This window comes from Wenzhouxiangella sp. 15190 (assembly GCF_003417465.1).
GTDB lineage: Bacteria > Pseudomonadota > Gammaproteobacteria > Xanthomonadales > Wenzhouxiangellaceae > Wenzhouxiangella.
This window is the reverse complement of the sequence record NZ_QVMV01000032.1, coordinates 1-57,671: the sequence shown is the minus strand read 5'-3', so window position 1 is coordinate 57,671 and position 57,671 is coordinate 1. Positions and strand designations below refer to the sequence as shown.

Genomic DNA, 57,671 nt, shown 5'->3' with positions numbered 1-57,671 from the left:
CGGGCAGCACCACCAGGTCCCACTCCAGACCCTTGGCGCCGTGCATGGTCAGGATTTCGAGCTTGATGTCGTCGCTGGGCGGATCGCCCTCGGTGTACTGCTCTTCGAGCAGCTCCATGAAGGCGTTCCAGTCGGCCAGCAGGTCCTGCTCTTCGGCCGTGGACAGCGTGTCGAGATAGGCTTCGGCATCGCGGCGTTCCGATTCGGGTTTTGCCAGCACATGCGGGCCGCCCAGTCGCGTCCAGATGCCCTCGACCAGGTCGCGCGCGCTGCGCTTTCGCCACATGTCCCGGGCATGGGCCAGCGCCTGCAACACCCGCGCGGCGCGGTGGCGGCCGTCTTCGGAGAGCCGCTCGAGGGCATTTTCGTCATTCAGCGACCGGCCGTCGCCGGCGAGGGCGTGCAGGTCGGCCAGCGTCAGTCCGCAGGGCGGCGAGCGCAGCATGGCCAGCACGGCGGTGGTATCGGCCGGATTGATGATGGCCCGCGTGATCGCCAGCAGGTCCTGGACGACCGGCCGGGTCAGCAGGGGATCGAGCTTGACGGCGCGATAGCCAATATCGTGGCGCTCCAGCGCCGGCAGGATATCGGCCAGATGCGAGCGCGCCCGCACGATGATCGCGGCGGAGAAGTCCGGGTCGTCGCGATGATCGTCGAGTGCCCTGGCAACGGTCTGCGCCACGGCTTCGGCTTCCGGGCCGCGGCCGGACCGGGCCAGTATTTCGACGCTTCCGCCCGTACCGCGACCCGGTTCGGACGTTGCGTAACTTACCGCGCCCGCGGAAATGTCCTCGATCTCGGGAAAGACCGGGCCCAGCCGTTCGTTGACCCACCCGACGACTTCCGCGCGCGAGCGAAAGTTGCGGGTCAGCCGGCAGGATTCGACCGCCTGCGTGCCGATGCCGTGTTCACGCGTTCGCATGAACAGCCCGACTTCGGCTTCGCGGAAACGGTAGATCGACTGCATCGGGTCGCCGACCAGGAACAGGCTGCGTGCCTCGCCGGGCTGCCAGCCGCCGACCAGTTTTTCCAGCAGGTGGTACTGGCCCCAGTTGGTGTCCTGGTATTCGTCGACCAGGATGTGGCGGATTCTGCGGTCGAGATAGAGGGCAAGGTCGGTATAGCCGGCCTCCTCATCCCCCAGGCCACGCAGGGCGGCGGCGCCGATGCCGGCGAAGTCGGTCTGGCCGGTCTCGGCAAACACCAGTTCCAGCTCGGTGGCGGCGGCCTCGAGTACCCGGATCATCGCGGCAAGCACGTCCCATTCCTCGTCGCCGTAGCGCGGCTCGGGCTGACTGCGGGCCCGATCGATCCAGCCGGCCAGTTCATCGTTCTCGCGCAGCGCATCGAGCATCGCCACGATGCGGTCCTTGTGCTCGCTCTTGGCCGGAAAGCCCTGGTTCTTGTTGGGTGCGGCGCGCCAGCCGCCGCTGTTGGTCAGCAGGGCAAAGCCCAGTGCACGCCAGCCCGGCAGGTCGGTCGGGTCCGCACCGGGCATGCGGGTGAGATCGGCGCTATCGTCGAACGGCGAAGACTTGCCTTCGGCCTGCAGGCTGGCGGCGGCCTGGCGCAGGACTTCGAGCAGGGCGTCGGGATCGACGCGCGCTTCGGTCAGGCCGGCCTGAAGCACCTGCTGCGCCGTATCGAGCTGGTCGGAAACCACCTCCTGCAGCGTTCGCTCGAAAACCGCGCGTTCGGGTCGCCCGCTCATTCCGAGGGCGCGTAACCATTGCTCGCGCTTGCCGAGCAGGGCCACCAGCAGGTCCTCGATGTCCTGGCTGCGGTGGTCGCGCCACAGCAGCAGGCATTTGACGTCTTCGGCCAGTTCGTCGCGGCTGTCAGCCCGCGTGAGTACGCGGCGTGCGGCCTCGCGATACAGGGCGCGAGCGTTCTCGGCGGGTGCGGGGACCGGGCCGAGTTGGCTGGCCACCGGCATGGTTCGCGCCAGGTAGTGATTGAAGCTGTCGATGGTGCGAATCAACAGCCGCTGTGGATTGTCGAGCAGACCCCATTCGCCCACCTTGCCGGCCACGGCTTGCGCCTTGGCGAGCGCGGCTTCCTCGTGCGGGCCGTCCGCCTTGTAGCCTGGTTCGAGAAACTGCAGGATTCGCTCACGCATCTCGGCGGCGGCCTTGCGCGTGAAGGTGATGGCCAGGATTTCTTCCGGCGCCTCGACCACGCCGAGCAGTCCCAGGTAGCGCTCGACTAGCAAGGTGGTCTTGCCCGAACCGGCCGGCGCCTGGACGATGACCGAGCGCTGCGGCTCGACGGCGACCTTGCGTTGCTTGTCGTCACTCATCATCGGCCTCCGGCAGGATCACGCGCTCGTTGATACGGCAAAGCGCGTGCAAGTGGCAGTACTTGCAGACCTGGTTGTCGCGCGGTTCGACCTGCGAGCGACCGGCCAGGAAGTCTGCGGCCAGGCCATTAAGATGCCTGCGCCATTCGTCGACCAGTGACCGCCAGGATTCGATCTCGCCGAACTTCGAGCGGCCCTTGATCTCGCCGATGACCTGCACGCCGTCAATCCCGGCATCGACCTCGGCCAGGCCGTCGAAACCCATATTGTCCGGACGGAGTCTTGCGAACGCGATGGCGACGGGACGTGGCTGAAGACTGGTGGCGTAGGCGGGCAGTTGCACGTCGGCCAGGGGCGCTTCCGGTGCCCAGCCGTTCTTGCCGGACGCCCCGGTCTTGTAATCGATCACGACCGAACCACCGCCTTCCAGTTCGTCGACGCGGTCAATCTTGCCGGTCAGGTGGAGCCGGTCGAAGGCCAGCTCGACTTTCGTCTCCCGCGCCGTGACGGAAAATGGCGCGCGTTCGCGCTCGATTGCCAGCCACCTCGACAGCGCGCGTTCGAGGCACTGGGCCTCGATGGCCAGCCCGGCTTTGGTCAGGGCCAGCGGGTTGCGCCGGGCGAATTCTTTAAGCGCCGCATCGCGGGCGGCGGCGATGCGCTCGGCCAGAGCTGACTCGCCGAGCGACTCGAGCGCATCGAGGCCGTCGAGATCGGACCAGAAGTGCTCCAGCGCCTTGTGCACCAGGCTGCCGCGGTCACGGGCATCCAGGCCGGGCCGCGGCGGCGTGAGGTCGCCGGCACCCAGGCGCCTCTCGGCGAAGGCCCTGAACGGACAATCGGACTGGCGCTGCAGCACCGATGTGCCGCCTCGGACCTCGCCGCCGGGATGTTCCGGCGCGAGGGTGTCCTCGGGCAGGGTCTCGATTTCGGCCCGTTCGGCGGTCTCGTTCGGGGCCGCTTCCTCGACCGGGCAGTCGGACAGCAGCGGCGTAAGATGGCGTTGCTCGTCGTCGCTGCCGCGGCTGAAACTGCCGGTCACGATGGGTGCCGTCCTTGCCAGGCCGTCGAGCTCGCCGCGGGCGCGCTCCAGGGCGCTTTCGGCGCTGGCGGCCGGCGCGTCGGCTTGCAGGCTGGCGGGTATGAAAGGATCGCGCCGTGTCGGCGACGGCCAGGTCTGGTGGTCCAGGCTGGTGACCCGCATTGCATCGAAGCGCGAACCGAGCGCTTCTTCCACGCCCAGGATCTCGATCGGGGCGCCGGGGTTTCGCTCGCGAAACGCCGCCGTTGCGGCGCGCTCGTTCAGTCGGCGCACGGCCTCGGCTCGGGAAATCGGCCGCTCGATCACCAGGTCGAGTGCACTGAAATCCTCGAGCAGGTCGTGGAAGCGTTGCAGGACCTGGAACTCGCGGCTGTCGAGACCGCGCCCGCGGCCGAAGCCCATGGCTTCGAGCTCCTTCTGAAAGCGCACCACCCATTGCGATGGCAAGGCCGTGTCGCGGTGTTCGCGCCGAAGCAGCTCCCATTCGGCCAACCTGCCGGACAGCTCCTTTGCGCCGCTTTCGCCAATCTGCCAGGCGAGCTGTCCGGCGTGCAGCCAGTAGGGGCGGTAGCGGATGACGGCACTCAGTGCGCCGGCGCGGGCCCGGGACTCGGCTTCCCAGCCGCTGAGGAATGGTGATCGCAGCAGGGCGGCGACCTGCGGCTGGCTGATGCGGTGCGGATCGATCCTGAGCAAGGACAGGGCGTCGGCCACCAGCGGCCAGCGCGCCAGGGTCGGGCCGAGAGAAATGTGCCAGGGCTCCTCATGGCCGGCATCGAGCGCGAAACCGGGCGGATCGAACACCCGCCGGAAGACCCGCTCGACCGTACCCAGCCGATCTCGCAGGCCGGGTACGACGACGGCAATGATCTGATCTGGCTTTTCTTCCAGCAGGCCGCGGGCCCAGCGTGCGGCGTCCACCAGTTCGTCCACCTCCTCGGCATGAGCGATCACCGTTTCCAGCGAACCCGCGTCCTCGCGCGACGGGGCGCTTTCGATATGCACACCGGCCGCTTCGGCGGCCTGGAGGATGGCGCGCTGCAGCGGGGTCATCGCCAGCTCGAAGCCGGACAGCCTGATGGCTGCCGGTAGCCCAATCTCGCCGGTCTTGATCAGGTCGGGAAGCCGGCCGGCGAAGCGCCACTCGTCGATCAGGCCCCGCTGTTTGCATAGCTCGCTAAACCGCCCGGCCCAGTCGCGGAAATGCCGGCTGTCCTCACTGAGCATCAGGTCGGGCCAGTCGGAGGGCTCGTCGATGCAATATTCGTGGACGAGCCGCCAGCTCGCAGCCACCATCTCGGCCACGCGGGGTTCGCCGATGAACACATCGCGGTCGATCACCGACTGCCACAAAACCAGCGCCTGGGAGGCACTGATCGGAACCCGCGGAGCTTCGGCGGTCAGAAACCAGTCATCGCGCAGCCGACCGATCCAGCTCGGAAAGGCCAGTACTTCGGGCGAACGCCAGGCCTGTTCGCCGGCGGACTGTCTCGCCAGCGCTTGCCGCTGCTTTTCGGCGCGCGCCAGGCGTGCCGTCGGGGTGAGAATGAGGGTCTGATCACCAATCATGCACGAGCATTATGCCGAAGATTTTCTCAGAACCCGAGAATGGCGATCATGCACGAAAGCTGTACTGCGCCATAATCGGCGGAGATCATTCCAAGGAGGAATTGCGATGAAATCGGTTGTGACGGGTGCCGTTCTGGGCTTCCTCGCCGTGGTTGCCGGCGCGGCAACCGGGCACGGCCCAGTTGCGGGGCTTGATTCGCAGGGCATGCGCCCGATACTCACGGCGCTGCGTTATCAGGAGCTTGGCGCGGTGATGATCGTGATCACGGGACTGGCCAGCGTGCTTGTTGTCTCGAAAGCGGCCGGCTTCCGGCTGGCCGTCTCGTCGTGGCTGTTCGTGGCCGGCACGCTGCTGTTCAGTTTCAGTATCTACGCACGCATAATTCTGGACTTCGAATGGCTGGGGCCGGTCACGCCGATCGGTGGGCTGTGTCACATGGCCGGCTGGATCGCGCTGGGCTGGGCGGCGCTGGCTGTCCCGTCACGGGATGGCTAGAGTAAGGGCGTCTGGTGGACACGGACTACAAGGTTCATGCCGAGACCCTGGATCAACGGGTGATCCGGTTTACCCTGGTCGATTCCGACGGCTGCTTGAGTTGGCGCCGTGTACTGGAAGGATGGCGACGGGGTCAGACCTTCTCCGACCCGCTCGGGCGACGACTGGCCGAACTGCCGTTTGCCGCCTTCCGCTGGGAAACGCCGGCCATGACGGTCGACCGCCTGGATACGCGGTTCGAATGCGTGGCCGTGGACGATCCATCGATCGACGTGATGCCGGATCCTTCCCCCTTCGCCGGGCACCTGCGAAGTGATCGCCCGGTCGTCCGCTTTCCCAACCTGGGTGGCGATGCCGTGCTGGTGGTGCCCTGCCGGCGCGACGGCGAGGCAGCCTATACGCACCTGGCCAACTTCCTTCGGGGTGCGCCGCGCGAGCAGCAGCGCTCGTTCTGGCGGGAAGTCTCGCTGGCGATGGCCGATCGCCTGGGTGAACGGCCGGTGTGGCTCAGCACCGCCGGCGGTGGCGTGGCCTGGCTGCACGTCAGGCTCGATGACCGGCCCAAGTACTACGTCCACGCGCCGTACCGAAATCCGCCCGATTCCTGACGGCGGCGCGCTGCCTGTCAGCGCGGCAGTCGGTAAGTAACCCGCCCCAGCTGGAACGGCTGAAGGGGTTGGTGATCGGCGGAGTCGATGCCATGTCTGTAGTACAACTTGGTGTCCGGCCGTCAACGCATGCCCAGGCGGCCTGTACCGGGAAGAGCCGTCAGCCGTCGAACTCGATCATGTCGAGGCCACGCCGGGCACGTAGAATCAAGCAACCATCACACGCACACACACACGAGGAGCCCGATCATGGCCACAAGAACAGCGAATGCACGTTGGGAAGGCGATCTACCGTCCGGAAAAGGCCGCATGGCGTTCGGCAGCGGCGCCTGGGAAGGCCAGTATTCCTTCAGCTCGCGTTTCGAGGAAGGCACCGGCTCCAATCCCGAGGAGCTGATCGGCGCCGCGCACGCGGGGTGCTTCTCGATGGCCCTGTCCAATATCCTGGCCCAGGCCGGTCACAAGCCCGACTCGGTCGAGACGGTGGCCCACGTGCACCTGGAAAAGGGTGACGACGGTCCTTCGATTACGCGCATCGAGCTGGTGACCGAAGCCGTCGTGCCGGGCATCGGCGAAGATGATTTCCAGGAGCACGCGGAAGCGGCCAAGAAGGGCTGTCCGGTCTCGAAGGTGCTCGCGGGCGCGGATATCTCGCTCAACGCCACGCTCAAGTAGGACGCGCGGCCTTCAGTTCGGCGCGGAAACCACCGAGGTCTCGTTGGTGGAACTCTCGGCCGCTTCCGACGGGGAAGCGGCCCTGCTGGCGACCATCGGTGGTTCGGCCAGCGCCTGTTGCCAGAAGTGGATCGACAGGTCGTTGATCGCCCCGCTTTCGGCGTTGAGCAGCAGGGCCAGCCCGGTGCGGTGCTCGGGCGAGTAGGCGACCTGCGCCACGAAGCCCTTCACCCAGCCGCTGTGGGTGATCAACGGCTGCCCGTCGATGCTGTAGATGCGCCAGCCCAGCCCGTAGTGGGCGTCGGACAACAGGTCGCGCCAGCCCTTGCGCCGCAGTTCGCGCGCGGTGCGCACGCGCTTGCGGGTGAGGCCGGCGACCACTTGCGGTCGAATCACGTCGGGGCGATTGCCCATGTGGGCCGCCAGCCAGCGGCCGAGATCCAGCGCGCTGGCGTTGACGCCCGCCGCCGGGGCGACGCGGTAGTAGTTTTCGTTGACCTGGGTGGGGACCCAGCGCCAGCGGTTGACCTTGACGTGCGGCGAGGCGCGGTTGCTGCTGGCCAGGAATTCGTCGTGGCCGACCGAAGCCTGTCGCATGTCGAGTGGTTCGAACACGCGCTCGCGCAGCAAGTCGGCGTAGCTTCGGCCGCTGCTGGCCTCGATCGCCGGCTCGACCAGCGAGAACAGCACGTTCTGGTAGGTGTAGCACTCGCCCGGCGGGCACACGGGGGCCACGTTGCCGAACTGCGGCAGGATCTCCTCGAGCGTGCGTCCGGCGTTGAGCAGGTTGTCGTAGGCGTTGGGTACGATGCCGGCGCTTTGACTCAGCAGGTGTTCGATGGTCAGCTTCTGCGCGTGTTCGGCGCGGGCCAGGGTGAACTGCGGCACGTAGCGCCTGACCGGATCGTCCCAGTGCAGCCGGCCCTCGGCCACCAGCTGGCCGGTGAGCTGGGCGGCGAAAGTCTTGGACACCGAGGCGACGCGAAAGACGGTTTCGGGCGTGACACTTCGCTGGTCGTCGAGCGAGCGTACACCGTGACCGGCGGCATGCACGATGCGCCCGTCGCGCACCACCGCCCAGGCGGCGCCCGGCACCCGCTCGGCCTCGAGCATGATGCGGAAATGCCGGTCCATCTCGGCAAAGTCCGGAACCGCGGCGGGGGTGGCCGGGGCGTGCATCGACGCGGCAGCCAGGGCCAGCAGGGCGGTCAGGAAACGGGTCATGCGCCAATTGCGGTAATGGGATCAGTGCCCGATTATACGGGTGAAGCCGCCCGGCCGTGATGATCGCCTGGCGGAGGCCGACGGGCCGGCGACCGAGACTCCCTGAGGCTCGCTCTGGCGTGATGCAGTTCTCAAAAATGTTATAGTTGTGAGCATTTATCGGCTTTTTTTGCGCATATTGACGGGAGGGAGTCATGAGGGATTGCTCAAGACTGACGACGCTGGTGGTCCTGGCACTGACACTCAGCCTGGCCGGATGCGGCGGGGACGGATCGCAGCAGGAACAGGAGGCGTCAGCACCGGCAGAGGCGGGCGAGACACAGCAGGACACGGTTGAAGCAGACGCCGAGGAGGCCGCGCCGGAGACCGATTCCGACCCCGATGCCTCCGATGAGCGGGTCATAGAAGTCGTCGTGCGGGACTTCGCCATCGACGCACCCGAAGAAATGGGCACCGGCTGGTACACGATGCGCCTGGAGAACCTCGGCCAGCAGACCCATTTCGTGATCATGTATCGCCTGGTGGAAGGCAAGACCATCGAGGATCAACGCCGCGAAGTGGTGCCGGCCTTCGACGAGTTGATGGCCGGTATCCGCAGCGGGGAGATCGAAAAGGCCGACATCGGCACCTTCCTGGGCGAGAACATTCCCGAGTGGGGCCTGCAGATGACCTACGTCGGTGGGGTCGGTCTGCTGGCGCCGGGACGCTCGGCCCAGACATCCTTTCGGGTGCCGGAGCCCGGTACCTATCTGATGGAGTGCTACGTCAAGTCGCCGGATGGTACCTTTCACACCTCGATGGGCATGCTGACCCAGGTGGACGTGGTCGACCAGGGCGGCGAAGGTGCCGAACCCGAGGCGGACGCGACGATCGCGATCACCAACGACGGCATCGAGGCGCCCGATACGCTGCCTTCCGGCAGTCAGACCATCCGGGTGGATATCGAAGATCGCCCCGAAACGTTCATGCCCTACGACGTCAACCTGGCCCGGCTCGAGGAAGATTCCGATCTCGAAGACATCGTCTCCTGGATGGACTGGAGCGACGTCGGTGGCCTGCGTGCACCGGCGCCCGTGGAGTTTCTCGGCGGCGTCGAGCACATGGAAGCCGGCAACCACGGGTACATGACCGTTGATCTCTCGCCCGGTCGCTACCTGTGGATCTCGGAGATCAATGCCGCCGAGATGCACCAGGTCTTCACGGTCGAATAATCATCCCCGTTCCGCGGCACGGCAGTCGACTGCCGTGCCCGGTGTTGCAGCTCAGATGTGCATGATCTCGTCTTTCAGCGACCAGGCGATGAACAGCACATCCTTGCGCGCCTCTTCTTTGACGTTGTGGGCATCGAGCGTGTTCATGATGTCGTCGCAGGCGGCCATGTACTCGGCTGCGCTGATGTTCATGCCGCGATGGGTGTCGGGCATGCTGCGGCCGGTGTAGTCTTCCGGGCCGCCGCTGCCGGTGCCCAGAAAGTCGCGCAGGTGCTTTTTCGCCTGTTCGAACTTCTCCGGATCTTCGGCCAGCGGCTCGTAGCGCGCCTTGATGACGGGGTTGCGCAGATGGGCATCGACGATGTCGTCGACCAGCGCGGCAATACCGTCGGCACCGCCGAGATTCTGGTAAAGCGATGTCATGAAATCCTCCTCGTTCGCTTTGCTTGTCTCCCCATTTCGCAGCTTGTCTGCGAAGGTGAATCAAGCCTAAGCGAGCGTCGGCCGGCGCGCATAGTACAGAATGTGTACTTGCTGCCGTCCGGGGCGCGGCATAGACTGCGGCCATGGCACACGGCTACGGTCAGTTCTGCCCGCTCGCCAAGGCCGCCGAAATCCTGTGCGAGCGCTGGACGATGTTGCTGGTTCGCGAACTGGTCGCGGGCAGTCGTCGCTTCAACGACCTCCGTCGCGGCCTGCCCCTGATCTCCCCCACACTGTTGTCGCGTCGCCTCAAGCAGCTCGAGCAGGCCGGCGTGGTCGAGCACAAACTCGATGCCGAGGGCGCCCAGTCCTACGAATTGACCCCTGCCGGCCGCGAGATCCAGCCCCTGGTCGAGAACATGGCCGTTTGGGGGCATCGCTGGGTGGGCAGCCAGCTCGAGGAAGGCGATTACGACGTCGGGCTGTTGATGTGGGATATCCGGCGCGGCGTCGACGCTTCACAGTTTCCCGATCAGCGCACGGTGATCCAGATTCGCTTCAATGATGCGCCCAGGGGGCAGGGCGACTGGTGGCTGGTGGCCGAAGCGGGGGAAACCGATCTGTGCATGGAAGATCCCGGGCACGACGTCGACCTGGTCGTCGAGACCAGCGTCGTCACGCTGACGGGTGTGTGGCTGTGCCGCTCGACCCTGGCCGAAGCCGAGAAGCAGGGGGCGCTACGAACTTATGGCGATAGGGATCTGAAAGCGCGGCTTCCCGACTGGCTGTGCGGCAGCCCGCTGGCGCGCCTGGGTGAGGCCTCCCTGCGCGAACACCCCATCGCCTGAGGCAATGACCAGGTGCAGGTTGGTACGAAACGCTCTAAGAGTGTTTCGTCCCGAACCAGATGAAGTGTCGCGCCCCCTTGCCCTTCTTGTGCGGCCGAACGACACGCTCGTCCACACGAAAGCCGGCTTCCTTCATCCGCTTGACGAACAATCGATCGGGCCCGGCCGACCACACCGACAGCACGCCGCCCGGGCTCAGGCAACGCGCGATGGCCGACAGCCCGGCGGCCGAATAGATCCAGTCGTTCTCGCGCCGGATCAGCGCCTCGGGCCCGTTGTCGACATCGAGCATGACCGCGTCGAAGCCCGACTCCGGCTTGCGGATCACATCACTCACGTCGCCCACGTAGACGGTGGTTCGCGGGTCGGCCAGGGGATGCCCGGCCGGCTCGCCCATGAAATCGCGATTCCAGTCGATTACTTCCGGCACCAGTTCGGCCACCACCACTTCGGCGTCGGGCCCGGTCGCTTCCAGCGCCGAGGCCAGCGTGAAACCCATGCCCAGTCCCCCGATCAGCAAACGCGGTTTCTTGACGCCCTTGATGCGCTCGCAGGTCAGTTCGGCCAATGCCTTTTCCGAACCGTTGACGCGGCTGTTCATCAGCTCGCCCCGGCCGGGAATGGTGATCGAGAACTTCACCTCGTGCTGGTAGAGCATCATCTGCTTGTTGGTGTCGGGGATGGTGGCGGTGCCGAGAAGGATCGAGGGTTTCATTACTGCACTGTGAGGTCGTGATGGGGTCCGGCGGTCGGGCGGGTGCCCTGGCTTGCCTGCGGTCGGCGGAGTATAGTCGAGGCGAGGGAACACTGTCGATTGAGTGACGGCGTACACCAGGGAGGAATGCCATGGCCATCCGGATTCTCAAGATCGTTCTCGTCATCTGCGTCGGCCTGCAGGCGCTGTTCTACGCGCTGCAGAACATCGTCAATCTCGAGGCCGCCCACTCGGTCATGACCGCCGTGTTGTCGATGGCCGACCACGAGTACTACCCCAATCACTTCGGCCCGCCCGTGACCGGCGTGCTGGTCTGGGTGGCGCTGTGGATCGTCATCCTCGGCGAGCTGCTCGCCGGCATCCTGTGCCTGAAGGGCAGTTTCGACATGCTTCGCCGCCGGCAAGATACCCCCGCCGTATTCGCGCACGCCAAACAGTGGGCCGTGGTCGGCTGCGGGGTGGCCGTGGCGGTCTGGCTGGGCCTGTTCATGGCCGTCGGCGGGGCGTACTTCCAGATGTGGCAGACCGAACTGGGCATCAACTCGCTCGAAGGCGCGTTCATGTATGCGGTCTCCTCGGGCATCGTGCTGCTGTTCGTCAACATGCCCGACGAGGCGCCAGGCCACACCGTCTAGCGTGTAACCTGTAGGCGGGTATCGAAAACACTGATCGATCATGCCGCGATTTCCGAACATCGCCGAGTCCGCGCAGGGCGTGAAGGGCTCGGTCTATTCCGGGCTCAAGAAAAAGCCCGCTTCCGGCAAGCCGCCGGTGCCGCTGCACGTCGGCGACACCTGGATGGAACCGGCCGAGGGCTGCCGGATGCAGGACCTCACCGTCGAGGACCACCCGGGCATGCACCGCTACTCGCCGGTGCCGGGCTATCCGCAGCTTCGTGATCGCATCGCCGAAGTCCACGGGGAGCGTACCGGCGTGCAAACCGAGCGCGGCCAGGTGGTGGTTACCGGCGGCGCGACGGCCGGCCTGGCCGCCGTGGTCGGCGCGCTGGTCTCACCCGGTGAGGAAGTACTGCTGGTCGCCCCCTACTGGCCGCTGATTGCCGGCAGCGTGCGCGCCTTCGGCGCCACGCCGGTCGACGTGCCGATGATGACCGAGATCGAGACGGCGGAAGCCGCCGTCGAGCGACTCGAACGACATCGAACCGAAAAGACCGTCGCCGTCTACTGGAACACCCCGCACAACCCCACCGGACGACTCCTGCCGCGCGAATGGCTGGAAGCCATAAGCGCGTGGGCGAGAAAGCACGACCTGTGGATCTTCTCCGACGATGTCTACGAGGACTACGTCTACGATGGCGAACACGTCTACACGCGGTCGGTCTCGCCGGACAACACCATCTCGGTGCACAGCTTCTCGAAAGCCTTCGGCATGGCCGGCAACCGCTGCGGCTACCTGGCCGGCCCCGATGAAGCCATCGATGCGGTCAAGCGCATCATGACCAACATCAACTACTCCGCCTGCTCGGCCTCGCAACTCGCCGCACTGAACGCCCTCAACGGCACGGCCGACGAGTGGGTGGCCAATGCCCGCGAGAAGTACGCGCGGCTGGGACGTGAAGCCGCCGAAGCCCTCGACCTCCCGGCACCCAAGGGCAGCACCTTCCTGTTCCCGGACGTTTCCGATGCCCTCGACGACCGCGGCCTCGACGGCTTTCTCGGTGACCTGGCCGAGGCCGGCGTCCTCGTCGCCCCTGGTCCGAGCTTCGGCTCCTATAAGCACCACGTCCGCCTGTGCTTCACCGCCGCACCGCCGGAAGAAATCCAGCGTGGTCTAGAAGTCCTGGCCTCGAAGCTGCAAGGATAGAAGGACTTCAGGAGTGAATCCGGTTCGATGGTCCGAAGCCAGAATATTTGTGCGCTACCGAACTGACGTACATTCGCTAGTACGCCATCCTGACGTTGGATGCTCGCAAGGAGCATCCAGAACCACGCGCATTCAGCCGCACAGTCGGCTGAATCACATCGTGACCGGGTTCCCTCGCCCGTAGCGATCGAAGCACGTGGCGCCCGCACTCGTTCCTCCATACGAGTGCGGGCATCCTTAAATTGGGATCATCAATTCGGTGACTAAACCAAGACATTCACGGTTTCCCCGCAGTGGGCCGATCTTCATTCGTCATCGATGTTCGCGGTCGCGTTGCTGGTGCGGTTGAGGAGATCGAGCACGTCACCGATCGCCAGTTTGATGAGGTCATCGTTGATTTGACGGTGCGTCTGGATCTCGTATCGGTTGCGGCGCCCGATCCGGTGCTTTGTCACGTAACCGCCTTCCGCCAGATCGGTGACGATGGCGTGTGCCCGCCTTTCGGTGACGTCGACGGCGGTCGCAATGTCCCTGAGCCGGATATCGGGGTTTGCAGCAATCGTGAGCAACACTCGTGCGTGGGTGGTGAGAAAGCTCCAGCTTGTCATTCGGACTCCCGGTTTCTATACCGAAGGGGACATATCATAGAAATATGTTACATGTATACAAAATACTAGAAATATGTTACATGTATTAGGTTGGCAAGTAAAGTCTTGCCCCAAACCCGGCCGCTACTCCCAAGTGGCAACCAGCCGGATGCACAATTTCACGAAGGCTCAATGAGATGCTACACGCAACGCACGACCTCCAATCCGACGACACCGGCGCACTCCTCCTCGACGTGATGGCTCGCGTCAGGGAAGGCGACTTTTCGGCTCGTATGCCGCACGACTGGACGGGGGTACCCGGCAAGGTCGCCGACGGGCTCAACGACATCATCATCGCCAACCAGTTACTCGAACGAGAGCTGGCCAGAGTGAGCGATCTCGTCGGCACCCAGGGCCAGCTCTCTCAACGTGCGGCGCTTCCGGGCTCCTCACAGGGCTGGTCGGATGGCATCGACTCGGTCAACAAGCTTATCGAGGCGCTCGTATCGCCCATTGGCGAAATGCAGGCTGCCACCGATGCCGTTGCCGCCGGCGATTTGAGCAAGCGGGTCCGTGCTGACGTGCGCGGCGATATGCTGGAGCTCAAGAACACCCTCAACGGCAACGTCGATCAGCTCAATATCTTCGTATCGGAGGTCATGCGAGTCGCACGGGAGGTCGGAACCGAAGGCAAGCTCGGGCAGGCCGCCGCCTCCTCGCTCGAGGTTCGCGGAGCCTGGAAAGATGTCATCGAAAGCATGAACCTGATGGCCGGAAACCTGACCGGCCAGGTGCGCAATATCGCCGAGGTGACGACGGCCGTGGCCAACGGCGACCTGAGCACCAAGATCACGATCGACGTCAAGGGCGAGTTCCTCGAGTTGAAGAACACGGTCAATGCCATGGTCGATCAACTCAACGAGTTCGCCGGAGAAGTCACCCGTGTGGCACGCGAAGTGGGCGTTGAAGGCAAGCTGGGCGGCCAGGCGCAGTCGACCGAAATCAGCGGTGTCTGGAAGGATCTGACCGACAACGTCAACCAGCTCGCCGCCAATCTCACCGACCAGGTTCGTGCCATCGCAGAGGTTGCTGCTGCCGTCACGGAGGGCGACCTCACGAGGCAGGTCAATATCGAAGCCCGGGGCGAAGTCGCGGCGCTGATGGACAGCCTCAACGAGATGATCCGGAACCTGCGCGAGACGACTCGCCAGAACCTGGAGCAGGATTGGCTGAAAACCAACCGGGAACAATTTACCCGTATGTTACAAGGCCATCGTGACCTCGGTACGGCCTCGAGTATGATTCTTTCCGAGCTTGCGCCCCTGGTATCTGCCCAGCACGGGGTGTTCTACACGATGACCGGCACAAGCGACGCAACCGATCCCGTGCTCTCCCTCCAGGCCGGCTACGGCTTCGAGGAGCGTCGCAAGCTCTCGACCGCGTTCCGTCTGGGAGAGGGCCTTGTCGGGCAGTGCGCCAAGGAGAAGAAGCGCATTCTGCTCACGGAAGTTCCCTCGGATTACATACGGATCAATTCCGGGCTGGGCGCGGCACCTCCGCTCAACATTGTCGTGCTGCCGATCCTGTTTGAGGGGTCGGTGCGCGCCGTGATCGAACTCGCCTCCGTCAACGCTTTCACCGCGACCCACCTGAAGTTCCTGGATCAGGTGATGGAAAACATCGGGCTGGTCCTGAGTTCGCTCGAGGCCAACACCCTGACCGAGACATTGCTGGCTCAGTCCCAGTCATTGGCGGAAGAACTGCGAACGCAACAGGAAGAGCTGCGAGCATCCAATGCTGATCTCGGCAGTCAGGCGGCGCAACTCGCCGAACAGAACACCCAGGCCGAGCACTCCCGGGATCTGCTCGAGGAGAAGGCCGGCCAGCTCACGCTTTCGTCGAAGTACAAGTCCGAGTTCATTGCCAACATGTCGCATGAACTGCGTACGCCCCTGAATAGTTTGCTGATGCTCGCCGAACAGCTCGAGAACAATCCCGACGGCAACATGACCGACGTCCAGGTCGAGTACGCCAGGGTTATCCGCTCCTCGGGGCAGGATCTCCTGGCGCTACTCAACGGGATCCTCGACCTGGCCAAGGTCGAATCGGGGACCGTAGTCGCGAAGTTCGATGACGTCTCCGTCGACGCGCTGTGCGAGACATTGCGCGGCGAATTCGCACCGGTCGCAAAGGTGCAGGGCCTCGAGTTTTCCGTCGGGACCGATCCCGACTGCCCGAAGACGCTCGTCACTGATTTGCAGCGCCTGCGCCAGATTCTGAAGAACCTGCTCGCGAACGCGTTGAAGTTCACCGCCGATGGCGGGGTTCATGTATCCATCGGCCCAGCGCAGAGCGGGTGGAGTGCGGGGAGCAGCTCGTTGGCGGACGCCGCTGCCGTCGTTGCCTTCAGCGTCAGCGATACGGGTATCGGGATCGAGGGTGAGGATCATGCCCGGATCTTCGAGGAATTTGCCCAGTGTGACGGGTCCACCGGCCGTTCACATGGCGGTACCGGGCTCGGCCTTTCGATCAGCCGGAATCTGGCCAATCTGCTCAACGGCAACATCTCGGTTGCTAGTACGCCGGGCGAGGGCAGTACGTTCACCCTTTATCTGCCCGTCGATGGGCTCGCAGTCGCAGGTCAGGCGAAGCCGGCAGATTCCGAATCGGCAACGCCGGTGGCAGACGGGTCTCGTCCCAAGGCAAAATCCGCAACTCCTGTCGCCGATCGTCCGGTGGTCGAGCGCGCCCCCGAGCCCGTAATGGCGAAGGCGCCAACCCCGGCCGAAACAATGCAACCCGTGCGCAATGCTCCGGCGGACCTCCAGGGCACGAGGGTGCTGGTCGTCGACGATGACTTCCGCAACCTCTTCGCCTTGACCGCGCTGCTCGAGCGCTCCCGGGCGAAAGTGCTCACGGCCGAGAGCGGCGCAGACGCGCTTGCCATGCTGGTCGACGGCGGTGGCGCCGTCGATATCGTTCTCATGGACATCATGATGCCGGTCATGGACGGTTACGAAACCATCCGTGCGATCCGCGGCCTCGACGGATTGAAGAACCTGCCGATCATCGCCGTGACAGGCAAGGTCGTGAGCGGCGAGCGCGAGCGCTGCATCGCAGCCGGCGCCAATGACTACGTGCCCAAGCCGGTCGACACGAACGAACTCCTGACGGCGCTGGAGCCGTGGCTCAAGCGCGTGGCACGCCCAGCCTGATGATTGGCGTCGACCCCACCATCATCCCGGGTGCAACCCAGCCCGTCCAGACGACGATCCTGCGAGTGGCCCCGGTCCTGATCGTCGACGATACGCCGTCGAAGCGGCTGGCCATGAAGGCCGCGCTCGCGCCGCTGGGGCACCGTATCGTCGAGGCCGACTCCGGTGTCGCGGCACTGCGCCGCGTCATGGAGGAGGACTTCGCGGTGATTCTGCTCGACGTCACCATGCCGGGCATGGACGGCTTCGAGACCGCCAGGCTCATCCGGGAACGATGGCAGTCCGAGATGACGCCGATCATCTTCGTCACCGCTTTCAGCAGCGATGAAGTCGGGCAAATCGACCATTACGCGGGCGGTGCTGTCGACTTTCTGTTCGCACCTATTCCGCCGACAGAGCTGCGCTCGAAGGTTTCGTTTTTCGCGCATGTCTTCCTCAACGCGGAGAACCTAGCCGCCCGTTCCCGGGTCGTCCAGGAGACCGCAGACCGGCTCAGGTCCCTTACCGACGCCGCTCCCATCGGTATATTCCAGACCGACGCCAACAATCGCTACGTCTACACCAATGCCCGCTGGAGCGAGATCACCGGTATTAGTGCAGACGAGGCGTTTGGCCGCGATTGGGACTCGATCATCGATACCGAGTCACGAGCGGGAAACGAGGACGCGTTGGCCGACAGCGCCGCGCTTCGCTACAGGTTCACGATCGATCGGGGCGATGCCGGTTCGCGTGTCGTCTTTGCGACGACGGAGGCCATGCACGACGGTGAGGGTGAGCGGACCGGCTGGGTCGGAACGCTCTCCGACGTTACCGCCGAGCGGCAGGCACTGGCCGCTCAGCGATTTCAGGCACAACTGCTGGGTGCGGTCGGAGAGGCGGTGATCGCCACTGATCTCGACGGGACCGTTCGTTACTGGAACGAAGCTGCGGAGCGGCTCTACGGCTGGTCGGCTGACGAAGTGATCGGGCGTCCGATAGCGGACGTGACTGTCCCCACTGGTCTGGCCGACGACGCCAACAAGCTCATGACGGCGGCCACCGCAGGCGAGACGTTGTCGGGGCAGTTCAGCGTCCTCCGACGCGACGGCTCGACATTCACGGCACTGGTGACCAACTCGCCGATCTGGGACGAGGAGTCGGGCGCCCTCACCGGTATCATCGGCGTCTCGGCGGACATTACCGATCTGACATCCGCGCAGGAACTCCTCGCGCGGACCGCTGCCCAGCAGACCGCTGTTGCCGAACTCGGCCGCTACGCACTGGCGGCCGATGACATCGCGTCGGTCGCCAGGGCCGCCGAGACCACGATCACCGGCATCCTCGGGCCCGATGATTGGAACGCCCGGGTCCACTGGCTCGGCGAGCCGGACTCGGCACCGGCGGACGCGGGGACCGGCGCGATCGTCCATGTCGACGTCGGCGACTCGGCGGTGATCTCGGTCTGGAACGACCAGGGATCACCGCTTGCCTCCGATGGCCATCATTTTGTCAGTGACGTCGCCAGCCACCTTGATTCCATGCTCCGGCGTGCCGGTGCGAACGTCCAGTTCGAACACCTGGCGACCCACGACCCGCTCACCGAGCTGCCAAATCGAACGCTCTTCCTCGATCGTCTGCAGCAGGTCCGTAATGCGTCGGACCGCAACGATCACCGCCACGCCGTGCTCTTCCTCGACCTCGACGGGTTCAAATTCGTCAACGATGGTCTCGGCCACGATGTCGGTGACCAGTTGTTGCTCGCCGTTGTCGAGCGGCTCCGCAGTATCATGCGTCCGTCCGATACGCTGGCCCGGTTCGGTGGTGACGAGTTCGCCATACTGTGTCCCGACATCGGCAACGAGGGAACCGCCCTGGCCGTTGGAGCCCGTATTCAGACCGCCCTCGATATGCCCTTCCAGTTGAAGTCGATGGAGCTCATGGCTACCGCCAGTATCGGCATCGCCCTCGGCGACGGGTCGACAGACGGGGGCGACCTCTTGCGTGACGCCGATGCCGCGATGTACCGGGCGAAGGACGGCGGGCGCAACCGCGTTGCGTTGTTCGACGAAGACATTCAATGCAAGGCCCAGGATCACCTTGCCCGTGCTGCCGGGCTGCGTGGCGCGCTCGGCAATGGCGAGATCTTTTCCCAATACCACCCGATCGTCGATCTGGCGAGCGGCCGTGTTGTCGGCGTCGAAGCCCTGGCCCGGTGGCGGCGTCCGTCCGGTGAATTGGTGGCGCCCGATATCTTCATCGGACTGGCGGAGGAGATCGGCCTGATCGAATCGCTCGGCCAGAACATCCTACGGACCGCCTGCAGGGATGCCCTTGCCTGGACTCAGCTCACTCCCGAGCCGTTCATGCTGTCGGTTAACGTCTCGCCGCGGCAGTTCTCATCCGGCGATCTTGCGAACATGGTTCTCTCGACCCTCGAAGAGACCGGCTTTGACGCCAGGCATCTTCTTCTCGAGATCACCGAGTCGGCCCTCATGAACGAGCCCTCCGTCCAGACCGTCATCGGCGAGCTCCGCAAACACGGGGTTAAATTCGCGATCGATGACTTCGGAACGGGTTACTCATCACTGGCCAGCCTGCGACAGCTGCCGGTCGACTTTCTCAAGATTGACAAGAGCTTCGTCAGCGGGATCACGACCGACGCGCAGGATCGCGCACTGATCACGGCAGCGATCGACCTCGCCCAAAGCTTCGGCCTGATCACCATTGCCGAAGGCGTCGAGACGCCGGAGCAGCTCCGAGAACTGATTGCACTCGATTGCGATCTTGCGCAGGGGTACCTGTGGACCCAACCCATCGAGGCGGATAAAGTTGCCGGTGTCATGAAGAACATCGGCAAGGACGCACATGACGGACCCAACCATGCTCATCACTCGTGCGGGCTAGATCGCGTCGCGACTGAAGGGGTTTACCTCGACCAAACGAAAGCTTTCAGCAAGATTCATTAGCCTGCTTGCTGCCCCGGCTTGCATCACTCCCATCCCTGATCCGCCTTCAGCCGCAGGGATCAGGTTTCGGACCAGCGGTCTTCCTGATGAGCATTTTCGTCCAACCCAGGAAGAAGAGGCTATTCCGGCGCTGATTCGGTGACAGTGACGCGGCCAAAGCGCTTGCGTAGTTCATCCAGTTTCGGCCCACCGTCTTCGAGCCAGCCTTCGATATCCTGAGCCAGCGGCTCGATACGTTCGGGTTCGCCAAGATTCTTGTAGAGTTCGACCAACCGGATGGCCGATTCCAGGGAATCCGCACCGGGATCGGCGTCGCCATTGATCAATTGATTTACTTCTTCCTGCCGGTGCGCCGTTTCGGCCTGTACGTCGCCGGCCTGGCGATGGATGTCGGCGGCCAGGCGCAGGGTTTCCAGTAGCGTCGGGTCGTCCGGGTCGAGCTGTTCGCGGCGGATGTCCAGTGCCGGCTGGAGGTGCGCCAGGGCCTTTTCGGGTTGGTTGGCGTCCAGGGCGGCGGTGGCGGCCAGGTAGCGGGCGCTGAGCACGTCGCCGTGATCTTCGCCGAAAAGCCGTTCGCGCCACACGACAACCGGTTCCATCTGTTCCAGGGCCTGTTGCGGCCGGTCGGTACGCAGGTAAAGATCGGCCAGGTTCTGCATGGAACTGAGCGTGAGCGGGCTGTGCGGGCCCCAGGCTTCGCGGGTCAGTCTCAGGATGTCGCGCATCATGGCGGTAGCTTCGTCGAAGCGGTCGAGGTCCATCAGCGTGACGGCGATGTTGTTCATGACCTTCAGGGTGGAGTCGTGGCGGCGGCCGTAGTGGCCGGCCAGGATGTCGTAGACCTCGCGCTGAACTTCCAGGGCTTCTTCGGACCGGCCCAGGTAGCTCAGGGCCGCGCCAACGTTGAGCTGGGCGCTGTAGTAGGAGTCCTCGTAAGGTTCGAAGTGGCCGCGCGCTCGCTCGACGGCGGTGCGGAAGTGGGGCAGGGATTGTTCGATGCGCCCCGAGAGGGCATGGACGTAGCCCAGGGTGTTTATCGCGCGCACGGTGTCGGCGTGGTGCGGCCCCAGTTCCTCTTCGGCGCGTTCGATGTTCTCCTGCGCGATTTCCAGCGCCCGCTCGTTCTCGCCGGTCCGGACCAGGTGGTTGGCCAGGCTGTCCCAGGCGGCGTGGCGCACGCCCACCTGGTCGGGGTCGTCGGGGTCGAGGTTGTCCAGGATGGCGTCGAGTTGGACGCGTGCGGCCTCGTAATCGGCCTGGCGCGAGAGCATGCGATAGTACTGTCGGCGCGCCTCCAGTGTGCCGGTGGCGGCGGGGCCGAGGGCCTCGAGGCGCAGTTCGACGACCCGCTCGGCCAGCGGCAGGGCGTTGTCCACCATGCCGGCGTTGAAGTAGATGTCGCGCACGGTTTCAAACAGCTCGGCCTGCAGACGCGGCTCGTCGGCGAAGTCGGTTTTGATGTTGTCGATGGCGCGCTGCATCATGAACTCGTCGAGCAGGTCCTGCGCCAGGTCGGTGGGGTTGATCTGCCCGACGGCCAGTTCGAACGCTTCGATACCGGCTTCAATCGTTTCCTCGTCGGCATTATGGGCGAAGGACTGCGCGTGCTGTTCCCTGAGTCGCTTGACGAAACTCTGGCCCAGCTCGCGCGGCTGCAGGTCGCCGAGCATGGACTGCTGGAAGTCGACCATGCGTTCCAGCTCCGCCGAGCGAGCCTCGGCGATTTGTTGCTGTTCGCGCGCTTCGGTCATGCCGCGGATCGCCAGTGTGAGGCCGGCGGCCAGCGAGACGGCCACCAGGGTGGCGGCAGTAACCGTCAGGGCATTGCGCTGCACGAAACGCCGCGCGAAGTACCCGCGCCCGCCATCGACCGCGCGTACCGGCTGCCGGTCGAGATAGCGGCGGATGTCGTCGGCCAGTTCCGGCACGCTGGCATAGCGCTGCTCGCGGTCGTGGGCGATGGCCTTGAGCGTGATGGCGTCCAGGTCGCCGGTGAGCTGGTGCACGAGGCGTCGAGGTGTAGTGCCGCGTCGCTCGGCGGCGCGCGCGATATCAGCGGCGTCCGACTCGAGAAGCTGCGAAGGCGCCGGCGGTGGATACAGTTTGGCCAGTTGTTCGCGGATGATGCGCGTGTCGGTTTTCTCGAACAGTCGCGAGGGATACGGCCGGCAATCGGTGATCAGCTCACACAAGATCACGCCCAGCGAATAGACGTCGGCACGCATGTCGATGCCGATGTTCTCGTCGAACAGCTCGGGGCTCATGTAGTGTGGCGTGCCGGCCGTGCCCTGGTGGCGGCGCTCGCTGGCCGAGCTTTCGGTGACGGCGATGCCGAAATCGATGATCTTCGGTCGCGGTTCGTCGTCGACGCGCGTGACCAGAATGTTGCCGGGCTTGAGGTCGCGGTGGACCAGGCCCTTTTGGTGGGCGTGCGATACGCCCTGACAGATGCGCACGAACAGCTCCAGGCGTTCGCGCAATCCCAGGCGGTGTCTCGTGCAGAACTCGGTCAGCGTCTGCCCCGGTACGTACTCCATGGCGAAGTAGGGATAGCCGTCGGGGTTTGTGCCGGCCTCGAAGATCTGGGCGATGGCCGGATGGTTCATCTGTGCCATGGCCTGGCGTTCGACCAGGAAGCGCACCTCGCTGGTCGCGCTGCGGATTCTCTTCTGGATCAGCTTGATCGCAACCTGTCGCTCGACCGGCTCGTACTGCTGCGCGAGAAAGACCTGGCCCATGCCGCCGCTGCCGAGTTTCTGGATAACGCGGTAGCCCGGAAGCTTCAATTCGTCGTCGGCGCCGTTCGCTCCGGTTTCGCCGGCGTTCTCTCCCACTGCGCGGGTGGCGTCCTCGTCGAGGTGCGTTCGGTCATCGTCGCGTCGATCTTCGCTCATCGCCTTGTCTTTGTTGGAGCGCTGTCGATCAGCATTCGGGTGACCATTATGCTACACAGGCTGCCGAAAACTCGCTCCTGGTTTTCTCGAGTGCCATACTGCTCGGGTTGTTGGACCGCGCTGACTTTATACGACCAGAGTTTGCATAAGGTCGATATCCGAGTTCATATTTACCCCAGGCGTTCGCCATGAGGCTATCGAGCCGCAGCCAAGGGTTTCACCAAGCGTGGATTCTTGGGCATACCTGGCTACGTCGTGGCCTGTCGACCGCCATTATCCATTCTGCGGCAGGTGATGATCGCGGCCAGGTAGAGACCGGCCATCAGCGTCCAGAAGAGACCGAGAATCAAGGGCGACCAATTGCTCATCGAAAATGCGAAAGGCCAGGTATTGCCCAGGCCGTGCAGCCCGGCGGCCAGGTAGAGATTGCCGCTGAAGTAGTAGATGAGCCCGAAACCGATACCGGAAAACCACAGCAATCCGAGCATCGGTAGCTGCTCGAGCCATGCGCCGGAGAAGTAATCCGAGAGCGCTGGATGCCAGAGTGAGAACGCCAGGCCGCCGATGAGAATGGCGGCTGCGATTCCCGCTCGGCTCTCAGAGCCAAATCGCTGAATCAGCCAGTTCTGGAGATAGCCGCGAAACGCCAGCTCCTCGATCAGCCCTACGATCAGGAACTGCAGCACGATCGATCGAATCCATGCGCCGATGTCACGTTCGCCCCAAAGATGGCTGACGCCAGATGACGTACCCAGCAGGGCGGCGAGCAACAGACCGAGGAGGTTGGCGAGAAGCACCACCGCGGCCACGGCCGTGATGCCGGCGATCAGATGACTTGCCCGGCTGCCGAGCCTGGCCGGTGAACTACCTTCCATGTGCAGGCAGAGCCATGTGATCGCCCCCAATACCAGATTGAAGCCGACGGTCGAAGAGCCGATCGGCAGGCCTTCGAACAAGGGTCGAACGGCCGACCAGAAATCACTCAGGCCGAAAGCGATCAGGACAAACAGCAACAGGGAAGCCGGACGGACCGAAAATTCCGGCGCATCCGTTGTCGATGTCATGAGAAGACCGCCCCGAAACTGAACCGGCGCGAAGGCTAACAAAACGATTCAAGTCGATTCAATGCCCGGCAGATTCAGTTCCCGGATGTTGATCAATACTGGGCAGCGGCCGGACCCAGCCCGGCATCGAGCATGGCGCAGTAGAGTTCCAGGTTCCATTCCGCGCCCGACAGGCCGGTGTGTTCCAGGGGATCGTCGGTTTCCGGGGGGATGTCGAAGAACTCGGCGACCTTTCCGTTCATCATCGTCAGGCTCCCTCCACCGAATGCCATGGAGGGAAGATCGAGCGTGTAGTAGGGGTAGAGTTCGACGAAGGCGGATTCATGGCGCTTGAGCAGGGCGTGGAGGAATGAGCGATCGAAGCTGGCGTTGTAAGCGGTGAACAGATATCGGCGATTGGCTGACAGTTTCTCGTGAAACTGAAGAAAGCGTTCGACGGCCGTCTCGGGCGAAACGGCTTCCAGCGATTTCCATCGTTCGACGGAGAATCCGTTGATGGCCTTTGCCGTTTCGCTGGCGCGTTCGGGATGCTTCGGTTGAATGCGGATGAAGAAACGGTCTATTTCATTGCCTTCCAGATCGGTATAGATCGCGCCCAGGTCGATCACCTCGTTGTGGGAAGGATCCAGGCCGGTGGTTTCGACATCCACGATGGCCAGCCCCCAGTGCTCGGGCGCTTCGTGCAGTTCCGGAGCCCCGGCCATTGACGCGGAAAAGCCAATCATCAAGCCAACGAATATCAGAAAGCGAGGCAAATGAGCGTTCCCGGGATGTTTTCCAGTGCACGAGTTTGCATCATCCCGGCCCGGAAGTGGGGCCGGGATGGTTGTATCGCATCGATTGTCGGCAGCGATGCCTGCATTTTCAACCGCCGCAGTTTCTTATGGCTGAAGAAGGGGCGCCTTGGCGGTGCCGGCGCCTACCGTGGTGCGCGTTGGCACAGCGCCAAGGAAGCGCTGGCGTTATTCGACGACCTGCCGGTGGCAGATCTTCGTGTGCAATCGGCCATTCATCTTGCCGGTGGCGGGCGCATCACGCGGTGGCTGGAAAGAAAAGCGCCTGCGAGCTGGCTCACAGGCGCTTTTCTTCTTGTTTCGGGCCGCGTGGTCCGGTGTGCTACCAGGCGATGCCGTAGTCCTCGCCGTAGTCGCTGGCGCCGCCCTGCATGGTGCCGTTCTCCCAGTCGAACCAGATCGCCTGCGTCGGGTTGTAGACGCGATCGACCAGGTCGACGTCGTAGCCCATCTTGCGCAGTTGGTCGGTGGTGTAGGGCGAGAGCGAGCGCGGCACTTCGATGCGGCCCGGCTCGGCCTGATGGGCGCCGAAGGAGCTTTGCATCTGGTAGCTCATGATGTTCTGCCTGCCCTCGGCGGCCTGCTGCACGTTCATGTCCCACTCGACCATGTTGAGAAAGAACTGCAGCAGGTTCTGGTCCTGCGTATCGCCGCCCTGGACGGAAAAGGCCATCAGCGGCTTGCCGTCTTTCAAGGCCATCGAGGGCGTTAGCGTCACACGGGGGCGCTTGCCGGGGGCGACCACGTTGTAGGGGTTGAGCGCTTCGTCGAGTACGAAGCTTTGCATGCGCTGGCTCAGGCCAATGCCCGATTCCCCCGCGATGAAAGCCGGTACCCAGCCGCCGGACGGGGTGACGGAAACGACCCAGCCGTCGGCATCGGCGGCCTGGATGGCGGTGGTGCCGGCGCGGAAGCCTTCCTCGAAGTCCATGAGATGGGCCTGCTGGAAGCCTTCCTCGCCCTCGGCTTCGGCCTCGGGCGGCACGATCTGCCAGTTCTGGCGAAGTTCCTCGTAGGGGTTTTCGCCGGCCTGGAACTCATACGGATTGCCGGGGAGGTAGTCGGTGAGGTTGTGATCCTCCGGGATCAGTTTGCGGCGCTCGGCCGCGTACTCCTTCGAGAGCAGCCCTTCAACCGGCTCTTCCGGCGGCGTGTAGGGGTCTCCGTAGTAGAAATCTCGGTCGGCGAAGGCCAGGTTCATGGCCTGGTAGAGCGTGTGGATGTAGCGCTTGGAGTTGTAGCCCATCGCCTCGAGGTCGAAACCTTCGAGAATGTTGAGCGCCTGCAGCATGACCGGGCCCTGCGTCCAGGTCGTGAGCTTGTAGACGTCGATGCCGCGGTAGTCGGTGGTTACCGGTTCTTCGAGCTTGACCTCCCAGTCGGCCAGGTCTTCCAGGGTGAACAGGCCGCCGGCCTCGCGTGTGGCACGCACGATTTCCCGCGCGATATCGCCTGTGTAGAAGCGGTCGTAGGCGGCATAGATGGCTTCCTTGCGGCTCTTGCCCTCTTCCAGGGCCCGGCGTTCGCTCTCGACCAGTTTCCTGAGCGTGTTGGCCAGGTCTTCCTGAATGAAGACCTCGCCCGCACGCGGTGCGGCGCGCTGATCCGGCTCGTCCGGGTCGTAATGCGGCAGGAAGACTTCCCTGGATGACGGCCACTGTTCGATCACCCCGCGCCGGCGTTCCATGTTGTCGGCCTGGGCGGCCTCGATCGGGTAGCCCTCGGCCATCTCGATGGCGGGCGCGAGTACGTCGGCCAGGCTGAGTTCGCCGTATTCGGCGACCATCGTCATCAGGCTGCCCGGCGTGCCCGGCGTGACCGCGGCCAGCGGGCCGTACTCGGGTGGGTACTGCATGCCCTGCTCGCGGAAGAACTCGGGCGTTGCGCCGGTGGGTGCGACGCCGACGCCGTTGACGCCGATGACCTCGCCGGTTTCCGGGTTGTAGATCAGCGCCTGCGTCTCGCCGCCCCAACCGAGCGTGTCCCACATGGTGGCCGTGGCCGCCAGCATCGCGGCGGCGGCGTCGACGGCGTTGCCGCCTTTGTGGAACATCCTGGCTCCGGCGGTCGCGCCCAGCGGCTTGCCGGTCACGGCGACCCAGTGCTTGCCGTGCAGGACGGGCTTGGCGGTGTCCTGGGCCAATGCCGGCAAACCGGTCAGGGCGAGAATCAGCGCGGCAAGTGTGAGTGCGAGAAACGGGGTGGGGCGATCGGTGGGCATGGGCTTCTCCGATTGAGTAAAGGACTGATCATACCAAGCTCGAAAGACACGGCCCGGTACACACGGCTTCATGCCGGTCCGTAGTCGTAGGTGCCGCCGGCTTCAAGCGCCCGCTGGTATGCGGCCCGGGCCTGGAAGCGCCGGACGTACTCGACCACGTGCGGGAATTCTTCACCGGCCGTTCCGCGCGCCACGGCCGCCTCCAGCGGAAAACTCATCTGGATGTCGGCCGCCGTGATCGATTCTCCCGCGAACCATTCGTGTTCGGCCAGGTGGCCGTCGACGAAGGCGAAGTGCGTCCGGATTTGCGGATCGGTGAAGGTCCGGTCCACCTGGCCGGCGATGCCGGCCGCGACCGGGCGCACGAACAGGGGGGAGGTGGTGCGGACCTTGGTGAACACCAGCTTGAGCAGGAGCAGGGGCATCAGTGAGCTTTCGGCGTAGTGCATCCAATAGCTGAAGTCCCAGTAGGCCGGGTCGTCGGTTTGCGGGGCCCACTCGCTACCTCCGTAGGTTCGCGCAAGGTATTCGATGATGGTTGCTGACTCGGCCAGCACGCGATCGCCGTCGGTGATGACCGGTGACTTGCCCAGGGGGTGGATCTCGCGCAGTTCCGCCGGCGCCAGGCTGGTTTTGCGGTTGCGCTCGTAGTGGCGGATTTTGTAATCGACGCCCAGTTCCTCGAGCAACCACAGCACGCGCTGCGAGCGCGAGTGTTCGAGATGATGAAGAGTGATCATGCGTGAGTCCCGTTGGTGATCCGGCCATGGTAGCGTTCTATGTAGCCGGAAAGCACAGTGCGGCTGAATTCAATTTATGTTGCTGCCGGGTTAATCGTATGGAGATGATCGCCAAGTACGCCTCGCATTCGGAAGCAGAAGAGCGGGCAGCTTTTCTGCGTTCGCGCGGGATCGCCACGCATGTTTCCGACATGACCTCCCTGCGGCTCAATCTCGCCCACCAGGGACGATACCGGGCCGCAGTCTGGGCCGTGCTGCCCGAGCAGGCGGAGGATGCCGCAGCGCTGCTCGAAAATCCCGAGCACGTCGCGGAAACCGCGCTGAACGATCATGAATTCCAGCAGCTCGAAGGTGAAGGCGCCGACGCGGCGCGACGCATGATGATCCGCTGGCTGACGGTCACGGCGCTGGTGCTCACCGGCCTCGCGGCGTTGATTGTGGCAATGGGGTTGTAACAGCGGAATGTCCGAGGGGCCGGGCTTGCCGCATCCTGGCCGCTCCAGTAAAGTGCGCCGGGCTGACCCCGGTCCCATAACGATATTAGAAGCCCTTGACCGCGCACCTTCTTGCACGTCTGTTCTCCGCCGCCCACAAGGATCGGGCGCTGTCGGAGACAAAGCTGCAACGGTTGCGAAGACGGGAGATGGCACTCGTCGACGAGTTCTCCCGCCGCATTCCCCACATTCCGCTGGTCCAGCACCGCACCGGCCAGGACGATTCGGCGCTGGGTACAGCGCGCTTCGCCGACCTGGAAGCGCGCCCGCGTCGGCTTTTCCCGACCGACAATCCGGCCGTGGTCTACGTCGAACTGGCCTATCGCTACACCATCCCGCACGAGGAGGCGACCTTCCAGGCCAACCTGGGCAATGTGCGGCTGTTCGCGCGCATCGAGGACCCGCTTTGCCTCCAGGGCCGATTTCGCACGGTCGAGGCCGTTCGGACGAAGGAGAAGTTGCGCGCAGCCTATTTCCGGCGCGTGTTCACGCTGATGGCTGCACAGAGTGACGGCAACCGCGAGCTCGGCGACTGGCTACAGAAACTCCTCCTGCCCGAAAACGGCGCCAGCGAGCTGGACCTCCTGGCCGCGATCCAGAACTTCAACCACAACATCGTCACCCGTAGCCGGCCGTCAGGCGCCGGACGCGAGGCTTTCCGCGAAGCCATACAGGGCTTCGACTTCGCCCGGCGGACGCCGTCGGAAGGGCCGGTCTCGCTCCGGCTGTCCGTTCGCCCCCACCGGCAGGACGAAGGCAGCTACACACAATCGATCACCAACGTTCTGGTCGGCAATTCGAAGGGCCTGGCGTTTCGTCGCGCCAATGGGAAGCTGCAATTCCTCGCCCCGGGCAACGCCTTCGAGAAGCGGTTTCGCGCCTTCGTCGAAGCGCGCGCCGCCGACCGGATCAAGAGCGTTGGCCGCAATGCCTGGCGCCGCAACGCCGAGGAGCGTATCTGGGGCGGGCCCGGCGAATGCGAAGCCTGGTTCCACAACAACGACCACTTCGTGATGAAGGGCCTGGCCTGGCAGCTCGAGCGCGACGAACAAGGCGCGCCGCGCGTGATGGGCAGCCACCGGAACGTGGCTGCCTACCGGAGCGGCCGGCAACGCGTGGCGGTCAAGGCCGTGCCCTTCGATTCGGTTGGCGACCTGGTTCGCCTGATGCAGGCACACCAGTATGTTCACGGCGTGCAGGCACCGGCCCTGGTGGCCCAGGCCGGCGACCATCCCGAGCTCGCCGATGAAGTTCTGACCAGTGCCATGAGTCTGCTCAGCGAGCGTTCCAATGTCCGGGCCCGGCAGGACAGGCCGGGCCGGGAAGCGCTCGATACCGACTGGAGCGGGCTGTTCACACGCGACATCGGTCCGCTCCTGCATCAGGTGACCATCGACTACGAGCACAAGTTGCTGCTGGCCACGCTTGATTGGAGCGAGGAGGGCATGCTCTCCGATGACAGGGCGCAAAAGCGCCTGCTGGAAGCGTGCTCGCTCAGCCATCGTCTGCGCATGGCGGCCAATCTGTTCCGCAACGGTCACCAGATGCTCGAGGACGACGTCACGCATACCGACCTCAAGCCCGAGAACATCCTCAACCTGCCCGGCGCGGCCTTCGACGCATTGCTCAAGGCCAGGGAGAAAGGCTGGGATCGGCTCTTGAATCACGAACTCGAAAGCCTGGCCGCCGGCGAGCCGGCCTTCGAGGGTGACTTTTCGGGCATTCACTTCGGACGCGAGGGGGCGGTCGACAACCTGGCCCGCGGCGAGGGTTTGCCGACCTCGATTCGCTACTCGAACTGGAAGTTCACCAGCCTGGGGTTGAGTACAGGCACGCAGCCGACGGTATTGAGAGAGGAGGGCGGCGAACTGCCTCGCATCGATGCCCTGTTGCTTGAACAGGACATCGCCAATCGCGGCACGACTGCCTGGGAGGTCGTCTACGGATCATTGGTCGACTGTATCCCGCCGGAGGAGGAGGCGCGCCGGCTCGAGGGCCATAAGCTTGCGCAGGAACGCGTCGGAAAGCGTCTCGCCGAGGTGATCCGCCGCAAGCGCGAAGGCAAGAAGGACGACAAGCGCCTCATGCACGATCTCGAGTCGGCCATGCAGCAGTGCGACGCGTGGCTGCTGGACATCGTCAGCATGCGCTCGGAAACCATCGACGCCAAGCGTCGCATTACGCCCCTGTTTCAGCATCCCCGCGACAACTGCAACGGACTGGCTGTATGGCTGGATCCGCGCGTGATCGACATGCTCGACCATCTCGCCTGCGATTTCCGGCGCCGGGACATCACGCGGCAACAGGTCGCCAAACTCTATCAAACGGCCGAGACCCTCTTGCGGGCCGAGGCCACGCGCCTGGAGCGCGCGGATCGCCGCACGGCGGCCAACCGCCGCCACCGGATGGTGAACTATATGTACACGCGTCGTCTGCACTTCAATCCGGACTGCGGACTGCTCGGCCTGGCGGAACTGCCGCGGCAGCTCGATGAATTCGCCGAGCTGGTCAAACGCATTCCCGACCCCCGACGCGCCCTGAACGAATTCACCGCCACCTGGACCAACCTGCGCCTGTGGGGTGCGAGCGTGCTCGATGCGCTGGGTGAGTTGAAGGAATCGGGCGAGACGCCCACGCACGCCAGCGACAAGGGCAGGGAGGAACTGTACGCTCTGGTGCGCTCGACCCTGCTGAAAGAACACGAGCGCCTCGCCCGCGAGGAGTCGCGTGCCGGGGAGACGCGGATGCAACCGGCGTTTCTCGGCCTGTTCGAGCGCCGGCGAGCCCGCCTCTACCACGAAGACGGCAAGCTGCGCTTCAGCCATACCGTCGAGCCTTGAGGCTTCAAGGCGGCGTTATGATGCCGGTTCGTGAATCCTGATCGAGGAGGCAGCCGGCATGAAACTTCATACCTTCCCGGACGCACCCAGCCCGCGTCGTGTTCACCTGTTCCTGGCCGAAAAGGACATGGAGATCGAGCAGGTTTTCGTCGATATGCGCACGGGCGAGCATCTGTCCGACGCGTTCGCGGCGATTCATTCCGACTGCACCCTGCCGGTGCTCGAGCTCGATGACGGCACCTGCCTGAGTTCCTGCGCCGCGATCTGCCGCTATCTCGAAACCGTCCAGCCCGATCCACCGCTGCTGGGCAGTACACCGGAAGAATGCGCCCGTGTCGATGACCGGGACCGCTGGGTCGAGATGAACGGCATGCTCGCGGTAATGGAGGGGTTCCGCAATTCGGTCAAGGGCATGAAGGATCACGCACTGCCCGGTCGGCGGCCTGTCGCCCAGATTCCCGAACTGGCCGAGCGAGGTCGACAACGATTCCAGTGGTTCATGAACGACCTGGACGGCATGTTATCGAATCATGATTTCGTAGCCGGTGACGACTTCAGCGTGGCCGACATCACGGCCCTGGTCACCATCGACTTCGGCTTGCGCGGCATGAAGATGCACCTGCCCGATGACTGCACGTACCTGGCACAGTGGCATCGTGCGGTCAGCCAGCGTCCCGCGATTCAGGCAGGCGACTGACGTCACGCCGGCGGTCCGATCGCCTATCCGCCCCCGATCCTGGAGAGGTTGGCGATGAGTACCCAGAACGTGCCCGCGGTAATGGTCAGCGCAAAAACGGCCAGGTAGCCATCGCGCGCAATCAGGGCCAGACCGAAGGCGGTCAGGGCGGCGCCGGCCAGGTTGGCGCTGAAGGGAATGAACTCCAGCGCCGGCATGGTCAAGGCGATGCAGACGCAGGCCACGGCAATGACCAGCGTACCGTGGCCGCGCGTGATCACTTCCAGGCGCGGGTGCAGGAAGCGATCAATAAAGCGGACCGGTTTCTCGAGCCGATCCAGTACGCGGTGCAGGTGAGCGCGTTGTACCGACCGCCGCAGCAGAAAACCCGGCAACCAGAAGGTCTTTCGGCCCAGCAGCAACTGGCCGGCGGTCAGCATTGTCAGCAGCGCCATCAGGGTCGGTATGCCGGGAATATCCCCGATCAGCGGCGCCAGGGTGATCAGTCCGGTCAGCAGGATGATGGGCCCGAACGAACGCCGACCAACGGCCTGCAGGATCGCGTCCAGATGCACCGGGTCGTGTATATGGTCGATTCTGCGTATGCGATCCAGCAGTTGTTCGAGGCTGCGGATTTCCGATTCCATGGATGACACTCATTCCCTGTCGATCATTGCCTCGGGATCTGGCAGCAGCAGGTCTTCGAGGAAGAACGCCGACAGTTCCGAACGGCCGGTCAGTCCGGCCTTGCGATAAATGGCGCGAGCCTGTTCTCGCACCGTTCGCTCGCCGGTTGTTCGTACGGCGGCAATCTCCTTAAGGCTCAGGCCCTTTAACAGCAGCAGGGCGATCTCGGCTTCGGCCTTGCTCAATTGCCAGGCCTCGAACTGTTCCTGGATGGCCTCGCTCAAGCCCCGGATCGTGGACTGGTAGCGTTCGCGCCATCGGCGTGATTCCGCCTGGACCGAGTCGAGACGCGTGTGCATCTGATTGAGTTGACGTCGCCCCCGGATCATTCGAGTCAAGACATAACCGAACATGGTTGCGGCGAGCAGCAATACGGTCAGTTCCACAATGACGTGCAATGGTTCGACGCCCTCGTTGTAGTCCGAGAGCAGGTCCCAGCCGATGAGAGTGGCGATTGCGCCGAAGGTGATCAGCAAAACGTTTCTGCCGGGCGTCTGTGGTGTGTCATTCGACATAGGTGGACTCAGGCGGGTGAACAGGTCATTTGCCGGATTCTAGTCTGACCGGGCCTGCGACATGCTGGTTCCGGATCAAAACGAAGGAGTATCGGCATGAACGCCCCCGCAAATACCACATCCGTCAAGGTCTGGGATCCGGTCGTGCGAGTTGGTCACTGGCTGCTGGTCGCCGGCTTTTTCACCAACTACATCATGGAAGACGAGGTGATGTCCCTGCACGTGTGGATCGGTTACTCGATCGTGGCCATCGTGCTGTTCCGGGTGCTATGGGGCTTCGTGGGTACCGAGCATGCCCGCTTTTCGGATTTCGTGCGCTCGCCGGTGGCCGTTGTCTACTACCTGCGCAGGCTCTTTATCGGCCGCGTCAAGCATTACCTGGGTCACAATCCCGCCGGCGGCATCATGATTCTATTGCTGCTCGCCTGTATGGGTGCGCTGGCCTTCAGCGGCATCGTGCTCTACGCCCTGGAGGAAAACGCCGGGCCGCTGGCCGGCTGGGTGGTCGAGGCGGGCGAGGGTGGTGCCCGGGCGCTGTGGGCGGCCGACGAGCACTTCTGGGAAGAGACCCATGAAGTGCTGGTCAACGTCATGCTCGGCCTGGTCATCATCCATGTGCTGGGCGTGGTAATCACCAGCCGCCTGCATAAGGAAAACCTGGTGCGGGCCATGATCACCGGTCGCAAGCCCGCCGCGTGATTTCCCTTGCGCCCCGCCCCGGAATGCAGGTCGCGCATTCCGGGGCCGAGTTCGTGATTACAGCTACAGCCTAGTCGCAGCCTGGCGACCGTGCCCGCAACACATTTGTGCTGGTACGGACTAGTGGACGACCCCTCTGTTATCGGCCGTCGAAGCCGGCCGTCGCTTCAGTCCCGGAACCAGCATCGGCACGCGCTGCCGGTAATCTTCGTAATCGGATCCGAGGTAGTGGACCAGGTCCTTTTCCTCGAACTGGATGGCGATCAGGATATAGCTGGTCATGGCCGCGGCGAACAGCAGGCCGCCGACGGTCATGACGGGTCCGCCCCAGAAAGCGAGGATGAAGCCCAGATAGAGTGGGTGACGCACCAGGCGATAGAACAACGGTGTAACGAAGCGGGGCGGTTCAGGCCTCGTTCCAACGAACTGGTGCCACACCTGCTTGAGTCCGAACAGGTCGAAATGGTCTATCAGGAACGTGGCCACGAGCACCATGGCGAAACCTCCGGCGAACAGAATCCAGCCAATGACCTGCCCAATGCCGGACCCGGCCGACCAAAGCACTTCCGGAATTGGCCGCCATTGCCAGAACAGCAGCATCAGCATCAAGCTGGCCAGCAGGACATAAACGCTGCGCTCGGCGGAGGCCGGCAGCCGCTTCTGCAGCCAGTCCTTGAAGCCGATGCGCGCCATGACACTGTGTTGCAGCCCGAACAAGGCGATCAGGCCCAGGTTGACGCCAACAGCCAGGACCACGGGGCCGGTAGGCCGTCCGGCGTCGATCGAATGCGGTACCAGGTCGGGTAACCAGGGTAGCCACTGCACGAGCGCGGTTTGCTGAAGATTGCCGACGAAGGCGATCAGGTAAAGAAACGTGCCGAAAAAGACGGCATAGGTAACCAGACCGAAAAGCAGGATGGCAATGCGTTGCATGGCGTAATCTCCATTCCTTCAAGAATGGAATTCACGCTAGGCGGGGTGATGCATGCGGGCAATGGGGCAGGCGGCCCAATTGGGCGATGTTGGATCGCTCGCCTGGGACATTTGTCCCAATCACGCGTCAATCCTGTCCCGACCGGGTCATGCGGCCGGCCTTGACGATCGCCTGGGTGCGACTGTGAACGCCCATCTTCCGGTAGACGCTGGAGAGGTGGTTGCGAACCGTTTTTTCGCTGATGTAAAGCGTTCTCGCGATTTCCTTGTTGGAGACCCCCCGGGCCAGGACATCGAGGATCTGGCGTTCGCGCGTTGAAAGGCGATCGTCCGGAGACGGTTCATCGGCGTAGGTCACGCCCGAGAAATCGAGGACGGCCTGCTTGAACGCCTCCCAGGCCGGTTCATCGGCCTGGAGCACGTGGTTGCGCGAGTCCAATTCGACGAACCGCGCGCCCGGAATTTCGCCTGCCAGTCGCTGACCCTCCGCGAAAGGCACGACTTCGTCTCCGCGTGCGTGCAGTACCAGCGTGGGAACCCGGACCTTGTCGAGCAGGTGGCGAATGTCCACGCCGCCGCGGGCTTCGATCAGAGGCAGTGCCTTGTCCGGCGACACGGTCCTGCGGCACAGCTCGTTGAACCAGTCCATCTGTTCGTGCGTGCCCTCGGGCAGGAAGCGCGAGGTAAAGGTCTGGCGAAAAACGGGGTTATCGCTGCCCCAGCCGAGCCGAATCATTTCGAGAACGGCATGGAAATGCTCGTCTTCGCGACCGCCCCGCTGTCCCCATCCCAGGCCGTAGCCGCCGTAGAGGATCAGTTTCGAAACCCGTTCGGGATGCTCGACGGCATAGCGGATGACCGTGACCGCTCCCTGTGAAATGCCGAGCAGAATGGCCGGCTCGTCGATCTCCGCCGCCTTGGCCACGCATTCCATGTCACTGAGCCAGTTATCTTCGGAGACATCGTCGACCTGCCAGTCCGACATGCCGCAGCCGCGTTCGTCGTAGCGCACGAATGAGAAGTGGCCGGCGAGGAATTCCATCCAGTGACGCCAGACCGGGCTTTCCCAGTCGTATTGCAGGTGCGTCAACCAGTTGGCCGCCTTGAGCAGCGTCGGCCCCGCGCCGACGCGCGACCAGGCCAGCCGAACGCCGTCTTCGGTGTGCGCGATTCTGACCTGCTGTCGAGCCATGGACTGTGATGAAAAGACGCCCGTATCAATCGTAGTCGGGCGTCCGCCAGTGCGCAAATCTCGACAGTGCAGGATGGACAACGTTTGGTAATGCTCTGCCGCTGAGGGAACCCCACCTGGGCATGAATGACGATCGAGAATTCCGAAAGCGAACATTAAATCAGTGGCGGTCGATTGAGTTTCGTCGCGGACGAGCTTGCCAGTGATTGCAAATTCCGTGAAGCGCGTTCTGCCGCGTCGGCGGACAGTTTCTGGAAGCGGGATGCCCGCCTCGTGCGGTCTGCAGTCTCTCTGATTCTCGAGGAGAAGGAGATCCTGGTCTTCTCTGCGCTGCAGTGGGTGGCAATCGGAATCATGTATTACGTCTGGGTGCAGTTTCTGGGCTGGATTCCTCCCGAGGTCTGGGAGAGCGACGACGATCTGGCAGAACTGGGAATCAACCTGGTTTTTCTCGCCTGGAGTTTCGCCTGCGCGCGGCATACAGCGTTCTGTGCTGGATTGTAGGGATCGGTACCTACATCGCTGCCATTTTCTTCCTGAGCATGGTCGATGCATTCGAGGCTGAGAATTGGGTCTATGCCGCTTATCTCTAGGCTGGTGTGCCCCTCACTGTCGCAGTTGGTGTGATGAAGCTATGCATTCGCCCGATTATTTTACTGGCTACGTGTATAGCCTATATAGAGCATGCTCGTGATCGGAGTGAGCACATCTCATTAGCCGAGGGGCCCGGGAGCCTGGAACGGATCCTGATTCCATTCCTGTATTTGGTCCTGGCAATTGCATTTGTGTATTTGTTCCGTGACATGATCGGACTGACACAGTTACTGGAAAGTCCCGGGGATAGGAGTGGTCGCATGATTATTGCCGTCGCACTGATGTTTGAATAGAGTGACGGTTTAAGCCCGGCTCGTTTAGAAGTCTTGCTTGCATTGGACACGAGCCCATTAGGGAAAACTCATCATGGCGGTAAGAGTCAGCAAAGTAGGGTACTGGTCGGGGCTTGGTGCCGCTGCGGCGACCCTCGCCTTTCTTGTCGTCCAATGTATGCAACTGCTTGGCCTGACAGCCTTTCCGCTGGATGCCGTTCTCATCTATGCGACCTCACTGTCCATCGTGGTGCCGTTCTTACTCATGATGTTGGCGCTGCATTACCTGACCGAACCCGAAAAGCGTTTCTGGACACACGCAGCGCTGAGCTTCACCGTCATCTATGCTGTATTCGTAATCGCCAATTACGTCGTTCAGCTGGCGACAGTCATTCCGGCGCAGGTTGCAGGGGAGGCTTCGGTCGTCCGGGTTCTGGAACAGTCGCCGCATTCTATGTTCTGGAACTATGACGCGGTGGGCTATATCGCCATGGGCCTGGCGGCGCTGTTTGCGATTCCGGCTTTCGGCCAAATCGGATTCGAGCGCTGGGTCCGGATTGCCTTGATGGCGCACGTACTCACGACGCCGTTGATCGGCATCGTTTATTTCTATCCTGTTTTTTCGCACGGCCTGCTGATGCTGGCGTTTCCCTGGGGAATCACCGCGCCTGCATTCATGCTGTTGCTGGCATTGGCACTGCGTCGACGGGCCGAACGAAGCGATTGAGCGGCGAGCGGCCGCGCTCGCGGTCCCGACCGGGTGGTCGTTGGGCCCGGCGCAACCAACGTAGCGGGGAAGGATGCCTCCCAGCTCGTTCTCGATGGCTTCGTCGCGATGGACGCGTGCCGGTCTGATGGATTATCTTAGCGGCTGGTCTAAGAGACAGCGTTGTCATCATGGTCAGAATTCTATTGATTGGCGTCGGGCTTTCGCTTGCCGCCTCGGCGTCGGCAGGCTGGCAGCTCGAGTGGATCGATCGCTTCGATGGCGAAGGCGTGAACTGGGACAACTGGACGGCCCAGACCGCCGCCAACTACAACAACGAAGTCCAGTGCTACACCGACGACGACTCGTCAGTGGATCGAAACTACGACGTCTCCGGCGGCACGCTCAAGATCATCGCGCGCCGGCAGGACATAAATTGCCCCGGACAGAACGGCACGCCCAAAAGCTGGACCTCGGGTCGCATCAACAGCAAGGACAAGCGGGAATTCCTCTACGGCCGGATCGAGGCGCGAATCCGCTTTCACGATCTCCAGGGCGGCACCTGGCCCGCGTTCTGGATGCTGGAAAACCGGATCGACGAGCAGCCCGTCAAGGGCGACAACGACAACGTCGGCTGGCCCAATCCGGGCGCTTCCGAGATCGACGTGTGGGAGTGGTTTTCCAACGAACCCGGCTCCTACATTGTCAATTTCTTCAACAATTACGGGGGCGCCTGCGGCAGCGAAGCCCGCTTTCCCTATCCCGGCGGCGCAGCCGACGTGACCGAGTGGCATACCTACGCCATGGAATGGAGCGCCGACGAGATTGCCTTCTTCATGGACGGCGAGCAGATGCGCAGCTACGACGTCAGTGACTGCCCGGTCTACGAGGAGCCGATGTTCGTGCTGCTCAATGTCGCCATCGGCGGAAACCTGGGTGGCGCGATCGATCCGGATCTCGAGCAGGCAACGATGGAAGTCGATTACGTGGCGCACTGCAAGGAATCCCCCGACAGCGACGCTTCGGCCTGCGATGAACAAACGCCGCAGGCCTTCGATTTCGCGCTGGATGCCGATGGCCAGTGGGTGGCCGATGAAGAGGCGCTGATCGGGCACGGGCAGGGCCTGACTTTCGACCACATGCCGTTTGCCGACCTGCTGTTCGTGGCCTGGTTCACCTATATCGACGCGGCTGCCACCGATTCGTCCGAGGGCATCGACAGGATCGGTGCGGTCGACAATCGCTGGCTGACTGCTTCACTCGACGTGGACGGTGATATCGCCAGCGGCCCGCTGTACGCTTCGACCGGCGGGCATTTCGACGCCCCCGCTCAGCCCGGACAGGAATCGGTGGAAGTCGGCAGCATGACCATCGAGTTTTCCGATTGTGATCGTGGCGTGGTTCAGTACACCATCGACGATCCGGAGCTGGCCGGCGAGTTTCCCATCATCCCGCTGGAAAAGCGCGTCAACGGCGATTTTCGCTGCCGGAGCGAGACTGCCCCGTCGCAATAGCCACCCTTCGATCCAGCGGCAGTTTAGGCTTGCGAGTGCCGGCGAAGCAGCAGCGAAGCCAGCACCACGCCAGCCAGGCCAATCAGCGCGCCCGGCATCGCGCCCATGACCAGCGCGCAGCCCAGGCCCAGCAACAGCGCCAGACCGCCGATGACGATCGCGGGGGGTGACTCGGCGTGTGGCACGGTTCGCTGCCGCTGCATCTCGATCCAGGCCACGATTGCGAGGACGGGAACGACCATTAGAAAACACAGGCCGATCCACCACAGCCGGCCGCTCCAGAAGCCGGGATCGCCGGGTGTTCCCGCGTCGATGGGCGCCCCGATCCGCTCACCCAGCCAGGCGGCGGGCAGTTCGGCCAGCTTGTGCCACAAATACAGCGGCATGCCGAAGGCGCCGAGGAAGGCGACGATGCTGGCTAGGCGCTCCCGGTCGAGCAGCCAGCGTGCCGGGCGCTCGCACAACAGCACCAGGCCCACCTGCAGCCACATGACGCCCATCAGCGCCAGCGTCGGCGGCAACATGTTGCTGTTGCCTTCCAGATCGATGCCGATCATGCCGACGGGATAGCCGCTCATGACTGTGCCGAGTAGCCAGGCGGCGCCGACTATGACCAGCAGCAGGCCGATGAAGGCCCCCCTGAATCGGCTGCGCTTCCAGGCGATGCCGAGTTGTTGCGGCAGCAGCCAGACGAAGAACGCGTTGAGCCAGCCGATGCCGCCGTCGGTGCCGGTCACGCGCGCGCCCAGGGTGGGCCATTGTGTGGGCCAGAAAGCGCCGGCGCGGAGCATGTCGACGGTCGCCGCGAGCACGATCAGTGCGATAACGGCACCCAGCCCGAAGCGCCGGTCGGCTTCCACGCTCAGCGGCAACAGGGCCTGGACGGTCAGCAGCATGATCAGAAACCACAGATGGACGGTTAGTGAGACGTCGAACGTGTCCAGGAAGCGCCCCCCGTTAAAATTGGCGGCGATCACCAGCAAAGTCAGGGCGGCAAGGTAGGTGACGGTGGGCCGCGCCAGACGCAGTGCGCGGCTTCCCCACCATTCCAGTTGTGAGTGGCCCCGGTGCAGGCGCCGGGCCACGCCGTCGGTACCGACCGCTGCGGAGACGAATACGAACAAAGGCACAACCTGAACGGCCCAGGTCAGAAAGGCAGCTGGGATCCAGGCATGCAGCATGTGATCGGTGGCAATCAGCTCGCCGCCTGCCATCCGTGGCAGGGTGGCGAACCAGTGCCCGAATACGACAATCAGGAGAGCCAGTGCTCGCAAGGCGTCGGGATAAAGATCGCGATGTTGTTTTTCTGGCTGACTCAGGGCGGGTACCCATGGTTTCGGACGCCGTGAGTATAAACCCGAGATTCTTTTGGCTGGCGCCCTGACCCTCTGTTCGAGAACGTAATGCGGCCGCGGGCGAGGTGCCCGCGGCGCTGTTTTTAAAAGCTGTTCCGCTAGTCGATGAACTTGATTTCGCGCAGCATCATTTCGCTACCCAGGGTGCGCAACTCCCCGCGCTCGATGCCGGCTTCGCGCGCCTCGTCCATTCCACCGAAAGTGTTTTTCATCAGTTCCTCGAAATAGTCCGGTCCGCGGTCCATGGCGGCCCAGTTGGGAAAGCTGACGCGCAGGATCAGGTCGGGTTCGTCGTCGCGCGGCGAAACCACGGCGTACATGCCGTAGCCGAGGACATCGCCCGCTTCGATTTGTGCTTCTAGTGTACCCCGCCGCTCATTGTGCAACTTTCAGAGCGTGCCTGAGCCGATAGTGCAAGGCGCGCCCCGCAGTGAATGGCCGTAGCCCTTTACAAGGGGCGCAACGCCGCAATCTCGGCTCAGGCACGCTCCCGCAGGGCGAGCCGGAAAGCGCTCATCTGCGGCGTTATGTCTCTTGACAAGGGCTACGGCCATTGCCTGCGAGACATGCCTTGCAGCTAAGCACTTTCCGACTCGCTGAATGTTACAGAATGAGCGGCGGGGTACACCAGGCTGCGGCGCCAGTTGGTCTTGAGATCGTTGATGTAGGCGTTCCACATCCCGTCTTTGACATGGACTTCGGTCAGGGACAGGACGGCGCCGGGTTCCCAGGAGCGGCTGTGATCCTGGGCCCAGGCTGCAGCGGTGCAGCCCAGTAGCAGAACAGTTAGGGTAATGGTCCGAATCGTTTTCATTGATCAAGTCTCCGTTGCCGCTGATCGCCGGTCATGGTTCAAGGGGATAGCGGGCGTACCGATTTCCAGTCGCGCCGTGGTTGAAGCATGGGGGCAGCGTCATGAGCTGTCCTGTCGAAATGCTTGCGGTGCCGATCGAAAATCGCTAGAAAGGAAAGGTCTACGCGCTCAAGTGTGTTTTCGGGAGGTGCGGCGTGCTAGTTGCCGGGTCACGATCGGGAATGGAACACCCGTTGCTGAGGCGATTGCAGATCGACTTCGACGTCGATTCGCGCACGCTCGAGCGAGGCGGGCGTAGTCGGCACCTGGCACCGAGGGAAGTGGCGCTTCTCGCCGCCTTGCTGCAATCGAAGCCGGGTGAAGTGGTTTCGAGAAACGAGTTGCTCGATGCAATCTGGGGTGACGGCGAAGTGTGCGAGGACGCGCTGACGGTCATCGTTTCTCGCCTCCGTCGCCATTTCGACCGCCTGGGAATTGACGAACCGCTCATCGAGACCGTACCGCGGAGAGGTTATCGGCTGGCCGACTGTGGAAGTCCGCTCGGCGGCCTGCGCGAGGCACGCCGCGACGGGCGGCGGGGTCGCAATGTTGGGCTGGCGGCGCTGTTGGTTTCCTTTCTGGCGCTGGGTGTTTCCTGTCTGGCGCTGCTTCTGGCCTTCGGCTGAAGGCCGTCAGGCCGTCGCGCGCTCGAGCCGGTCGAGGATGGCCGCCCAGGCCGGGTTTTCGGGCGGACGCTGGACAAGGATGCGTTCGGCGCCGAGCGTGTCGAGTTCGCGGAGTGCGGCGTAGAGACTCCGGGCATAAGCGGCGGGATCTTTGGGCAAAGCCTGCCAGCCCTTGAAGCCGCCCGGATTGGGCATGTCGGCCAGCGCCAGCACGGCCGCTTGCGCATCGGGCCGCAGCAGCGTGTCCGCCTCGACCAACTCGACTTTCGTCTCCGGGGCATAGTGGGAAGGCAGGCGACCGGAGGCGCGCGGACCCTCCAGTTCCCCGGCCAGTGCCGGCACTTCGCCGAGTGCCTCGCTGAGTTGCTCGAGGCTGATCATGCCCGGTCGCAGGATGCTTGGATGTCTGCCGCTGCAGTCGACGATGGTCGATTCCAGGCCCACCTCGCAGGGGCCGCCGTCGATCACGGCGGCAACCATTTCGCTGCCTTCGAATTCGCTGATGACGTGGTCGGCCGTGGTCGGGCTGATGCGGCCGAAGCGGTTGGCAGAAGGCGCGGCAAGCGCCCGGCCGAATGTCTTGAGCAGTTTCAGCGCCACCGGATGGCCGGGTACTCGCAGCCCGACGGTGTCCTGGCCGCCGGTGACGACATCCGGTACGTCGTCGGCTTTTCGAAGAATCAGTGTCAGCGGTCCCGGCCAGAATGCGCGGCCCAGCCGGCGCGCCGTATCCGGAACGTCGGTCGCCCAGACTTCCAGCGTATCGATATCGGGCAGGTGCACGATCAGCGGGTGATCGGCCGGTCGGCCCTTGGCGGAGAAAATCCGGCCAACGGCTTCGGCATTGCCAGCATCGGCCGCCAGGCCGTAGACGGTTTCGGTGGGCAGGGCGACGAGTTCACCATGCGCAAGCAATTCGGCGGCCCGCTTCAGATCCTTGTCGCTGGTGCCCAGACGGATCATGGACGAAGAGTCCCGGCGCACGGCATTCGGAAAGCCAACGACGGCCGCGGCAGTCTGACGATTGGCCCGGTGAAAATTACTGGAGCGATGGCTCTCATGCCTGTTGGTGATGACTGACAGACCAACCGGTATTATGCCCCGAGGTGGCGGGCGACCGACACAAAAAAGCCCGTCGACACCGTGGCGCCGACGGGTAATCCGGTTGGGGAGTGGAACGGGCGTCATGCCGGCCCGGACATGACGCCGGTGTTGGGCTTACGACTCGGGCCAGTCGTCTTCCTGAGACTGTGAACTTTGACAGTGCTTCTGGGTCGCGGCGTTGTATTCGCTGCGATTGAGCCCCGCGTCGTCCTCTTTTTCGATTCGGTTGTAGACCTGCGCGAGACAGGGCAGAGCCATGGCCTCGCTGCCGCTGATCAGTCCATCGTCGTTACGGTCCATTTCCTCGAAGCTGGGATTCTGGGCCACGGCGACCGATGCAGCCATGGCCAGGGCAGCGATGAATGACATGAGGGAAAGCATTCTGAGTTTCATCATGAGCAACTCCTTTTACTCGCATTAGCTTGAAACAACGAGCCTTGAGGCTCGGTCACTCTCCAGCAGATACCGTGCCAATTAGAAAAAAACTGTCAAATCAATGATGTATGATTTCGGGCGGGACAGTCGACAGCCCAAGTTGTTGCCTGCAAGCGACAGGTGAAAAGAGTCATCGCGCCACAGGCCCCGATCGACCGCCGGTATCGAGTGTCGTCGATTGGCGACAGGCGGTTTCAGGGCTTGAAGTCGGAAGGGTCGAGCCGGTGTCGCTTGAGCAGACGATAGAACTCCGTGCGGTTACGACCGGCCAGGCGTGCAGCTTCGCTGACATTGCCCTGGCTCATACGCATGATGCGCGCGAGATAGTCGCGCTCGAAGCTCTCGCGAGCCTCGGCCAGTGGTTTGACCCCGCCGGTCTCCCGGCGCAGCGCGCGTCGTACGAGATCAGCGGGAATGGGCCCGCGGCGCGACAGTATGCAGGCCTGCTCGACGACGTTGCGCAGTTGGCGCACGTTGCCTGGCCATTCGTGGTCGAGCAGGACGCGTAGGGCTTCGCGCGAGAAACCACCGATTTGCTCGCCTTCCGGCTTGTCTGCCTGGACCTGGGCGAGGAAGTGCTCGGCCAGGGGCACGATGTCCTCGGGGCGCTCGCGCAGCGGTGGAATGTCGAGCTGGACGACATTCAGGCGGTAGTAGAGGTCCTCGCGAAACCGCTCGTCGCGGATGGCCTGCTCCAGGTTCCGGTGGGTGGCGGATATGACGTGGACGTCGGTCTCGATTTCCTCGGTTGCGCCAACGGGGCGGACACGTTCGTCCTGCAGGGCGCGCAGCAGCTTGGCCTGGAAAGCCGGGGGCATGTCGCCGATCTCGTCGAGCAGCACCGTTCCGCCGGCCGCCTGGACGAATAGCCCGTCGTGATCGCGGTCGGCTCCGGTGAACGCACCCTTGCGGTAACCGAACAGCTCCGATTCGAGCAGATCCGCCGGGACGGCGGCACAGTTGATGGCCACGAATGGGCCGTCACGGCGCGGCCCGGCGTCGTGAATGGCGCGCGCGATGATCTCCTTGCCCGAGCCGCTTTCGCCCTGGATGAGGACACTGGCGTCGCTTTCGGCGACCAGTTCGATTTCCGACAGCAGCCGTTCCATGGCCTGGCTGCGGGTGACGATGCCGTTATGCTGCCTGCCCGATACTCGCGGCTGGCCGGAGCGGGTGTAGATGGCCTCGGCGATGGTCTCGAGCAGTTCCTGGCTGTCGAAGGGCTTGGTCAGAAAGCCGAACGCGCCCTCGCGCGTGGCCGCGACGGCATCGGGGATGGTGCCGTGGGCGGTCAGGATGATCACGGGAAGGGTGGGATCGCTCTCGCGTATCTGGCGAAACAGCGCCATACCGTCCATGCCCTCCATTCGCAGGTCGGTGACGACTACGTCGGGCGTGTGGCTTGCCGCCCGGCCGAGCGCGTCTTCGCCGCTGGCAGCCGTATCAACGCGGTAGCCGCTCGAGCTCAAGCGCAGGGAGATCAGCCGTAGCAATCCTGGGTCGTCGTCGACCAGCAGAACGCGCGGGGCATTGTCGCTCGAGTTTTTGCCGATCGGGGCGTCTTCAGCCATGGCTAGCGGCCCTCACTTTCCGACTCCCGGTCGCGCCCATCCAGCTCTTCGTCGATCTCGCGCAGTGCGGCCAATTTCTCGAGCGTGCGCAGGTGCGCTTCGCGTTCGGTATCCAGCGCGCGTGACAGCTTTTGCCGGTCGCGATTACTGTTGATCTGCCGGGCCAGCAGCTCGGTGATGACTTTGAGGGTGGTGCTGGTCCCTTGCTCAAGGCGGCGGTCGGTCGGCATGTCCCGCGCCAGCTGCTCGAGGCGCTCCAGGGCGCGGTTGGCGTTGCGGATTTCGGCCGGCCCGAGTATCTCCAGCAGCGAGCGTTCGAGTCGGGCGGTCCAGTCTTCGGCATGGGTCAGGCCGGCATACCAGGTATGCGCATTGCTGTCATCCACACGCAGCGCCCGGTCTACGCGTACGACGATATCGGTGGGGGTGATCGCGTCGTCATTTCTCTCCCCGCCCGATCGGGCTCCGGCGGAAAGCGCGACACCGGCAAGGATCAATACGGTGACAAGGCGCGGAACGGTAACGCTCATGGGTTCGACTCTCGTAGTTGCTGCAATGGAATACGGATCTGGAAGACGGTCGACCAGCCGGCCTGATCGACCAGATCGACGTCGCCGCGGTGGGCACGCACCAGGTCCCGGCAGATCGCCAGGCCCAGCCCACTGCCGGGGCGAGTGCGCGTGTGACTGCTGTCGCCCCGGTAGAAGGGCTCGAAAAGCTGATCGTGGTCGCGAGCCTGGATTCCGGGGCCGCTGTCGGCGACCCGGACGATGGCATGGTCGTCAACGTGCCGGATATCGATACCGATTGTGCCACCTTCCTGCGAGAACTTCAGGGCGTTGGATACGAGGTTGTCGAGCGCCGTGGCAAGCATGTCGGGGTCGCCCTCGACTGTCACCGGCGCGGGTGCATCGAGTTCGACTTGCATGTTGCGCGCCTCCACGGTGAGCCGGTGATTGGCGAGCACGCGACCGGCCAGTTCATCGAGCCGCACTATCCGGTGGAGGCGTGGCTGCGTCCCGCTTTGCAAGCGATTGAAGCGCAGCAGGTTCTCGATCTGTTCCTGCAGCCGCTCGATGTTGGACTGGATGATGCCGATGACCTCGTGCTGTTGGCGGCCAAGCGCGCCGAAGCTCTGGTCGGAGAGCAGGCTGGTGCCTTCGCGGATGGCGCTCAATGGCGTTTTGAGTTCGTGCGAAACCTGACCGACCAGACGGCGCCGGTCGCGTTCAGTGCGCGTCAGGCGACGGCGCACCCACTCCATGCGGATCGACAGCGCGCGCAAGTCGCGCGGGCTGGCGATTTGCTCAATGCGCGCCTGCTCCGGCCGTGCCAGGGCCCGCATGCCACGGTCGAGTCGGCGTACACGCCGATTCAGAAAGCCGGCCATCAACAACGCCAGGGCTATGGCCAGCGGAACGGTCAGGCCGAGACTCAGGAAAGAGAAGTTGCGAGCTGATTCACCCATTCGCTCGAGTCTTTCGAGACCCTCGCCGGCGGCCGCTTCGCTGTCGAGAAGAAGGGTGTTGGCGCGCTCATTGAGGCGCCCGAACTCGTCGGCCAGGTGCTGCGGCCAGTCTTCGTCGGTTTGTATGTCCAGGGTCCGGTCGAACAGCGCTCGGCTTTGCTCCCGGATTGCATCGGCATGGTGAATGAGGGGTTCCGTGGCCGTGAGGATCATGAAGTCTTCAAGCCCCTGGAGCAGGGTGCGATGGCGCTCCAGCAGACTACCGCGCGCCTCGCGGTCGCGCAGCACGCCGTACTGGCGCGCGGCGCGCTCGAAGGCAAGTACCCGCTCACCGATCTGTCGCGCCGAGCGCGTAACCGACAGGCTGCGGTCGAGCAACTGTTCGCCCTCGCGCGTGACGCGGTCGATCTGCCCGCCGGCGATAATCAGTGCGATCAGCAGTGGCAGTGCAACCAGCGCGAAGCCGGCCAACTGTAGCGTGAGCACCGAGCGTGTGCCCAAGCGGCGGCCAAATCGCCGCCTGATGCGCCGCAGGCGCGTGGACAGCGGGTGAGGGGTAGTTTCGGGCATCGCAGGAGGTGGGACGCCGCGTTGCCGCCGGGGTTCAATTGCCCCGAGCGCTTGCGCCCTCGGACACATGCCACCCCGGCGCCTGCCCGGCGAACAACGGCACAATGACGTCTTTGCCGCAGCGAACTTCTTCGGGAACGCGCCGGTCCGAGCGTTCGAGGACGATGCGATCAGCGTTGGCTTCCAGGCCGTAGAAAGCGGGGCCGTGCCGGCTGGCGAAGGCTTCGAGCTTGTCCAGCGCGCCGGCGGCCGCGAATACTTCCGCGTAGAGTTCGATCGCGGACGGTGCCGAGTAGACGCCGGCGCAGCCGCAGTCGGATTCCTTGGCGTGCTTCGGGTGCGGGGCGCTGTCGGTTCCCAGGAAGAAACGCTCGCTGCCGCTGGTGGCGGCGGCGACCAGGGCGCGGCGGTGGCGCTCGCGCTTGATCAGTGGCAGGCAGTAATGGTGCGGGCGCAGGCCGCCCTCGAACAGGGCGTTGCGGTTGTACATCAGATGGTGGACGGTGATCGTCGCCGCGATGGGGCCGGGCGCGGATTCGACAAAGTCGATGGCATCGGCAGTCGTGGCGTGCTCGAGCACCATCTTCAGTTCCGGAAAGTGCTCGCGCAGTTTTTGCAGGTGTCGCTCGATGAACACGGCCTCGCGGTCGAAAACGTCGATATCGCCGTCGGTCACCTCGCCGTGCATCAGAAGCGGCAAACCGAGTTTTTCCATTGCCTCGAGCACCGGGTAGACGCGCTCTAGATCACGCACGCCGGAATCCGAGTTGGTGGTCGCGCCGGCCGGGTAGTACTTCACCGCGTGAACGAAGTCGCTCTCGGCTGCCTGGCGAATATCGTCGAGCGTGGTGGTCTCGGTGAGATACAGCGTCATCAGGGGCTCGAAGCGGCTGCCTTCCGGCATTGCCGCCAGGATGCGGTCGCGATAGGCGTGCGCGTCGGCGACGGTGCGTACCGGCGGCTTGAGGTTGGGCATGACGATGGCGCGGCCAAAAACGCGGGCGGTGGCCGGGAGCACGGCGGCCAGCATGTCGCCGTCTCGCAGGTGCAGGTGCCAGTCGTCGGGGCGTCTGATTTCGATTCGGTTCACGTTACGGATTTTTGAGCCAAGTCTGCCGAGCATTCTAGTCGCTTCCAGCTTGTCGGGCGTCTTGACCGATTGTCATTTCCCGGCAATAATGAATTGATATAACATTACACTTAATTGAAGGAATGGAGATCTGAATGCTTCGATCGACCCTTCTGCTGGCTGGCCTGTTTCCGCTGGCTGCGCTGGCGCAGGACGCTAAAACCGACACCGACGGCGAATCACACACCGAGCACGCCGAAATGGAGCGAGTGGTGGTCAGCGCGCTGCCGATTGCTCGCAGCAAGCTCGAATCGGCCCAGCCCATCGATGTGCTCTCCGGCGAGGCGCTCGATGACCGGCGCGGTCTGACTCTGGGCGAGACACTGACGCGGCAGCCGGGCGTGCATTCAACCAGTTATGGTCCCGGTTCCGGCCGTCCGGTCATTCGCGGACTCGGCGCGGGCCGGGTGCAGGTCCTCGAAGACAGCCTGCCGGCGGTCGATGTCTCGGCCCAGTCCGACGATCACGCCGTCAGTGTCGAGCCGATGCTGATCGATCGCGTCGAGATTCTGCGTGGCCCATCGACCCTGTTGTTCGGCTCGGGAGCTGTCGGCGGGGTGGTCAACGTGATCGATGGCCGCATCCCCGAGCGCGTTCCGGCCGAGTCGCTGGAGGGTCGCTTCGAGTTGCGCGGCAACACGGTGGCGGACGAACGCACCGGTGTGCTGCGACTCGACGGCGGCAGCGGCAACTGGGCCTGGAACATATCGGGCACCTGGCGCGATGCCGGGGACTACGAGATTCCGGGGCTGGCCGAGGCCGAGCCCGAAGAAGAACATGATGGCGAAGAACAAGGCCATGAAGAGGACGAAACCTTCGGCGTTCTGCCCAACAGTTTCGTCGAGTCGAAGTCCGGCTCGGCGGGCCTGAGCTGGATCGGCTCACGCGGTTTCTTCGGCGTCTCGATCAAGCAGTTCGAGACCGATTACGGTGTACCGGCGCCGCATGCGCATGAAAATGAGGAAGAGCACGACGAGCACGGCCTCGACGCTTTCCGTTACGCGCGCCTGTCGGAAGACGATCACGAGGACGAGCAGGGCGAGCAAGAAGAGAATGTCTTCATCGATCTCGAGCAGACCCGCTGGGACGCCAAGGGTGCGCTCAACGAGCCGTTACCGGGCTTTATCCGCGCGACGCTCCGCACCAGCTACAGCGATTACACGCATGCCGAGCGCGATGTCGGCGGCGGGCATGAAGAAGAAGGCGAAGCGCACGACGATGAGCATGGTCCGGAAGGCGCTCACACGATCTTCGATGTCCAGGCCTGGAATGCGCGGCTCGAAATGGAGCATCAGCCGGTGGCCGGCTGGCGCGGCGCGCTGGGTTTCCAGTTCGAGAACAAGACGCTTTCGGCCATGGGTGAAGAAGCCTACATCCCTGACGGGGATACACGTTCCTGGGCCTTGTTCGCGCTCGAGGAAAAGCGCACCGGCCCCCTGACCTGGACTCTGGGCGCGCGGGTGGAGCGCAACGAGATCGAGGTCGACGAACTGCTTGAAAACCACGACCACGAAGAAGAGCTCGCGAGCGACGGCCCAACACGGCGAAGCTTCACGACCGTGTCGGGAAGCGCCGGCGTGCTTTGGCGCATCGACGAGCGCTGGCAGACGTCGCTGAACTACGCCTACGCCGAGCGCGCTCCGTCGCAGGGCGACCTGTTCGCCAACGGTCCGCACGCAGCCACCTTTACCTTCGAGCGTGGTGCAAGCGACCTCGACGAGGAGGTCACCAACGGTCTGGACTTCATCGTCCACCGTCACGGCGACGATTTCGACGTGGAAGCGAGCCTGTTCTACAACGCCATCGACGACTTCATCTACCTGGACGAGACCGGCGAGGAGCTCGACGGCCTGCCGCTGCGTCAGACCCGGCAGCAGGATGCGACCTTCTACGGCGGCGAACTGCAGGCGGTGTGGCATCTGCCGCGCACGGCCGCCGGCCACTTCGACCTGCGCGCCGGCTACGACTGGGTGCGCGCTGAGCTCGACTCGGGCGAGAACCTGCCGCGCATTTCCCCGGCACGCTATACCGCCGGCCTGGACTGGCACCGCGGCGACCTGCGTGGGAGCCTCGAATACCAACACGTCACGAGCGCCGACGACCTAGCGCCCAACGAGACGCCGACTGATGGTTACGACATGCTGGATCTCAACGCCAGCTACTTCTTCGCACTTGGCGGTGCCGACCTGGAAGCCTTCGCGAAGCTGTCCAACCTGCTCGACGAGGAAGCCCGTGTCCATACTTCATTCCTGAAGAACTTCGCGCCGTTGCCCGGCAGGAATGTAGGATTTGGCCTGCGCGGCCGGTTCTGATGAAGCGTCCATGCGCAATAGCAGCCTGTAAACCTTTGTTGGTCGAATAAGGTAGACTGTCGCGCTTTTCCTCGGTGCAAGAAGTTGAAAAGCGTGACGACCGCCGCCCTATATTCGTTCATTCTGGTCCTGTCTCTCGGCGCCGCGATTGTTCCGGCGCAGGCACAACAGGATGATCCGGCATCGTTCGATCCGGTGACGGTCAGTGCCAGCCCCGCGGGGCGCAGCCTGGCCGGCAGCTTCCAGTCGGTCACCGTGATCGGCCGCGACCGGATCGAGACCTGGCCGGCAGCGACCCTGGCCGATCTGCTCGCCGGCGTAGCCGGGGTCGATGTCCAGCGCCGCGGCGAGCCCGGCGCGCAGGCCGATATCGGCATTCGCGGCACCGGTTTCGAGCAGACCGTGATCCTGCTCGACGGCATGCCCATGGGTGATCCGCAGACCGGCCACCACAACCTCAATCTGCCCGTGCCGGTCGAGCACATCGAGCGCATCGAGGTGGTCAAGGGCCCCGGCGCCATGGCCTATGGTGGCAACGCCACCGGCGGCGTGATCAATATCGTCACCCGGCGCGATGACGAGACTTCGCTGACCGCCCAGGGTCGCCTCGGTAGCCACGACACCCGTTCAGGCAGTTTCTCAGCTACCGGCGCCCGGGGGGCGAGCGATCATCGTTTGAGTTTCGATCACCTGCGCACCGATGGCCACCTGCCCAAGCGGCGTGCCGACGCCAATCTGACGCGCGGGCTCTACACCGGCGGGACGGATCTGGGCGGGGCGGGCCTGCGCTGGGGTCTGGGCGCGGAAAACCGGGATTTCGGCGCCTGGAAGTTCTACACCGCCGATTTTCCCGACCAGCGCGAGCGTACGCAGACGCGAACCGCCTGGCTGGCTGCCGACACAAGCGCCGGTGACTGGGCGCTGACACCGCAGTTGTGGTGGCGCGAGCACGACGACTGGTTCCGCACGCTGGTGGCCGGTAACGCTTTCATCAATCGCCACGCCACCCGGGTGCAGGGGCTGCGACTGTCGGGCCGGCGCAACTGGGGCGGCGGCGTTAGTGCAGTCGGCGCTTCGCATTCGCGCCAGCGCATCGAATCCAATGCGCTCGATCATCACGATCGCGACGAGACCCAGGCCTGGCTGGTGCACCGCCAGCCGCTGGGCGAGCGCACGGCCGTGGAAGCCGGTCTCTCGCTGGTCGACTACAGCGACTACGGGCGCTACGGCCTGCCGACGCTCGCCGTGCGACACCGTTTGAATGAACGCTGGACGGCCTTCGCGTCATGGGCGCGTTCGGCGCGCGTGCCTTCCTATACCGAGCTGTTCCTGCAGACGGGCGGCAATCTGGGCAACCCGGATCTGGAACCGGAACGCTCCGACTACGCCGAGGCGGGGCTGCGTTTTCGCGCCGGCGCACACCGGATCAATCTGGCGTTGTTCGAGCGCCGCACCGACACCCTCATCGACTGGGCGCGCACACTGGGTGACGTCCAGTGGCAGGCCGGCCAGTTCGACGGCCACCGCAGCCGCGGGGGCGAAATGGAGTGGCGGTGGTTTCCCGACACGCGCTGGCTCGAACGCGTGGACCTGGCGGGGACGGTGCTCGACACCGAACTCGACGCGCGCGGTCTGGAGATCAAGTACGCCCTCGACTACCCCGAGCGGGGCTTCACTGGCGGCGCGGTCTGGCGGCTGGCGGAATCCGTGCGCCTGACCACGCGCGCCCGTTACCAGGACAGGAGCACGGGCGAGTCTGGAACACTGGTCGATCTGCGTCTGGGCTGGCGGGTATCGAGGGTTGAGCTGTTCGTCGAGGGCAACAATCTGCTCGACAAGCGCCTGGTCGAGGCCGGTTTCGCGCCGCTGCCGGGGCGATGGCTGTACGCAGGCATCCGCGCGGACTATTGAGCTTCTTCGGCGTCTTCTCCATTTTCGAGCCACTCGTCGAAACGCTGGCGGATGCGATCGAGGGTGTGGGCGTACCAGACAATGTCCTTGGCCACCGCGTTCGCGCTGTTGTAGGCGTGGGTGGGAATATGCGGGCGCATGTCGATGCCCGTGTCGGGGTGGCGCCGGATCTGGGCCTCGGCCGAATGCCGCGCCGGCCCGTAGGCCAGCCGCTCGGCCAGTTCGACCAGCGGTTCGGTTTGCGTGGAAAAGCGAATGAACTGGCGCGCGGCCTCGGGGCGGCCGGCATCGGCCGGAATTACCCAGGTCTGGTATTCCTGGACCTGACCGTCCCAGATGATCTCGATGCTGCTGTCAGGATCGAGCTGGGCGTTGAAGAAGCGACCGTTGTAGCCTGAGGCCATGACCGCCTCGCCGGATTCGAGCAGGTCAACCGGCTCGTCGCCGGCCTCCCACCAGATGATGGAATCACGAATCGCTTTCAGGCGCCGGAAGGCCAGTTCAAGGCCGCGTGGGGTCGAGAGCAGGTTGTAGAGTTCCTGGCGCGGCACACCGCTGGCCAGCAGCGCCCATTCCATGTTGTCGGCGGGCGTCTTGCGCAGCGCGCGCTTGCCGGGGAATGTCTCGGTATCAAACAGGTCGGCCACCCGGCCGGGACGCTGACCGGAAAACGCCTGGTTGTCGTAGGCGATGACGGTGGCGTAGACGGTGTGCGTGATGGCGCAGTGGTGGCGGGCACCGCCGATGAAGTCTTCCCGGGCGGGCGTGCCGTCGCTGCCGGGCGGCAGCTCGAGATCGTCGATCGATTGCAGACGGTTTGCCGCGCAAGCGGCCAGGGACTCACTCATGGCCATGTCAACCAGGTCCGGTACCTGTTCGAGAATGTCCGTGCCGCCGTTGTAGGGCACCGTCTCGACGGCAATGCCGGTCTCGGCCTCGAACGGCTCGAACAGCACCTCGCGCTGCACGCGCTCGTAGGCACCGCCCCAGGTCGCGATCACGAGCGGGTCCTCCTCGGCCGCGAGCGGCGCGGCGGCCACGCCGGCCAGAAGCAGGTAAATCAACATTCGATCAAGCCGTGGCATGTTCTTCCTTGCGCATCCGCTCGAGCAATTCCAGGTAAGCGTTGATCAGGTCCGATTCGAAGACGGTGCCCACCAGGCGCCCGTCCTTGTCGAGGACAGCGACCCCCTCACCGACGAAGTGGCGCATCGCGTTCATCGCATCCCAGACCGTTTCATCTTCACGCATGCACAATGCGTTGCTGTCGCACCACCGCTGGGCCGGTTCGTCATCGCCGGCGGCAACCAGCTCGTGAAGATGGACGGTACCGACGTAATGACTTCGGGCATCGACCAGATAGGCTTCGGCCGAGCCGGCGTTGACGATCGCCTCGCGTGCTTCCCCCGCTCTGGCATCGGGGCTGACCGTGACATAGTCGTCCGAAAGCAGCTCGCCGAGGGTATGCGTGCGCAGAATGGCGCGACTGCGGCCGCCGGAGAGATCGTGACCGCGTTCGGTCAGTTGCCGGTCGAACAGCGAGCGGCCAAAGTATCGCGAGGCCACCAGGTTGGCCAGGGCCACGCTGGCCAGGGCGGCGATGGTCAGCGGGTAGCTGGCGGTCATCTCGAAGACGATGATGACCGTCGTCAGCGGTGCGCCGATCACCGGGGCGGTCACCGCCACCATGCCGCAGACCGCGTAGACCACCAGGGCGGAAAGATCCAGCCCCAGCAGCGAGCCGATCACACTGCCGAACAGGGCACCGAACAAGCTGCCGATGACCAGGGCCGGGCTGAAGACCCCGCCGGCGAAGCCCATGCCCAGGCACCAGGCGGTGGCCAGCAGCTTGAGCACCATCACCAGCAGCAGCTCCCACTGCGTGAACGCGCCCTCGATGAAGGCCAGGCGCAGCGTCTCCGAACCCATGCCGAGAATATCGGGTACCCACAGCGCGGTCAGGCCCAGCCCCAGGCCGGCCAGCGCCGGACGCAGCATGGACGGCACTTTCATGCTTCCGGCAATGCGGGCCATGCGCAGCAGCGCCGACATATAGGCGACCGCGACGCCGGCGCTGGCCATGCCGAGCACCACGAACAGGCCGAATTCCCAGAGATGGGCGACTTCCGCTTCGGCCACCTGGAACAGCGGCGGCTGCGGCCAGATCAGCTGGGCGGTCACGTGCCCGAGTACGGAAGCAACGGCTACCGGTGCGAAGGCACGCAGGGCGAAGTGGCGCAGTACGACTTCGTGCGCGAACAGGATTCCGGCGATGGGTGCGTGAAAGACCGTGGAGATGGCCGCGGCTACCCCGCAGGCGATGGCGATGTTGTCGCTGGTCACGCCGGCGCGAAATAGTCGCGCCAGTCCGGAACCGACGCTGCCGCCGACGTGGACCAGGGGCCCGTACTGGCCGACCGAGGCCCCCGAGCCCAGCGAGACCAGGCTGGACAGGCCGGTGAGCAGGCCGGTTCGAAGGGGCAGGCGGCCCTTGCGGGTCTGGACGGCGGCAATCAGGTCGGCAGGCGAGTGCGGCCGCCGGTCCGGAATGAAGCGATGCAGGATACCGCCGACGAGTCCGCCGGCGGTGGGGACGATGATGATCGCCAGTGTGACTAGCCAGGCATCCTCCTCCATCATCCGGCTGCGCGGCGAGATCAGCAGCAGATCGTTGAGCCAGCCGATGGCCGCGACGAAACCGTTGGCCAGGATGGCCGAGACCATCCCGGCGAGGGCGCCGAGCAGCACAACGAGCGACACCCGGCGCAAGACGTCGCCGGGGTCCTGGTGCCCGGTTGGCGATTCGGCGGAGTCGCTCACCGGCTATACGCTAGGAAATGACGGGAACGCCGAAGAGTACCGGGTGCAGCCAGAAAGCGAAGGCGACGTACAGCGCCAGGCCGCCGACGACCACGATGATGTCGTTGGCGCGGGAGGCGGGCAGTTGCGGAATGTTGCGCTTGGGCCGGCGCTTGAGTGAAATCCGGTCGACCACCGCCCAGACCAGAAAGCCGCCGAACAGCAGCACGTCGGCCAGGGTGCCGTTGACCAGCAGATGGGCCAGCGCCCAGGCCTTGACGGCCACAAGCATCGGATGCCCCAGTGCCTGCTGAATGCGGCCGGGAAAATACGCCGCCAGCAGGGCCGGAAACACGAATAGCATCAGCAGCATGTTCACGTGGCGCAGGAAGGCCGGCGGCTGATATAGCCAGGTCGGATCCAACCGGGCCTGGCCGTAACCGATGACGATCAATACCAGCCCGACGATGGCCAACAGGCCGTAGACGCCCTTGAATGGCATCTCGCCCATCTTCGCGACCATTCCGTCGCGCCAGCGCCAGGAAACGATACTGATCGAGTGGGTGCCCAGAAAAAGCACTAGGCCGACAATGAGCAGCGACATTGCGAATCTCCCTGTGAAGTCGCGTCCATTGTAAGGGATTGGCTGATCGTGCCAGCCGTCGGCTGGTCAGGGCTGTTCGAGAATCCGTTTACGAATGGTGGCTTCCTCTTCAGCCGTGATCAGGCCCTCGTCGAGAAGCTCCTGGAGAAAACGCAACTGTTCCAGTTTTCTCGACGCCACCGCATCACTTTCGCGTGAGTTCGATTCAGCCTTCTCGGCTTCCGGTACCGAGCGGGCGGTATTCCCGCTGCGCGCATCGTTCGAGCCGGCTGAAGCGGTCTGGCCGCAATCGAGTTCCAGCGATAGGCCGTTGGCGATATCGCTGTCGCTGGGCCGAATGTTCATTTCCCGGCAGCCGGACTTGCGCAGTGTCACCATGCCGTACTGGTCCGTCTTCTCGGGCGGGTAACTGTTGGGGTAGATGTCACGCTCGTCGAGGGTGAGCGGCGTGGTGCCTTGGTGGCCCTTGATCGTGACCACCTCGGCCCCCGACGGCTCTGATTCGACGGTAAAGGAACGGATGCCGGCACCGTCTATCGCGCCGACCGGCGCGGTCCAACCCAGCAGCGTCAGGCACGACAGGGCGAGTAGCTGTTGCGAGACTTTCATCAGCGACTCCAACTAATAGGCAGCGTCGAAACCCAGCAGGAAGTAGTGCTCCTGTTCCAAGTGCCCGGTGTAATAGTCGCCCGACCGGGGTTCGTCGTCGAGCAGGTCGACGTTGAGCTCCATGATGCCCTTGAGGTTGCGCATGAAGTAGTACGAGGCCGTCAGGGTTACGCTGTTGATGTCGATACCTTCGTAGATGGTATCGGAATTGTCGAAATCTCCCGCATCGGCATAGTTGTAGAGTGCCGAAAAGGCCCAGCGATCGTTCGGGATGTAGTCGACTCCCGCGAACCCGCCATCCCAGGAGAAGTCCTGTTCGGGTGCGGTTTCGAGAAAGCCGTCCCACTCGTTCCACAAGTACTGGGTATACCAGTACCAGCGTCCCCCGACTGAACCCGACAGATCCAGCCCGGCCACACGCTTGTCGGTGTCGCGGTCGCTGGTTTCGAGCCCGGCTGGCCCGCGCGCTCCGCGCTGCGTGCCATCGAGTCCGAACAGCCCGACGGAGACCGGCCCGAGGTCGAAACCGACACGTCCGAACACCGTCTTGGAATTGTCGTTGTCGAACAGGTTGTCCGCACGGTTGAAACCGGGGCTGTTGATGTCGAAGTGATCCGAAATGCCGTTGCCGTTGACGAAGCCCAGGCCGATATCGAGTGGCCCCACGGCCCGGTCGAAAAGGACACCACGCTCGTAGGTGATGCCCGCCATCCGATAGGCCATGAAGTCCTGGAAGGACAGGCGTGTCTCGCGCGGGAACATCAGATCCGAGACCTGGAACTGACCGAGCTGCATGCCAACGCCCGAGCCGAAGATGTCGTCATGTCGGAACCAGGCGTCTTCGACGATGACTTCACCGTTGCCGCCCTTTTCTCCGAAGATGGCGTAGAAGTAATAGGTGATGTGCTCGCTCAGCGGAGCGCTCGAGAGCAGCTTGATCAGGTAGGGCGACTGGAAATCGGTGTCGGCCTGAGTTTGCTTGCCGCTGATCGGGTCAATGTTGCCGGCCTCGCGAGCCTGGAAGTAACCCTGTGCACGGACAGCCAGCGGTGGATACTCCGGTATTTTCAAGCGTTTGTCACCGGTATCGAGTGTTCCGGACTCCCAGTTGTCGAGCTTGAAATTGTTGCCGGCAAAGTGTTCGCCGAACTGGTTGAGCTTGGGGTAGGCTGCATGGCAGGCGGCGCAACTCATGTTGTATTTGCGGGCAAAATCCGGCATGGCCAGGACGTGCCCCGAGAGCAGCAACAGGAGAGTGACGGAGATGGCTAGGTGGATAATTGAATTCAGTCTCGTCATGATCTGCTCCTCTCGCTGAAAACGAATGAATCGTGCCTTGTATGCATCGTTTTCAGATCATAGAGAATGAGCGGTCCGTCTGCGTTGACTTGGCTCATGCTTTATCGCTTTTTACGTCGGATGACGCATGCGGGCTTCGGGCAGCGAGGGGACTTTTTCGGGAGAGAGGGAAGAGCCGGGGTTCATTGACGCTCGCCGGGAAGCGGGGGTCAGGATCACATCAACACCAAATTGCTTCGTGATCCGGGCAAGGAAGTGCGAGGCCCATCGTTCGGCGGCGTGCGGGCCGATACGAAGCGCGATAGGCGAACGCGTGAAGGGAGATGGTCGGGGTGACTGGATTCGAACCAGCGACTCCTGCCTCCCGAAGACAGTGCTCTACCAAGCTGAGCTACACCCCGACGGAAGCCGGCCATTCTAGTGCAACTGCCCCCGTTGGGCAAGCCTGAGCCTTGTCCAATGACACATGAGCCTGAACGGGGACCGCGTTTCCAACGAGAAGTGAGCCTG

General features: G+C 63.9%; 48 protein-coding genes and 1 tRNA gene (1 of these 49 running past the window's edge). 19 read left to right on the top strand and 30 right to left on the bottom strand.

Going from position 1 to position 57,671, the window contains the following annotated elements:
* Positions 1-2,299, bottom strand: partial view of an exodeoxyribonuclease V subunit beta gene (locus DZK26_RS09410; RefSeq protein WP_181918220.1) — the 5' portion only. It extends 1,025 nt beyond the left edge of the window; the window shows 2,299 of its 3,324 coding nt (coding positions 1-2,299); its start codon is at positions 2,297-2,299; the stop codon falls past the left edge of the window.
* Positions 2,292-4,910: a PD-(D/E)XK nuclease family protein gene (locus DZK26_RS09405; RefSeq protein WP_116896814.1), complete on the bottom strand. Its 2,619-nt coding sequence runs from the start codon at positions 4,908-4,910 to the stop codon at positions 2,292-2,294. The genes DZK26_RS09410 and DZK26_RS09405 overlap by 8 nt, the downstream gene beginning before the upstream one ends.
* Positions 4,911-5,016: 106 nt before the next feature.
* Between DZK26_RS09405 and DZK26_RS09400 the strand changes: the two genes are divergently transcribed.
* The 3 genes from DZK26_RS09400 (at position 5,017) to DZK26_RS09390 (ending at position 6,689) form a co-directional block, all read left to right on the top strand.
* The gene (locus DZK26_RS09400) at positions 5,017-5,406 is read left to right on the top strand and encodes a DUF423 domain-containing protein (RefSeq protein WP_181918221.1); all 390 of its coding nucleotides are present in this window, start codon (positions 5,017-5,019) and stop codon (positions 5,404-5,406) included.
* A 14-nt stretch (positions 5,407-5,420) separates the two neighbouring features.
* A complete protein-coding gene (locus DZK26_RS09395; protein ID WP_116896816.1) occupies positions 5,421-6,014 on the top strand; it encodes a DUF6940 family protein in 594 nt (197 codons plus the stop codon).
* Positions 6,015-6,263: 249 nt separating this feature from the next.
* Positions 6,264-6,689: an OsmC family protein gene (locus tag DZK26_RS09390; protein WP_116896817.1), complete on the top strand. Its 426-nt coding sequence runs from the start codon at positions 6,264-6,266 to the stop codon at positions 6,687-6,689.
* Between the two features lie 12 nt (positions 6,690-6,701).
* Here DZK26_RS09390 and DZK26_RS09385 read toward each other — a convergent pair whose 3' ends face one another.
* A complete protein-coding gene (locus DZK26_RS09385; RefSeq protein ID WP_116896818.1) occupies positions 6,702-7,913 on the bottom strand; it encodes a serine hydrolase in 1,212 nt (403 codons plus the stop codon).
* A 194-nt stretch (positions 7,914-8,107) separates the two neighbouring features.
* Here DZK26_RS09385 and DZK26_RS09380 point away from each other — a divergent pair, with 194 nt between their 5' ends.
* The gene (locus DZK26_RS09380) at positions 8,108-9,124 is read left to right on the top strand and encodes a hypothetical protein (RefSeq protein ID WP_147306568.1); all 1,017 of its coding nucleotides are present in this window, start codon (positions 8,108-8,110) and stop codon (positions 9,122-9,124) included.
* A 51-nt stretch (positions 9,125-9,175) separates the two neighbouring features.
* Here the strand turns inward: DZK26_RS09380 and DZK26_RS09375 are convergent, their stop codons facing one another.
* Positions 9,176-9,547, bottom strand: coding sequence for a group 1 truncated hemoglobin (locus DZK26_RS09375; RefSeq protein ID WP_116896820.1), 372 nt, complete (start codon positions 9,545-9,547; stop codon positions 9,176-9,178).
* Positions 9,548-9,690: 143 nt separating this feature from the next.
* Here DZK26_RS09375 and DZK26_RS09370 point away from each other — a divergent pair, with 143 nt between their 5' ends.
* Positions 9,691-10,395, top strand: a complete 705-nt coding sequence (locus tag DZK26_RS09370; RefSeq protein WP_116896821.1) for a helix-turn-helix domain-containing protein — start codon at positions 9,691-9,693, stop codon at positions 10,393-10,395.
* A gap of 34 nt (positions 10,396-10,429) precedes the next feature.
* Here DZK26_RS09370 and DZK26_RS09365 read toward each other — a convergent pair whose 3' ends face one another.
* On the bottom strand, positions 10,430-11,110 hold the full coding sequence (locus tag DZK26_RS09365; RefSeq protein WP_116896822.1) for a spermidine synthase: 681 nt from the start codon (positions 11,108-11,110) through the stop codon (positions 10,430-10,432).
* A gap of 131 nt (positions 11,111-11,241) precedes the next feature.
* Here DZK26_RS09365 and DZK26_RS09360 point away from each other — a divergent pair, with 131 nt between their 5' ends.
* The gene (locus DZK26_RS09360; RefSeq protein WP_116896823.1) at positions 11,242-11,745 is read left to right on the top strand and encodes a DUF2165 domain-containing protein; all 504 of its coding nucleotides are present in this window, start codon (positions 11,242-11,244) and stop codon (positions 11,743-11,745) included.
* A gap of 40 nt (positions 11,746-11,785) precedes the next feature.
* Positions 11,786-12,934: a pyridoxal phosphate-dependent aminotransferase gene (locus DZK26_RS09355; protein WP_116896824.1), complete on the top strand. Its 1,149-nt coding sequence runs from the start codon at positions 11,786-11,788 to the stop codon at positions 12,932-12,934.
* A gap of 305 nt (positions 12,935-13,239) precedes the next feature.
* Here the strand turns inward: DZK26_RS09355 and DZK26_RS09350 are convergent, their stop codons facing one another.
* A complete protein-coding gene (locus tag DZK26_RS09350) occupies positions 13,240-13,542 on the bottom strand; it encodes a winged helix-turn-helix transcriptional regulator (RefSeq protein ID WP_147306569.1) in 303 nt (100 codons plus the stop codon).
* Between the two features lie 176 nt (positions 13,543-13,718).
* On the opposite strand from DZK26_RS09350, the gene DZK26_RS09345 reads away from it, so the two are divergent.
* A complete protein-coding gene (locus tag DZK26_RS09345; RefSeq protein ID WP_116896826.1) occupies positions 13,719-16,736 on the top strand; it encodes an ATP-binding protein in 3,018 nt (1,005 codons plus the stop codon).
* Positions 16,706-19,681 (top strand): EAL domain-containing protein, encoded by a 2,976-nt coding sequence (locus DZK26_RS09340; RefSeq protein WP_147306570.1) that lies wholly within the window; start codon positions 16,706-16,708, stop codon positions 19,679-19,681. Before DZK26_RS09345 ends, DZK26_RS09340 begins: the two co-directional genes overlap by 31 nt.
* Before the next feature lie 119 nt (positions 19,682-19,800).
* Here the strand turns inward: DZK26_RS09340 and DZK26_RS09335 are convergent, their stop codons facing one another.
* The 5 genes from DZK26_RS09335 to DZK26_RS09315 all read right to left on the bottom strand — a co-directional run bounded on the left by DZK26_RS09335 (position 19,801) and on the right by DZK26_RS09315 (position 27,394).
* Positions 19,801-22,575, bottom strand: a complete 2,775-nt coding sequence (locus DZK26_RS09335; RefSeq protein WP_116896828.1) for a serine/threonine-protein kinase — start codon at positions 22,573-22,575, stop codon at positions 19,801-19,803.
* Positions 22,576-22,823: 248 nt separating this feature from the next.
* A complete protein-coding gene (locus tag DZK26_RS09330; protein ID WP_116896829.1) occupies positions 22,824-23,639 on the bottom strand; it encodes a CPBP family intramembrane glutamic endopeptidase in 816 nt (271 codons plus the stop codon).
* 92 nt (positions 23,640-23,731) lie between these two features.
* Positions 23,732-24,364 (bottom strand): 3'-5' exonuclease, encoded by a 633-nt coding sequence (locus DZK26_RS09325; RefSeq protein ID WP_116896830.1) that lies wholly within the window; start codon positions 24,362-24,364, stop codon positions 23,732-23,734.
* A gap of 391 nt (positions 24,365-24,755) precedes the next feature.
* Positions 24,756-26,654 carry a gamma-glutamyltransferase family protein gene (locus DZK26_RS09320; protein WP_116896831.1) on the bottom strand — a complete coding sequence of 633 codons (1,899 nt, stop codon included), beginning with the start codon at positions 26,652-26,654 and terminating at the stop codon, positions 24,756-24,758.
* 68 nt (positions 26,655-26,722) lie between these two features.
* Positions 26,723-27,394: a glutathione S-transferase family protein gene (locus DZK26_RS09315; protein ID WP_116896832.1), complete on the bottom strand. Its 672-nt coding sequence runs from the start codon at positions 27,392-27,394 to the stop codon at positions 26,723-26,725.
* 98 nt (positions 27,395-27,492) lie between these two features.
* On the opposite strand from DZK26_RS09315, the gene DZK26_RS09310 reads away from it, so the two are divergent.
* The 3 genes from DZK26_RS09310 (at position 27,493) to DZK26_RS09300 (ending at position 31,425) form a co-directional block, all read left to right on the top strand.
* The gene (locus tag DZK26_RS09310) at positions 27,493-27,849 is read left to right on the top strand and encodes a hypothetical protein (protein WP_116896833.1); all 357 of its coding nucleotides are present in this window, start codon (positions 27,493-27,495) and stop codon (positions 27,847-27,849) included.
* 95 nt (positions 27,850-27,944) lie between these two features.
* Positions 27,945-30,728, top strand: a complete 2,784-nt coding sequence (locus DZK26_RS09305; RefSeq protein WP_147306571.1) for a hypothetical protein — start codon at positions 27,945-27,947, stop codon at positions 30,726-30,728.
* A 58-nt stretch (positions 30,729-30,786) separates the two neighbouring features.
* Positions 30,787-31,425 carry a glutathione S-transferase family protein gene (locus DZK26_RS09300; protein WP_116896835.1) on the top strand — a complete coding sequence of 213 codons (639 nt, stop codon included), beginning with the start codon at positions 30,787-30,789 and terminating at the stop codon, positions 31,423-31,425.
* Between the two features lie 23 nt (positions 31,426-31,448).
* On the opposite strand, the gene DZK26_RS09295 is transcribed toward DZK26_RS09300, so the two are convergent.
* On the bottom strand, positions 31,449-32,051 hold the full coding sequence (locus DZK26_RS09295) for an exopolysaccharide biosynthesis protein (RefSeq protein ID WP_116896836.1): 603 nt from the start codon (positions 32,049-32,051) through the stop codon (positions 31,449-31,451).
* A gap of 9 nt (positions 32,052-32,060) precedes the next feature.
* Positions 32,061-32,606, bottom strand: coding sequence for a LuxR C-terminal-related transcriptional regulator (locus DZK26_RS09290; protein WP_220336965.1), 546 nt, complete (start codon positions 32,604-32,606; stop codon positions 32,061-32,063).
* Between the two features lie 96 nt (positions 32,607-32,702).
* Between DZK26_RS09290 and DZK26_RS09285 the strand changes: the two genes are divergently transcribed.
* Positions 32,703-33,305 carry a cytochrome b/b6 domain-containing protein gene (locus DZK26_RS09285; RefSeq protein WP_116896837.1) on the top strand — a complete coding sequence of 201 codons (603 nt, stop codon included), beginning with the start codon at positions 32,703-32,705 and terminating at the stop codon, positions 33,303-33,305.
* Positions 33,306-33,425: 120 nt separating this feature from the next.
* Here DZK26_RS09285 and mddA read toward each other — a convergent pair whose 3' ends face one another.
* Both mddA and DZK26_RS09275 read right to left on the bottom strand, forming a co-directional pair.
* On the bottom strand, positions 33,426-34,238 hold the full coding sequence (gene mddA / locus DZK26_RS09280; RefSeq protein WP_116896838.1) for a methanethiol S-methyltransferase: 813 nt from the start codon (positions 34,236-34,238) through the stop codon (positions 33,426-33,428).
* 127 nt (positions 34,239-34,365) lie between these two features.
* Entirely contained in the window at positions 34,366-35,430 is a 1,065-nt protein-coding gene (locus tag DZK26_RS09275) for an alpha/beta fold hydrolase (RefSeq protein ID WP_181918222.1), read from the bottom strand.
* A 174-nt stretch (positions 35,431-35,604) separates the two neighbouring features.
* Between DZK26_RS09275 and DZK26_RS14335 the strand changes: the two genes are divergently transcribed.
* The 3 genes from DZK26_RS14335 (at position 35,605) to DZK26_RS09260 (ending at position 38,516) form a co-directional block, all read left to right on the top strand.
* The gene (locus tag DZK26_RS14335) at positions 35,605-35,934 is read left to right on the top strand and encodes a hypothetical protein (RefSeq protein WP_181918223.1); all 330 of its coding nucleotides are present in this window, start codon (positions 35,605-35,607) and stop codon (positions 35,932-35,934) included.
* A gap of 456 nt (positions 35,935-36,390) precedes the next feature.
* Positions 36,391-37,023, top strand: coding sequence for a hypothetical protein (locus tag DZK26_RS09265; RefSeq protein WP_116896841.1), 633 nt, complete (start codon positions 36,391-36,393; stop codon positions 37,021-37,023).
* Positions 37,024-37,193: 170 nt separating this feature from the next.
* Entirely contained in the window at positions 37,194-38,516 is a 1,323-nt protein-coding gene (locus tag DZK26_RS09260) for a family 16 glycosylhydrolase (RefSeq protein WP_116896842.1), read from the top strand.
* Between the two features lie 23 nt (positions 38,517-38,539).
* On the opposite strand, the gene DZK26_RS09255 is transcribed toward DZK26_RS09260, so the two are convergent.
* The 3 genes from DZK26_RS09255 to DZK26_RS09245 form a co-directional block, all read right to left on the bottom strand.
* Complete coding sequence (locus DZK26_RS09255) at positions 38,540-39,835, bottom strand: acyltransferase (protein ID WP_258870798.1); 1,296 nt, start codon at positions 39,833-39,835, stop codon at positions 38,540-38,542.
* Positions 39,836-39,969: 134 nt separating this feature from the next.
* On the bottom strand, positions 39,970-40,257 hold the full coding sequence (locus DZK26_RS09250; RefSeq protein ID WP_147306572.1) for a hypothetical protein: 288 nt from the start codon (positions 40,255-40,257) through the stop codon (positions 39,970-39,972).
* Positions 40,258-40,448: 191 nt separating this feature from the next.
* The gene (locus tag DZK26_RS09245; RefSeq protein WP_116896845.1) at positions 40,449-40,685 is read right to left on the bottom strand and encodes a hypothetical protein; all 237 of its coding nucleotides are present in this window, start codon (positions 40,683-40,685) and stop codon (positions 40,449-40,451) included.
* Positions 40,686-40,906: 221 nt separating this feature from the next.
* On the opposite strand from DZK26_RS09245, the gene DZK26_RS09240 reads away from it, so the two are divergent.
* Positions 40,907-41,350 carry a winged helix-turn-helix domain-containing protein gene (locus DZK26_RS09240; RefSeq protein WP_116896846.1) on the top strand — a complete coding sequence of 148 codons (444 nt, stop codon included), beginning with the start codon at positions 40,907-40,909 and terminating at the stop codon, positions 41,348-41,350.
* 6 nt (positions 41,351-41,356) lie between these two features.
* On the opposite strand, the gene DZK26_RS09235 is transcribed toward DZK26_RS09240, so the two are convergent.
* The 6 genes from DZK26_RS09235 to pyrC all read right to left on the bottom strand — a co-directional run bounded on the left by DZK26_RS09235 (position 41,357) and on the right by pyrC (position 47,588).
* On the bottom strand, positions 41,357-42,313 hold the full coding sequence (locus DZK26_RS09235) for an L-threonylcarbamoyladenylate synthase (RefSeq protein WP_181918226.1): 957 nt from the start codon (positions 42,311-42,313) through the stop codon (positions 41,357-41,359).
* Between the two features lie 255 nt (positions 42,314-42,568).
* Positions 42,569-42,850: a hypothetical protein gene (locus DZK26_RS09230; protein ID WP_116896847.1), complete on the bottom strand. Its 282-nt coding sequence runs from the start codon at positions 42,848-42,850 to the stop codon at positions 42,569-42,571.
* Positions 42,851-43,083: 233 nt separating this feature from the next.
* Positions 43,084-44,460: a sigma-54 dependent transcriptional regulator gene (locus tag DZK26_RS09225; protein ID WP_116896848.1), complete on the bottom strand. Its 1,377-nt coding sequence runs from the start codon at positions 44,458-44,460 to the stop codon at positions 43,084-43,086.
* Between the two features lie 2 nt (positions 44,461-44,462).
* On the bottom strand, positions 44,463-44,990 hold the full coding sequence (locus DZK26_RS09220) for a hypothetical protein (RefSeq protein ID WP_116896849.1): 528 nt from the start codon (positions 44,988-44,990) through the stop codon (positions 44,463-44,465).
* The gene (locus DZK26_RS09215) at positions 44,987-46,498 is read right to left on the bottom strand and encodes a cell wall metabolism sensor histidine kinase WalK (RefSeq protein WP_181918227.1); all 1,512 of its coding nucleotides are present in this window, start codon (positions 46,496-46,498) and stop codon (positions 44,987-44,989) included. The genes DZK26_RS09220 and DZK26_RS09215 overlap by 4 nt, the downstream gene beginning before the upstream one ends.
* Before the next feature lie 34 nt (positions 46,499-46,532).
* Positions 46,533-47,588: a dihydroorotase gene (gene pyrC, locus DZK26_RS09210; protein WP_116896851.1), complete on the bottom strand. Its 1,056-nt coding sequence runs from the start codon at positions 47,586-47,588 to the stop codon at positions 46,533-46,535.
* Positions 47,589-47,722: 134 nt separating this feature from the next.
* Between pyrC and DZK26_RS09205 the strand changes: the two genes are divergently transcribed.
* Positions 47,723-49,939: a TonB-dependent receptor gene (locus tag DZK26_RS09205; RefSeq protein ID WP_116896852.1), complete on the top strand. Its 2,217-nt coding sequence runs from the start codon at positions 47,723-47,725 to the stop codon at positions 49,937-49,939.
* Positions 49,940-50,032: 93 nt separating this feature from the next.
* Positions 50,033-51,850, top strand: coding sequence for a TonB-dependent siderophore receptor (locus DZK26_RS09200; RefSeq protein WP_181918228.1), 1,818 nt, complete (start codon positions 50,033-50,035; stop codon positions 51,848-51,850).
* Here DZK26_RS09200 and DZK26_RS09195 read toward each other — a convergent pair.
* From DZK26_RS09195 to DZK26_RS09170, 6 genes are all read right to left on the bottom strand, one after another.
* A complete protein-coding gene (locus DZK26_RS09195) occupies positions 51,844-52,917 on the bottom strand; it encodes an extracellular solute-binding protein (RefSeq protein ID WP_220336967.1) in 1,074 nt (357 codons plus the stop codon). The genes DZK26_RS09200 and DZK26_RS09195 overlap by 7 nt on opposite strands.
* A 4-nt stretch (positions 52,918-52,921) precedes the next feature.
* The gene (locus tag DZK26_RS09190) at positions 52,922-54,670 is read right to left on the bottom strand and encodes a chloride channel protein (protein ID WP_258870796.1); all 1,749 of its coding nucleotides are present in this window, start codon (positions 54,668-54,670) and stop codon (positions 52,922-52,924) included.
* A gap of 10 nt (positions 54,671-54,680) precedes the next feature.
* Positions 54,681-55,253: an NnrU family protein gene (locus DZK26_RS09185; protein ID WP_116896855.1), complete on the bottom strand. Its 573-nt coding sequence runs from the start codon at positions 55,251-55,253 to the stop codon at positions 54,681-54,683.
* Between the two features lie 66 nt (positions 55,254-55,319).
* Positions 55,320-55,862: an SHOCT domain-containing protein gene (locus DZK26_RS09180; RefSeq protein ID WP_147306573.1), complete on the bottom strand. Its 543-nt coding sequence runs from the start codon at positions 55,860-55,862 to the stop codon at positions 55,320-55,322.
* Between the two features lie 12 nt (positions 55,863-55,874).
* Positions 55,875-57,161 carry an outer membrane protein gene (locus DZK26_RS09175; RefSeq protein WP_220336969.1) on the bottom strand — a complete coding sequence of 429 codons (1,287 nt, stop codon included), beginning with the start codon at positions 57,159-57,161 and terminating at the stop codon, positions 55,875-55,877.
* Positions 57,162-57,485: 324 nt separating this feature from the next.
* Positions 57,486-57,562, bottom strand: a tRNA-Pro gene (locus DZK26_RS09170).
* Positions 57,563-57,671 lie beyond the last annotated feature (109 nt).

Excerpts from the sequence above, each read along its gene's own strand:
- DZK26_RS09310 (WP_116896833.1), top strand. The coding sequence starts at position 27,493 with ATGGAGATGATCGCCAAGTACGCCTCGCATTCGGAAGCAGAAGAGCGG.
- DZK26_RS09245 (WP_116896845.1), bottom strand. The coding sequence starts at position 40,685 with ATGAAAACGATTCGGACCATTACCCTAACTGTTCTGCTACTGGGCTGC.
- DZK26_RS09405 (WP_116896814.1), bottom strand. The coding sequence starts at position 4,910 with ATGATTGGTGATCAGACCCTCATTCTCACCCCGACGGCACGCCTGGCG.
- DZK26_RS09390 (WP_116896817.1), top strand. The coding sequence starts at position 6,264 with ATGGCCACAAGAACAGCGAATGCACGTTGGGAAGGCGATCTACCGTCC.
- DZK26_RS09350 (WP_147306569.1), bottom strand. The coding sequence starts at position 13,542 with ATGACAAGCTGGAGCTTTCTCACCACCCACGCACGAGTGTTGCTCACG.
- DZK26_RS09290 (WP_220336965.1), bottom strand. The coding sequence starts at position 32,606 with ATGTCGAATGACACACCACAGACGCCCGGCAGAAACGTTTTGCTGATC.
- DZK26_RS09175 (WP_220336969.1), bottom strand. The coding sequence starts at position 57,161 with ATGACGAGACTGAATTCAATTATCCACCTAGCCATCTCCGTCACTCTC.
- DZK26_RS09355 (WP_116896824.1), top strand. The coding sequence starts at position 11,786 with ATGCCGCGATTTCCGAACATCGCCGAGTCCGCGCAGGGCGTGAAGGGC.
- DZK26_RS09300 (WP_116896835.1), top strand. The coding sequence starts at position 30,787 with ATGAAACTTCATACCTTCCCGGACGCACCCAGCCCGCGTCGTGTTCAC.
- DZK26_RS09235 (WP_181918226.1), bottom strand. The coding sequence starts at position 42,313 with ATGATCCGTCTGGGCACCAGCGACAAGGATCTGAAGCGGGCCGCCGAA.
- DZK26_RS09185 (WP_116896855.1), bottom strand. The coding sequence starts at position 55,253 with ATGTCGCTGCTCATTGTCGGCCTAGTGCTTTTTCTGGGCACCCACTCG.
- DZK26_RS09335 (WP_116896828.1), bottom strand. The coding sequence starts at position 22,575 with ATGAGCGAAGATCGACGCGACGATGACCGAACGCACCTCGACGAGGAC.
- DZK26_RS09260 (WP_116896842.1), top strand. The coding sequence starts at position 37,194 with ATGGTCAGAATTCTATTGATTGGCGTCGGGCTTTCGCTTGCCGCCTCG.
- DZK26_RS09385 (WP_116896818.1), bottom strand. The coding sequence starts at position 7,913 with ATGACCCGTTTCCTGACCGCCCTGCTGGCCCTGGCTGCCGCGTCGATG.
- DZK26_RS09330 (WP_116896829.1), bottom strand. The coding sequence starts at position 23,639 with ATGACATCGACAACGGATGCGCCGGAATTTTCGGTCCGTCCGGCTTCC.
- DZK26_RS09400 (WP_181918221.1), top strand. The coding sequence starts at position 5,017 with ATGAAATCGGTTGTGACGGGTGCCGTTCTGGGCTTCCTCGCCGTGGTT.
- DZK26_RS09195 (WP_220336967.1), bottom strand. The coding sequence starts at position 52,917 with ATGTTGATTTACCTGCTTCTGGCCGGCGTGGCCGCCGCGCCGCTCGCG.
- DZK26_RS09240 (WP_116896846.1), top strand. The coding sequence starts at position 40,907 with ATGGAACACCCGTTGCTGAGGCGATTGCAGATCGACTTCGACGTCGAT.
- DZK26_RS09295 (WP_116896836.1), bottom strand. The coding sequence starts at position 32,051 with ATGGAATCGGAAATCCGCAGCCTCGAACAACTGCTGGATCGCATACGC.
- DZK26_RS09275 (WP_181918222.1), bottom strand. The coding sequence starts at position 35,430 with ATGGCTCGACAGCAGGTCAGAATCGCGCACACCGAAGACGGCGTTCGG.
- DZK26_RS09230 (WP_116896847.1), bottom strand. The coding sequence starts at position 42,850 with ATGATGAAACTCAGAATGCTTTCCCTCATGTCATTCATCGCTGCCCTG.
- DZK26_RS09380 (WP_147306568.1), top strand. The coding sequence starts at position 8,108 with ATGAGGGATTGCTCAAGACTGACGACGCTGGTGGTCCTGGCACTGACA.
- DZK26_RS09370 (WP_116896821.1), top strand. The coding sequence starts at position 9,691 with ATGGCACACGGCTACGGTCAGTTCTGCCCGCTCGCCAAGGCCGCCGAA.
- DZK26_RS09375 (WP_116896820.1), bottom strand. The coding sequence starts at position 9,547 with ATGACATCGCTTTACCAGAATCTCGGCGGTGCCGACGGTATTGCCGCG.
- DZK26_RS09265 (WP_116896841.1), top strand. The coding sequence starts at position 36,391 with ATGGCGGTAAGAGTCAGCAAAGTAGGGTACTGGTCGGGGCTTGGTGCC.
- DZK26_RS09285 (WP_116896837.1), top strand. The coding sequence starts at position 32,703 with ATGAACGCCCCCGCAAATACCACATCCGTCAAGGTCTGGGATCCGGTC.
- DZK26_RS09360 (WP_116896823.1), top strand. The coding sequence starts at position 11,242 with ATGGCCATCCGGATTCTCAAGATCGTTCTCGTCATCTGCGTCGGCCTG.
- DZK26_RS09365 (WP_116896822.1), bottom strand. The coding sequence starts at position 11,110 with ATGAAACCCTCGATCCTTCTCGGCACCGCCACCATCCCCGACACCAAC.
- DZK26_RS09315 (WP_116896832.1), bottom strand. The coding sequence starts at position 27,394 with ATGATCACTCTTCATCATCTCGAACACTCGCGCTCGCAGCGCGTGCTG.
- DZK26_RS09325 (WP_116896830.1), bottom strand. The coding sequence starts at position 24,364 with ATGATTGGCTTTTCCGCGTCAATGGCCGGGGCTCCGGAACTGCACGAA.
- DZK26_RS09205 (WP_116896852.1), top strand. The coding sequence starts at position 47,723 with ATGCTTCGATCGACCCTTCTGCTGGCTGGCCTGTTTCCGCTGGCTGCG.
- DZK26_RS09345 (WP_116896826.1), top strand. The coding sequence starts at position 13,719 with ATGCTACACGCAACGCACGACCTCCAATCCGACGACACCGGCGCACTC.
- DZK26_RS09180 (WP_147306573.1), bottom strand. The coding sequence starts at position 55,862 with ATGAAAGTCTCGCAACAGCTACTCGCCCTGTCGTGCCTGACGCTGCTG.
- DZK26_RS09215 (WP_181918227.1), bottom strand. The coding sequence starts at position 46,498 with ATGCCCGAAACTACCCCTCACCCGCTGTCCACGCGCCTGCGGCGCATC.
- mddA (WP_116896838.1), bottom strand. The coding sequence starts at position 34,238 with ATGCAACGCATTGCCATCCTGCTTTTCGGTCTGGTTACCTATGCCGTC.
- DZK26_RS09225 (WP_116896848.1), bottom strand. The coding sequence starts at position 44,460 with ATGGCTGAAGACGCCCCGATCGGCAAAAACTCGAGCGACAATGCCCCG.
- DZK26_RS09320 (WP_116896831.1), bottom strand. The coding sequence starts at position 26,654 with ATGCCCACCGATCGCCCCACCCCGTTTCTCGCACTCACACTTGCCGCG.
- DZK26_RS09220 (WP_116896849.1), bottom strand. The coding sequence starts at position 44,990 with ATGAGCGTTACCGTTCCGCGCCTTGTCACCGTATTGATCCTTGCCGGT.